The sequence below is a fragment of the Alloprevotella sp. Lung230 genome (assembly GCF_014385435.1).
GTDB lineage: Bacteria > Bacteroidota > Bacteroidia > Bacteroidales > Bacteroidaceae > Alloprevotella.
The window spans coordinates 461,370-519,040 of sequence record NZ_JACSUD010000001.1; the positions used below are offsets into that span (position 1 = coordinate 461,370).

Sequence of the window (57,671 nt, forward strand, 5' to 3'; positions counted from 1 at the left end):
CGCCACAGACGGAACTGTTCGACCTCTTCGGAAATGTCATTCAAGAAAAGAAGTCCAAGCGTAAAGCAGCCGCAAAACCGAAGCCGGTTTCTTCCCCCTCTCTGTTTCCCGAGACTTCACAAAGCAGCGAGACGGCAAATGGATTAAAAGATACGGGCGAGCTGTGGTGGCAGCAGGATAAGGAGAAAGGGATGCTGGCACGTCCCTATGAGGGCTTATGGCACGAACACCTCAAAGAGGCTTCTTTGCTCGCCTCGGACTTTCAGGTAGGTACGCTTGTCCGTGATATGCAGGACAACCGCCTGTTTCAGCCCATAGACCTCTCTTCCCAAGAACGGCAGAAGATGCAGGGCTACATAGACCTGAGAGACGCCTATCACGCTCTCTATGATTATGAAGCGGAGCACAAGGCGGAGAATGTTTCTCTTCGGCAGCACCTCAATGACCTGTATGACCGTTTTGTACGTCTTTACGGGCATCTCAACGACCGCAAGAACCACGAAATGATTCTGATGGACGCTGGAGGACGTGAGATACTTTTCTTGGAACGCAAGGTGGATGGCAAGACGGTCAAGGCGGACATCTTCACTCAGCCGGTCTCTTTCAGTTTGCACGAGGTAACGCAGGTGGAGACTGCCGCCGAAGCCCTTTCCGCTTCCCTGAACAAGTTCGGAAGCGTGGATCTCGAATACATGGCTTCCCTGTTGCCCGACGGAACGGAAGAGGACATCCTGAACGAATTAAACGGCAAGGTCTATTACAATCCGTTGGAAGGCGGATATGAGACGGGCGAGAAGTTCATATCCGGGAATGTGGTCGCCAAGGCGGACGACATCGGGCATTATCTGTTGGAGCATCCCGAAGACACAAGAGCCGCTGCCTCCATGCAGGCGCTTAGGGATGCCGTGCCTGTCCCCATTCCTTTCGCCGACCTTGACTTTAACTTCGGGGAAAGATGGATTCCCGTACAGATATACTCGGACTATGCCTCCTTCCTTTTCGACACGGAGGTGGCGATACATTACAATTCAAGTGCGGACGAGTACTCGGTTGATGCACGCCTGCACAATGCCAACATCTGGGACAAGTTCTGTGTTCGGGGACAGCATCGCCGCTATGATGGCGTTACGCTGATGAAGCACGCCTTGTTGAATACTTCTCCTGACATTACCAAGAAAATTATGGTCGGAGACAAGGAGGTCAAAGTAAGGGATACGGAAGCCATACAGATGGCAAATTCAAAGATAGACGAGATACGAAACGGCTTTACAGACTGGCTTGCCGAGCAGCCGGACGATTTCAAGAAGCGGCTGGAAAAACTGTATAACGACAAGTTCAACTGTTTTGTGCGACCGCAATATGACGGCTCGCATCAGACATTTCCCGACCTTGATCTGAAAGGATTGGGTATTGAAAGCCTGTATGACAGCCAGAAGGATGCCGTTTGGATGCTCAAACTCAACGGAGGGGGCATCTGCGACCATCAGGTGGGAGCAGGAAAAACGCTCATCATGTGCGTGGCGGCTTACGAGATGAAGCGGCTGGGCTTGGCAAACAAGCCGATGATTCTTGCCCTGAAAGCCAACGTGCAGGAAATTGCGCAGACATTCCGAACGGCATATCCCAACGCAAAACTGCTTTATCCGGGCAAGAACGATTTTACACCCGATAAAAGGCAGCGTATCTTCCATGACATCAAGAACAACAACTGGGACTGCATCGTCCTTACGCACGACCAGTTCGGTATGATACCCCAGTCGGACGAGATACAGCAAAGCATCTTGCAGGATGAGTTGGACAGCGTGGAGGAGAACTTGGAAGTGTTGCGTCAGCAGGGACACACCATTTCCCGTTCCATGGAAAAGGGACTGGTCAAGCGTCAGATGAATTTGGAGGCGAAACTTGCCGACATCAAATTCCGCATCGACAACCGCAAGGACGATGCGGTGGATTTCAAGACGATGGGCATAGACCATCTTTTTGTGGACGAGTCGCACACGTTCAAGAACCTGATGTTCAATACCCGCCACGACCGTGTGGCAGGATTAGGCAACAGCGAGGGAAGCCAGCGTGCACTTAACATGCTCTTTGCCATCCGCACCATTCAGGAGCGGACGGGTAGGGACTTGGGGGCAACCTTCCTTTCGGGAACGACCATCTCCAACAGCCTCACGGAGCTGTATCTGCTCTTTAAGTACCTCCGCCCGCAGGCATTGGAACAGCAGAATATCAAGACCTTCGATGCTTGGGCGGCTATCTTCGCCAAGAAGAGTATCGACTACGAGTTCTCCGTCACCAACGAGATTGTGCAGAAGGAGCGTTTCCGCTATTTCATCAAAGTACCAGAGCTGGCAGCGTTCTACGCCCAGATAACGGACTACCGGACGGCAAAGGATATCGGCATAGACCGACCCGAGAAAAACGAAATCATGCACAATATCCCGCCAACGCCCGAACAGGAGGAGTTCATCGCCAAATTGGTGGAGTTTGCCAAGACGGGCAATGCCGAACTGTTGGGAAGAGCTCCGCTTACGGAACGGGAGGAAAAAGCCAAGATGCTGATTGCAACGGACATGGCCCGCAAAAGATTCAAGAAATCTGTATCTTTCAGATAATCAATAAAATAAGAATGAATAAAGGGTAAATGGGTTACGAGATGGAAACGAGCGAGTTTCTTTCCCTTTCTTTATTCTGCATTGCCTCAAAGAACACTTAAATCTTATAATGCAAAGATAATCATTTTCCGATGAAATACAATTCTAAAACAAGAATTTTATACGAAAAAACAATTACTTTAAATATGTTTGTAGAGACAACCTTAAAAGTGTATCTTTGCACGCCAGCATCCGCACTTGCACATTTGTATCAATCGCATTGGCAATGACGGCAAGACCATCAGCGACCGCAATGAGAAATACCGCTCAACAAAGATTTGCCGAGAACTGACCGAGCGTTATGGTTTACACTTGGGGAAGGGAAGAAGGCTGTAAATCGCCACCGACTGCGAGGAGAAGACAAGTTTCGCTATGAGATATTCGATGCCATCAAGGCAGTGTTGCCCCAATCGAAAAATTGGAAAGACTTTGTCGCAGGCTTAAATGACGACAGGGCAATGGAATTTCTACTACGTATTCAAGGTCCTGCTTTACCTCATAGGTGGTTTCTTTACGGCTCCTTTTGTTGTCCTTTGGACAGCGTATAAGTTCATAAGAGTACTTCGCCGATAGAAGATTCTCCAACCTTTAGTTAGAGAATTTGCTAACTCTTTTTTGAAGAGGCTTGAAGAACTTGTGTAACCAATAGCGGCTTTGTATATGCAATGTGTGTCAAACCCTTAAATATACATAAAGCATTTTAATATGCTGCACAATGTACTGCGGTTTCTTGGAGGGATTATAAACTTTTCCTATATTTGCCAAAGTAACAAATATTCAATTCGCATTTTATGAATAAAATAGCTCTATTATCAATTCCCTTTTGTGTGATTTTGCTTTTTGCGTGCAACAACGAAGACCTCTCTCCAGAGATATTAGGTTCTTCAATAGAAAGTAATCACAAACGTCAAGAGCTTTACATTCCTTATGCTGACTCTGTTGAATTAAAGGAATTAGCTCAGAATAAAAAAGTTCTTGATTTTGAATTAGCGAGAAAAATCACCTTGTTAGAGATGAATGAAACGGGATTTGTCCAAGATATGGCCTGGAACGGCTATCATTTAGCACCAAATCCTGTAGTAATATACAATTTGGAATCTTGGCCGAAGTTTTATGATTTTATTGCATTTGACTCGGAAAACAATGCTATAGGTACAATACGTGTCAATGCCAACCGAAAAAACAGTAGTGTCATAAACGGAGTGTACTCCAGCGTTTTTGATTATAATGAGTTCTTAACAAAATCCAATGCTTCCAACCCTTCCATTTTTATGGATTGGAAAGGGGAACAATTTGTAGGAGTCAGGTCAAAGGCTGGTAAAGCACCCAAGCAAATTATATCAGTTGATAATGGGACTCCTGTACTCATGGAAAATATGAGAGAATTAGAAGGTGAGGAGATTATCCAGCACATGGAAACTCACATACTTCCAACATTAATACCTGATCAACGTGCTTTTGAAAAAGTACCAGATTATATGGTGGCAGACGAAGAACTTAATAAAGAGATCGAATATGGAAAAAATATGACTGTGGAGGCGTTAAAAGACTCTATGGAAGTCAGCTTAGCAAGAACAGAAGAAGAAGCTAAAGCATATTGGAATACTTTAAGTGCTTATGAACAAGAACTCTTAGAGACAAGCGATGAAGAACTTAATAATGAAGGTAAATTTTTTGGACGATTGTTTAGAAGAATCTTTAGTCGTACCGATGAAAGTTTAAAATGGATTGATAAGTATGATGACAGAAAGTATTCTTACAGAAGAGGTGGTGCATGTGGTCCTTGGGTTTGTGGATATATCCTTTATGTGAATCAAGGCAAAGATAAATATGATTTCTTTTATAATAATGCTTCTTCATTTGGAGAGTTTGGTATTTTAAATTTTGCTTTGCGTCTTTTCGGAAGACCGATGACTCCGGGAGAAATGGGGTGGACAATGCCTATTGCTTCCAATGGGAAAATATGGATTAATCCAGCTCTGTGCTTTGCAGATCTTTTTGCATATGACCAAATAAAGCATTATAAGAAACCTGCAATCAGATTGTGTGGTTCTGGTGGGCAATTACATTGGACTTTAGCTTATGGTGCAAAACAGACTGGTTCTTGGTTCTGGAGAAACTATTATTTCCTTCAGATAGATAATGGTGCAAAAGTAGGCGTGCCAGGAGACAAGAAGAATGGCGGCAACTATACAAAGGTTGATTGGTGGAATCCTTGGTTAATGGTTTGGGATTAATTTAAAGATGTAACAAAATGAAGAAGATCTACTCTTTACAATTGTATGTTTGGCTTTTTCTTACAATATTGTTTTCACAATGTACAAAGGTTGATTTAGAGGAGGGAGTACGCAAAACAACTATTCTTCGGCATAATTATATTGCAATAACCACAAAAGATGATATTCCCGGAGAAGTGGAAGTGCATTATAGTATATTGGGCAATAATGGTCAAAACGAAGTCAAAACAGAGAGGCTTTCTACTCCTTGCGTGATTGGTGGAGAGAACGTCTTGGTCGCCTATGACAGTATTGTTGGTACACATTCGGGGAAAAGCGTTTTTAGCCAGCTTATCATGAAAAGAGACTATCAAGAAAACGGAGCAGATTTTCTTTCAATCAAAAACTTGTCTTCGACCGTCCTTGAGTATGCTGTAATCGGTAACCAACCTCTTGTGTTCCATAACTCTGCGGATTTAAAAGAGTACCATAATTTCACCAATTTAAATGAGATAGATAAGACCAAGGTTGTAAAAGAAAGTCCAACTCCTATTAATTCAGAGGGTATTCCTGTTTTATATTTACTAAAGCCTGGACTTTCTAAAATTAACCAGTACTATATTTTGCTAAGTATTGGAGATTGTGTGAATGGGGAGCTTACAACCGTAGAAAGTACCTATGCTAAGAATATTGGCATTAAACCTACACAGTATACTATTAGAGAAATAATGAATTTCTACAAAGAGGAATATAGCCATGGCAAAACCCTATTTGCAGACTACAACGACTATGATTTAAAATGTCAAAAGTACAAAGGTCTAGCTCGTTTAGACATAAAATTTTATGGAGAAATACAACCTGAGTCTTTTGTAAGGAACTCCGGACAGATTTGGTTTATTAATACAACTTCGGGAATGAAGGGAATTGACACCTTTAAGATATTTCAATAGGAATGATACACACTAAATTTATGTTATGCTGTCTTTTGTCAGTGCTATTATTGAGTTGCTCTGAAGATGATGACATAGTTAGGCATTCCGAGAAAAACGCTATATTCGTTTATATGGCTGCAGATAATGACTTGGATTACTTTGCAATACAAAACATCAATCAGATGGAGAGGGGTTTTTCTGAAAATCAAATTAGTAATGGGGTTTATGTTTATGTAGACAGGGTAAAGAATCGCAAAACCTCTCACCCATGCCTATATAAAGTAAAGGCAGACAATACAGATTTAATAGTTTCCGAGATAATCAAAACCTATCCTGAACAAAACTCGTCAAGTGCAGATGTTTTTGTAAGTGCTTTAAAAGACGCAATAGCCTTTTCAAGAAAAGCCAATGAGCAAATTAAAGGTATTGTACTTTGGTCTCATGGGAGTGCTTGGCTCCCAAAATCAGAAATTTTAAATTCTAAACGTGCTTCAACTTCATCAACTCGTTCCTTTGGGATTGATATAACCACAGAGGAACCCCAAGAACCTTACGAAATGGATATTAGGGAGTTAGCAGAGAGACTGCGTCCTTTTCATTATGATTTTTTGGTATTTGACGCTTGCTTTATGTCATCAATAGAAGTTTTATATGAGATGAGAAACAGTTTTGATTACATTGTATCCTCGCCTACGGAAGTCCTTGCTACAGGATTTCCTTACAAAGAAATCCTACCTGAATTATTAAGCAATAGTCCAAATTACAGTGAAATTGTAGAAAAATATATTGCTCAATATAACGAAAAGAAAGGTGTCCTAAAGTCAGCGTCTATGACTGTTGTAAAGACATCTGTTTTAAAATCTTTTTCAGAGTCTTTAAAGGAATTGATAAACCATGATGTTACAGTTCCCGATATAAGCACTATTCTACAATACGATCAAGAAGCAACATCTTGGCTGTTTGATATTGGAGGTTTTGTTTCTCTCTTTAAAAACTCCGAACGAAAGGAATTAGTAATAAAACTTCTATCTGATATGACATTATCATATAATCATACAGATATGTTTTACGGTAAAATCCCTTTAAATGGCAGTTCAGGAATTAGCATTTATATTCCCAATAATCATAAAGATAGAAAATATGAGCATGAATTTTACAAAACACTATCTTGGTATAAAGATGTTAGTTGTGACAGTTATTTTTGGAACAATTATAATACTGGTATCTTGCAATAAAGAAGATATTTACCCTGAATATTACACGCTATTAGTTGAGAATAAGTATTTTGAACCAATTGATTCCATTGCAATTGATAATCAAACAGAACATACTGGTATAGAGGTGAATAATATTATTGTCTGTAAAGAACAGATTACACGTACTATTCACGAGTTAATCTGCTACACACACTCAAATCTGAGATTAAAAATACAGTTCAAAGCAATTAGCAATAAAAAACAGATTATAGCAACAATACATTCTGATGGTTCCATTTCGTTAAGATGATTCTTTCGTGTAAGAACAAACTGGTAAATAACGTGAGTTCGACGAATTCAAAACAATGCAAATTGTGTATCAATGGTTCTTTGTACATTGATGCACGGCTTCTTTGGAAATAGACAATAGGCTGCAATTGCCCCTAATAAATTGACGATGAAATTGTCAAAGCATCTATGTCTGGAGTGTTCCACTTGCGCAATGTTCTTAAGTTCATCATTCACAGTTTCTATAATGGCTCTTTTTTTGAGTAAAAGTCTGTCTGAAACACTCATTAAAGCTCCTTTCATGTTACTCTTTAATTTGGTAATAAGCTGTATTCCGTCAACGAAAAGCCTTTGAAAAAGATTCTTGCCGATGTAACCCTTGTCACCGAATAGCTTACCATATATAAAATCTATGAATGCTTTGTACTCCAAAGGCTTACGGTCATCAATATCTCCTGGCGTTATCATAAAGTTGAGAAGTTCTCCTTTCTCATTGCAAATCAAATGCAACTTGAAGCCAAAGAACCAACCCATAGAGCATTTTCCTCTTTGAGCTATGCCTTTGAAAACCTTGTGAATATGTATTCTTTGGTTTTTGCACACACGCAGTGGTGTACTGTCAACAAAGCTTTATACCCGTGCATTTACCCAGCAGGACCTTCTTGATAAACAAGATTAAGGGTACAGCTACCTCCCTTTCCAATTCTACTAAACGGTTATAAGAAACAACTTTGCCATACTTACCATCTTTCTGAGCTTTTACAATACGCGCCTGAAGCTTCTTGACCGCCTCCTCTGCTTTATTCCAGTCTATACTGGTCCAACTTTGGTTTCAGAAGGCGCACACTTAATATTTCTATTTTCGTTCATTTGCTTTCCTCCTTTAAGAAGTTCTTTAAGTTATCTTGTAAAAGAATTACCGAGTGGAAGTCTGCCCACTTTCGTGTTGGATGATGTTGTCTGTGCCACACGTGGCATCGGCTCAATCCGTATCCGTTCCATTACAGAACGGCATTCGCTTTTTCCACAATCTCATACCTACATATCCCTTGCGGTCGGCTTACCCTTTGTGGGAGATGTATAGGCTTACCGAGTTCCATGTAGATGCCAAACCAATGGGTTAGGTTCTGTCTCTCAGCCGGCGGTTCTGATATTCGTGCATCCCCAAAATTCACAGGAATGTCCAACCGCTTTACCTTTTGGTTCAAACCTGTCAGCGTTGTTTGGCTTGTTCGACTTAACGACCTTTAAATGACAGTTCGCTTGCGCTAACCATACTATTGAGCCAAGCCCCCAGACCGCATAACGCTTGCTGTCGTTGAAATCCTCTCACGGTTCATCCTTCCCCTTTCGGGAGGGTTACCTTTTCAGAGCAGCTTAGCACAACAGATATTACACCTGCTCTTAGGCTACTATTGACGAAACAATAGGTTTAATCAGAGGATTACTCTGTTAAACAGCCATCTACATGACTTTCTCGTCACCCGAACTTGTAGTCGTAGATATACATGGCAAAGCCTTTCTCAATCTGTTGCTTGATATAGTTGTTCACAATAGCGTACGACTTACCCGACCCCGGTGTACCGAAGCACCATCGAGGCACGGAAAGGATTGACTACATTTATCCAGCCGTTGTTCCACTTCTTTTTGTAGTAAAATCGTGTGGGCAGATTGACGGAGTACTCATTCTCCATCAATCTTGTTTCCTGCATGAAACTCTCATTCTCCGTATTGAAAACATCGTCCATCAGATTGTTTTTAAGCAGTCGGCTCATCCATACGCCACCCATCAGCAGGCAGATATAGCCAACGGAAAGCGTGAAGATGTAGAGCGAAGCTGCCCCGATCTTACCGATGGGCAATACCAATAGCCACCAGTTGAGAAAGAAAAAGACAAAGCCTGAGAAAAGCACCGTCCAAATCCTTGTCCATGTGATTTTCTCTTCTTTCACGCCTTTCGTTCCTAAACATGAAAGAGCAAGAAATACCACACAAAAAAGTTTCGTCCAAAGGATGGACGAGAACAATCCCGTGGTGCGCTGGAAGTTCATCAATATCTTGTCGATGATACCGAGCGTGAAGTGCCACTTTTGAAACGCCTCATAGCAGAACCAATAACAGTTAATCAAGAGGAATATCACCGATATGCCCCGCATAAAGTCCATTACTTTTCCCAATGCCCTTAAATCATCTTCTTGTGCCATAATCGTATTGCTTCTATATTTGTTGTATTATCGTTATTTGAATTGTATTTGAATGTTGTTCAAACAAAGTTTGAAATACCTTACCTATCTTTTCCTCCGTCTGAGGTTGACTTTGCTTTGCTTGCGGAGCTTACGCTGCCACGCCGCCTCCTTCCAATCATCGTTGCCCGTAGACAGGAAAGAACCATCTGCCATATCCTCGATTAGTTCATCGATGAGATTGTCGGCGTTCTCCGTATCTGATTGCAAGGGTTGAACGGTTGGCGATGCTTCTAAACGAACAAACGGATTGCCATACAGCGTTTCATCCAAGAATGAGTTGTGCGTAGGATTGGAGAAATAGGTATTAAATATATTGGCGGCATATCCCTTACCTAATCGAGAACCATTGAGCTCAATGCCCACTTTATCGTCAATGAATGTGATGCCATAGATACACCCACCCTCATTCTTTCGGATTACCACCCGCAAGCCTTGTTCTTCCAATCTGCTCTGCAGGTCTTTCTCTGTTTGAGGAGAGGTGTGCATAGCTTGTAACACCTTGTTCCTGAGGATTGGTAGCAGTGGCTTGATTCCTTGCTTGGATTTCTGCATCCTTTTCTGTACAGCAGCAATAACCTACACCACGACCGATGTCCGAGGCGTTAATGGATGTGCTTATTTTGTAGCTCTTGTCGTCAGTCGGAACATAGACCAGCCCGTCATACTTCTTTCCTCGGAACTCCGTCTTGACTTCCTCTACGGTAAGGTTGTATGCAGAAAGGATGGCGTTCAGCTCACCCAAGGAGCAAAAATGATAATGTTTCAATACCATTCGGACAACATTTGACACTTGCTCCTTGATATTTCTTTGGGTGGTATCAATCTTGGGCATTTCTTTCATCGCTTTGTCAGTAACCTTTGAACTTGGAATGAGACCAAATTTTCTTTCCAAGGCATCGGTAATCTTCTTGCTCTGCCGTTTCTCGAACTTATCGTTAATCTTCCGTCCACGATAGTCCACCCGAAGTGATACGATGTGTATATGCTCACGGGCAATGTCGTTGTGTTTGAATACGATATAAGGTTGATTGCCGTAGCCGAGTGCCTCCATATACTCCTTGGCAATTTGCATGAGTGTTTCATCTGAGAGCTTCTCGTCCGGGTGCGGATTGAGCGAACAATGGAATACTGTCTTCTTCGTTCGGTATTTTTCCAGTATCAAAGCCTGCATGTCGGCCAACACATCCTCCATCGTATAACGCCCTTCCTTGCTCTGATACAATTCAGCGGCAAGAAGAATATTCGCTTCTCCTTTTTCCACCTTTTTGAAGTTGTAGCCGAGTGCTCTTCCGAGGTTCTCCGTTGCTGAAATTTTTGCTATCATTTTTCTAACTAAATTCTCAATACTTCTTCTTTCTATAATCAATAGTTAGATTGATAGCCTGCTCTTGCAAGGCAATGATTTGAGCCGACAGTTTTTCTAACTTTTCAAGCAGAATCTGTGCGATCTTGACCGAATGATAGCTGTTGATGGCACGCACGGTTTGGTTATACAGTACACCAATCTTATGGATTTGCGCCGTCAGTTCGGAGAGTTTTCGATAGTATTCCACGGCGGATTTATCCACAGTGATGACCTTAAAACTCTCCCCAAGAATGCGACCACGCACGAAATCCGATTTAGTTTCTGCCCCTGATTTCTGGAATAAATCAATCGCCCTTTGCTGGTCTTTCGGGTTGGGCAGGCGTACATGCCAGTTGTCCCAACGGGGCTTTTCTGCTTGTTTCGGTTCTAAGCTATGTTTCGTTTCCTTTTCCATTTCCGTTTTGGCTTTTAATTACGACTTTGGAGTAATTCATCTCCCCCTCGGGGCAAGGGTCTTTGTGGTACAAACAGCGGTTTGTGTTACAAAGACACACCTTGCTGATGTAGAAAATGGAATTATAAGCCCATACCGTGTTACTGCATTCACTGAATACAGTAACTCGGCGTAGGCTTGCATTCGAGGAATGCAGTACTTCAGAGTTTCCGCCATCTTTCCACATCATCTTTGTATTGGTCGAGATGTTCTCGAAGCACCTGCTCCACATATCCTGAAACGCTTGCTCCCTGCTCACCGATTTTCCGCACCACGAAGTCCAACTTTCGTTGAGTTTCCTCTGATACATACACGGCTTTGCGGTGGCTGTTGCGAAAGGGCTGGAGATATTTCCCCTGAAACTCGGATAATTGCTTCCTGTCCTTTGTTTTTCTCATTCGTTGATGATTCTCTTCGGTAGAAGTAGCCCTTTCCGTTGGTGACAACTCTGTTTCTTGATAGGACGGTTGAGAATAGTCCTTGTGACTCTCCTTGTCATTTTGTTCCTCAACTTTAACAGGCTCAAATCTTTTCTTTTCCTCTTCATAATCTATGGGCTGATCAAAATCGGGCAACTCTTCGGGCTTGCGGAGCTTAACGCCATAATTGCCCATATCTCGAAGGGCTTGTTCCAGACGTTGTTTCCTTTGTTCATCTATTCTTGCCATAATTTCTTGGGTATTGCGTTATAATGTTTTTCAAGCATTGTCTGTATGTCGCTCTGCTTGTATAGTATCTTCCCTCCGATTTTGTAGAAAGGAAGCGTTCCTAAGTTTCTGTACTCTTGGAGCGTGCGTGTGCTGAGCCGTAATTGGCTACAGACCTCCTCGCCAGTGAGGTAAACCTCTCCGCCCAGCATCGGACGGGCGGTAGCGCAATACCGCTCCAATTTCTTCAATATTCCTTCCATCAGTTGTGAAAACAACTGCATCTGAGGATCTTCCTGCGTAATGATTTCATTCTCCGACATAATTCATTCATTGTTTGCGTTCAGTAACTCCGTGATGTCGCTCTCCTTGTAATAGCACTTGTGTCCAATCATTGAGAAAGGGATTTTTCCCGTATCTCTGTATGATTGCAGGGTACGTTTGCTGATGCCCAAACGCTTGCACACGGCTTCGTTGTCAAGCCATTCGTCCGTTTCGGGCGGATTGCCGATGAGCTTCTCTACACGATGGATAAAGTCTGCAAATTCGGAGCAGTGTCGCTCCCACGCTTTGCGGTCGATGATAATGAGTTTCATTGCCTTGATTTTGTTTTGATTACTTTATTGTTACTCGGCAAACAAACTGTTATGCAGTTCATTGCCGTACTTATCGAGTGCAAAAGTAAACCCTCGGAAGCACCGCTGCAAGAAATGAGGATAAGCAGGGAAATAGAGAGAAAACAAGAGAAAAGACCAAAGGATATCCATCTGTGTTATTGCGGTAATGAGAAGAGGTGCCGGTTCGTTTCATATCAACGAAAATGAAAGCAGGTAACTCGCGAGAGTTCGACAATTCGACATATCGATCGTCCGATAGTTCGATAAATAGATAGTTCGAACGATAGACCGTTTGGATGAACGTAAGAATTATCTATCTCTCTGTGGTTAGATAGATAAATCGTCCGTACGATTGACAGGTAGAATGCTTATTTCATCGCTTGCGTCCAAAGAGCCTGAGTATGCCGTATTCGTTCGGGCATTTCTCTTTGGCGGTCAGCCTACTTTCGCAAGGTTGGAGCGAAAAATACAACCGTACAAAAAAATTAAGCTTGAATGAAAACGGCCTTGACAGATAGAAGAGAAAAGCCCTGCGGTGGAGATTTTTCGCTCCATCAGCAGGACTTGACCTTGCAAGAAAGTGAAGGCAACCGCCATATCTTTGCCCGACCGATTACGGCTTCAGGGGCTTTGCATAAGGCTGTTTATAAAGTGTAAACAAACGTTTTATCTGTCCGTCTGACCTACTGTCGGCAGATTATTGCTCTCGCTGAGCAGCACTATCGTGCCTGTGAGTTCGGTGTAAAGACGGTCGTATTGCTCGTCAGAAGCAAATGTGTCCGTCAAACCGAATTTGTCGAATGTGGCTTGAATAGCCTTGTTCGACAACAGTATGGGTGCGAGTCTTTCGGGGAGTGGCATTGGCAGTTCCTTTTCAAACTCGTTCTCCAAGACAGATACAAGCGTATCGTACTTGGAAAAATGCAAGCCCTGATACAAAACCTCGCTTGCCATGCTCTCTGCTTCGGGGTGCATGAAACCCTGCGCCACGGCATCGCAGTAAGCCGTGAGAGCCATATCTGCCCGTGCATTGATAAACTCCGTATCTTGCAATCTTTCGGGGTGATGCTCACTTATGTAACTTCTTAATTTCAATCGAAAGTAAGAAAGTTCCTGTTTGTTGTTCTCTTTCATAATAGTTTGGTTTTCAATCGTGAATAATAAATGTTTGGCAATTACTTCCTTTTTATCCTTGTTGCTGCACTGCACTCTGCCTTGCGATTGACTCACAATAGCCTTCAAAGGCTGAATGCTCTCTATCGGTGAGTGCAGTCATATCCTCTTGTATCTTGTGGTCGGTTATCTTTCCGTAGATTTGTGTCGTACCTATATTGCTATGTCCGAGCATTTTGCTGAGCGTTTCCATCGAAATACCATTGGAAAGGCAAATCGTGGTTGAGAATGTGTGGCGAGCCATGTGAAAGGTCAAGCCCTTATCTATCCAGCATATCTGCCCGATGTTCACACACGCAAAGGATGCTTTCCTTATTGTAAGATTGGGGAATATTAAATCGTCCGCTTTCTTATCCTTGATATAGAGCGAAAGGATTTGCTTGGCAATGGGCAGGAGTGGGATAATCGCTTCCACATTGGTTTTCTGCCTTTTGATGCGGATTTCCTCTGTGCCGTCTGCATTATGGATGATGTGTTTTGGTTTGAGCCGTTGCATGTCCACACGAGCCAGTCCTGTGAAGGCGCAGAAAAGGAATAGTTGCCTTGCTCTCTCGAACTGCTTGTCAATAATGGGCGTTTGTAATACCCGTTGCAGTTCCTCGGTTGTGAGATACCTGCGTGTTCGGTGTGGTAGTTCCGCCTTGTAGTCCGCAAAAGGGTCGATGCGGATATACTTCTTCTGCTGACCGATGCCGATGAGTTTTCTAAGGAAGATGACCGCTACCTGAATAGTGGCAAGAGAAAGGTTGCGCTCTGATTTAAGGTAGAAGTCCATCCCTTCGATAAAACCATAGTCAAGCGATGAGTAGCGAATATCCTCCAGCCCCAAGCGTTCACGCAAATAAGCCTCAATGAGTTGTGTGGCATAGATGTAGTTGGCAAAGGTCGGCTTGGCTACCGTTATTCCTACGCAAGGACGCTTTTCCTCTATGAAAAGTCGTGCTTCCTCCATAAGAAAACCTTTGGGCTTGTCTTCTTCCATGAGTTCACGCTTCAACAACTCAGTGGTAATATAGCCACGTTGCCAGACTAATTCTTGATACTTCGCTTTGGCTTGGTCCTCTTTGCTTTGTAAATAGCGGTTGATTTCCTTTGTTTCTTCATCTGTTCCCTTGCATCGTCCCTTACGACTGTCCCAAAGTTCGGGAGCGATTTCCTTTCCCGTGCTGTACTGTACTTGTTCTCCGTCTATGGTGATGCGTCCCATAATCGGGCATTTGCCGTTCTTCTTCTCTTTGGAACGGTTGATATAAAAGAGCGTCTTAAATGTACTTCGTGCCATGATGTCAAAATCTTAAGGTGAATGTATCTTGTATGCGTTGTTGCACTTCCTGCATGTCCCGATGGATTCTCTCGGAGGAAACAGCTGCATATACCTGTGTTGTTCTCAAATTTGTGTGTCCGAGCATACGGCTCACCGTTTCGATAGGTACACCTGCCGAGAGTGTGATAAGCGAAGCAAAGGTGTGGCGAGCCATGTGGAAGGTCAGTGGGCGTTCCATGCCGATGTTTCTCTGTATGTAGTGCATGCCATTGAGAATAATGTCAGTAGTAGGGACATCAAATACAAAGCCTGCACGCTTTCCCCTGTACCGCTCTATTATCGCCCAAGCAGGAGGAAGTACTTGTACACGATATGGTGTCTTGGTTTTTATTCGCCTGCCCTTGATGCAGAGTTCGCCTTCTTCCAAGACAATGTTTTCCTCTCTCAGATTGCGGACATCGGAGATGGCAAGCCCTGAAAAGCAAGAAAAGACGAACAAATCACGGACAATACGATAGTTCTCCCATTTAATCTCCAAGTCGATGATGCGCTCAAGTTCTTCCTGCGTAATACTTCGAGGTTCACCCTTTGGTCGCTCGTAACTGTAGCCCAAGAACGGATAAAAGTCCAGCACACCTTTCTTCACCGCCATGCGGACGATGGTCTGCAAGGTGGATAAGGCACTCGATATGCTGCTGCGTTTCAGTCTGCGGTCGATGGTAAGATAATACTCAAAACCCTCGATAAAGGCTTTGTCCAACTGTGAAAGGGGAATGTCTCTTACCTTGTGCTTCTTTTGTACATACTCACGGAGCAGGGAGAACTGGTAGGTACGGAGTTTGAATGTCTTTAAAGCTCTATCAATGCCTATACGCTCCTTTGTCTGTGTGAGATACTCCCCGAAACTCTCCAAGAGCAAGGCTTGGTGGTAGATTTGTCCTTGATAGGCATCCCTCACGTCTGTGGCGGTGAAAGTTTCTTTCCTTTCACTGAGTTCGTGAAAGCGTGTGTGGATGAGTGCGGTGCATTCACCGAGTTTCTGATTGACGGACACCGCCATTGCACTCTTGCCGATAAGCCTTTGCTTGCGGCTGTCCCAAAGAGCGAACGGAGTTTTGCACTTGGTGGAGAAGCCTGAATGGGTTCTGCCTACTGAGATGCGCCCGATGACAGGCACAAGTCCTTTCTTGTCGGTTCGTTTCGCCTGAACGAAGAACGATACTTTCAGTTTGTTTTCCTTCATTTTTCTGTCGTTTTTTCTAAATTTCCTTTGCTTGCAAAGGTACAGATAAACAAGTATTCCCCAGCGATGCAGAAAAATGAAAGATGATGAATAAAAACCTATGACACAGTTGTTTACATTCAATTCGTAACCCCTTTTTGCTTTTTCCCTGATGGGTTACGATTTGGTAACGGAACTCCTGCCGTTTGATGCTCGTTTTCGCTTACCATCAAAATAGCAGAGGAATGCTAAATAGTACTATTTCAAATAGTTACATTCCCTATAACTCCTCCTGTTTCCCTTAATTCTTAATGACTGATTATGCAAGAAAGATGAGTTTGGATCTGAGGCTCATAGATCCCGAGAAGTACTCGGATCATGTGGACAACAAGGCTTCCCACTGTGCCGCCAAGATTGCAGAGTATTATCGGAAGTATGACGCACAGAAAGGTACGCAGTTCGTATTCTCCGACCTCGGAACCTACAAGCCCGGAGAGTGGAATCCTTACAGCGAAATCAAACGGAAGTTGGTGGAGGACCACGGCATACCCGCTCAGGAGATACGCTTCATACAGGAGGCGAAGAGCGACAAGGCTCGAAAGACGCTCATTGCGGGCATGAACGAGGGAACCATTCGGGTACTGTTCGGTTCCACCTCTATGCTCGGTACGGGCGTGAACGCCCAGAAACGTGCCGTGGCTATCCATCATCTTGACTGTCCCTGGCGTCCTTCCGACCTTGAACAGCGGGACGGACGGGCGGTGCGTAAAGGAAACAAAGTAGCCAAGTTTCATGCGGACAACAAGGTGGATGTCATCATCTATGCGGTGGAAAAATCACTTGACAGTTATAAGTTCAACCTATTATATAATAAGCAATTATTTATAGAGCAGCTGAAGAACAATCGTCTTGGCAGCCGTACCATCGACGAGGGAAGCATGGACGAGAAGTCGGGGATGAATTTCTCCGAGTATGTAGCCATTCTTTCGGGAAATACGGACTTGTTGGAAAAGGCGAAGTTAGAGAAGAAGATAGCTGGCTTGGAGAGTGAGCGACGTTCCTTTATGCGCAGCAGGCAGACTTCCCGAAGTCGATTGGACGAAGTGTTGCGTGCCGTGGATGGGAACAAGGAACTGATAGCACGCTTCAAAAGCGACTGGGATCTGTTTGAGAGCAGGGTGCAAAAGGACAAGGACGATAACAAACTCAACCCGATACAGCTGAAAGGCGTGGAAGGCAGCGACCCGAAACGGATCGCAGCCAAACTTGCGGAAGTCAAGGAGCATGCCCGTACCAAAGGGGAGTATTTCGACATCGGCACTCTTTACGGTTTCAAGATAGTGGTCAAGACCGAATCCTCCTCACAGAGTCTCTTCGACTTGTCGCAGAACAGGTTTTTCATCATGGGAGAGAGTGGCATGAAGTACAGCTACAACAACGGAAACATTGCCGCAGACCCGGTGCTTGCCTCCATGAACTTTCTCAATGCGTTGGAAAAGATACCGAGCCTGATACAGAAATACGAGGCGGATACGGTGAAGATAGCTAAAGATATTCCCGTATTGCAGGAGGTGGTCAATGGATCGTGGAAAAAGGAAGAGCAACTGAAAGACCTCAAGACGGAACTTTCTGCACTTGATCGTCAGATACAACTATCCTTAAAGCCGATTGAGCAGGGAGACGCACAGCAGGAAGAGGAGAATGTAGAAGAGCAGAAGGAAATGGAAGAGAACATCTCCGGGCAGTTCCATCCGATTGAGCCTGCCGCTAACGCATCCTCTGTCTGCACGCTTTCGGCTCAAACCGACAGACAGCCCGAAAACGTGGGGCAGAGTATCCGAGATACACAGCCCCTTACGGACGGTGTGCCGTCATTGGCAAGTAAGGTCTTTATCGTCAGACCGAAAATGTAATCAAAACGGACGAACTGCACATGGTTGTAATTCGTCCGTTTAGAATTTATATAACGTCAAAACAACTTTAATTTAGATTGTTGATATAAAGTCATTCCGGGAATATCATCATACATCGTAGCTAATTTATTCCTAAGTCCAAACATTCTCTTCTCTGCGGTATCAACAAGTTGGTCAAAATCTGTCAAGAAGATACTTCCTTCATCTTTAGTACCTGCACGATACTGACGTTGTAGTCCTTTAGCAACTTTATCTCCCACAACAAAAGCAACAATTTTAGCAGTATTAATCCCCAATGTAATCAAACTATCAACATAGTCAGTAGCTTGATTTCTTTCTTTACTTGTTATTTCGAATCCTCCTCTTTTTAGTTCAACTATCAGAACTTTTGTTATCGTAGCCAGTTCATTATCACCAAACTCTTCTACACCTGTCATAGAAAGAGAAGTGTTATCGGCTAAAACGACAAGGTCTGGTCTTCTATTTGTTTTTACTCCGTCCCCACCTAAAATGTCCTTTTTGAACAATGTTTTCATCACCGTCTGAAGTTGCCTGTTAGATGTATATTCGGGAGTGTCATATTCAGGACCGAAGAGCCACCGAGACTCGGTTACAAGAGGATGTAAGACATGCAACTCATCTGTGCTCTTATCTTTAGAAAGTTTTCTTATTGCCTCAATAATAGACAGACGTCTGTCTATTTCACTCAAAACTGTCAAGGCGTCCTTTACAGACCATTTATTCAGTATAGTATTAAGACCTGTAATATCTTCTTCTGAAAGTTGAGAGAGCTTCATTAAAAGTTCCTGTCCATTTTTCGATGATTCTAAATTTAATACAGCTTCAACGGCAATATATACAGTCTCTTTAGTTGCTGTTGGAGAATTTATCGAGATGTTCTCTATAATCTCATCTACCTCATACTGAGCCAATGGAGAAGCATCTTTTAATTTGGCTGCCAATTCTTGTTTTACAGCAGCCTTTGTTTCTTCTAAATTAACCTTTGCCGTTTGTTCAAACATTGTATTCACATACTCCGCAACTGTTCGGTACAAATTCTCTGTTTCATTTGTATTTTTGAAACCACTCCAATCTTCCTTGACCAACTCTGCTAATTCGTTGCTTTGTATTACAATAGTATATCTCTTAGCAAGGGCAGTTCGACCGTCTAAATAGAAAACAGATCCTAATATCCATGACGGAATACCAATTAAACGACCGCTTTCCCAAAAAGCAATTCCCTGATAAATACTTTTACGAGACGATTTTTTTGAATCTATAAAGTTCGCTGTAATGTTATATCCATCTGGAGTCGTTAGTTCAGTCGTATCCAATAACCCTTCCAATTGATCTAAGGAAAGCTGTTGTTTGTTTACTTCGATTACAAACTCAGGATCGTGTAGGAAACGAGAGGATATTATTTCTCTGATTTTATCCACATTGGGAAGGTTTCTTTCAACACGAACTTCCAGTCTTGTACCATGCTTTGAAGTGGATGAGATATTTTGTTCAATGACAGAGATCGCTTGATCTTTTATTTTAGTTGAAACAGTAAGAGAAAGTTCTTTACCGTTTTTTGATGTGACAATATGATACTCGTCATTAAAGCACAAAAGGCTATGTCTGCCAATACCATTGCGACCATAAGCCATACGAGGACTTCTTTTCTTTTTATCTGGAAATAGAACCTGTTTGCCTTGATGTTTTAGTTTGTTATATGCCAGTGTCATCCAACGTTGTTGAAATTCTTCTTCTGTCAATCCATTGCCATCATCTTCTACGACAAGGAATTCTCCATATTCATCGGGAATGAATATGCTTACTTTTGTAGCACCAGCATCCCAGGCATTTGCAACAAGTTCAGTCAAAGCAATATCAGCTTGGCTGGTTATAGAACTGCTCAGCGATCTAACAAGGTAGTCTTCCTCAAAAAGAGAGCGAAATATGGGTTCTGAGTTCTTTTTCATTGTATCTATTTATGGTCATTATCAACCAAAAGTTCTGATATCTTTACATGCAATATTCTTGAAATCTGATATAAAATCTCAAGAGAAGGCTGATGTCGATTACAAGCATAAGCGTTCATGGTACTAAAACTTTTATTAAGTTCCTTCGCCAACCATTTTTGGGAAATGCCCTTTTCCTCAAGAACTTCTTTTATTCTATTTAGTCTCATCATATTTACAAAAGAAACAAGTGCGTATAATTTGCTACAAAAATAGCAAATTATTCTCTATACACCTAATTTCTGAATAAGAAAATCATTTTTGATGAGCAAATCCCGCCTCGTCATCACGACGGGACGGGATTTTATGCAGACAAAACAAAAAGCAAAGCTTTTTCCTCTATGTTTTTCTCTTACGTTTCCTTTTCATGTTCTCTGTGAAATGATGTTTCATAAAGGCGGTTATCTCCGACTCCAGATACCACGTTTTGTGATAGATGATATGAAACGGAAGCGTCCCCGAATCTCGGTAACGCTGCAAGGTTCGCTTGCTGACTTGCAGCATCATACAGACCTCCTGATTGTCCAAGAGCGGCTCACCGTTGAGCATCGGACGTTGGGGAATATCGGGAATGGTCTGCTTCAGATGGTCGAAACGGGTTATGATCCGTTCCATCCATTCAAGAAAAGTGTCTTTGTCCAATAGTTCCATACGCTATTTCGTTCTCTTGCTTTTAAGTAGGAAATTCTGTCTCAGCTCTTTCATGTTTTGAGGGTTGCAGTACAGGCTTTTCTTGCGTATCGCTTCCTCTATGTCTTTCAAGTCGTAATAGCATCGTCCCAGAATAATCTTGTAGCCGATACGTTCCGAACTTCGCAGCCTCTGAAGGGTACGCTGGCTGATGCCGAGTATCTCGGCTAAATCCTTGTTGGTTATCAGGCGGTTTTCATATTCTTCCTTCGCCTGTTCCTCCTTCTCCACATATCGGAGTATCTTCTCTATCTTGCCCACCAAATCATGGTAGGCTTTGCTCTCAATTGTAATGACATCCATCGCCCTTTTTATTTGATTATGGTGCAAAGTTCGGGCATTGAAATCGTTTGGATTGTATGCTAAATATGTACTGAATAGAGATTTTTATTGTCAAGTATTCAAACCCTAAGACACAGGCTGTCATATCAAAGCCACAAGCACGCAGTTAGATGAAAGTATCTCTTTCTCACATACGCTGTCATTACATTTGCATATCGTAATATCCAAACTAAAAAAATGATATATGGAAGTAATCGCAATCGAGAAGAAAACGTATGAAGCCATGATGGAGCGTTTCCGCATCCTGACCGCCAAGGTCGATGCCCTCTGTCGGGAATCGGACGAAAAGAGAATGGGCAAATGGTTGGACAACCAAGATGTCTGCCAAATCCTGAACGTCAGTTTGCGTACACTGCAAACCTATCGAAGTAACCGGACTTTACCTTATACGAAGATAGGCTACAAGATGTACTATAAACCGGAGGATGTACAGAAACTGATAGACAGGTCGGTTTCTCCATGATACAGTATCTTAATCACCACTAAATCCAAAGTAGAACAATGAGCAATAATGTTAAGACCAAGAATGATGAAGAAATCATGCACTTCTTCAATGCCTCCGACCGTATGATAAAAGGGATAGATGCCCTGAGAAAAAGAAACAGACCGATGCTTCAAGGGCAGCGGTATTTGACGGACGAGGAACTTTCCCGACGGCTGCATGTCAATCGACGCACTCTGCAAGACTATCGAGATATGGGGCGTATCCCGTTTATCAAATTAGGAGGGAAAGTCCTCTATAAAGAGGAGGAGGTAGAAAAGTTGCTGCAAGAGAACTACCATCCACGATTTGAGGAATGATGAAAGGAGACAGGCTGTGAGAAATCTTATCCCACAGCCTGTCTCCTTTAGGTCGCACTCCCTTTAGCAGTGCTCTCCGCCAACAGTATAGCAGATTATCATGGGAGGGGAAGAAACAGTCTTCTCCGAAAGCCTGCCGATTATCCACCCTCGCAAAGTCTTTGCCTTTGGCGTGGCTATACGAAACGACAGCATCGTTATCATTTCCATACTGTACAAGTCAATAAATCCCCGTTCGGAGCGGATTGTCCTCACTGCTTCCGTCTCCATCAAAAGACCCTCTTTGAATATCGTTTTGATTTGTGCGTTCACCTTGCCGGAGAAAGCTCCGAACAAGTCGGCTATCTCACAAGCCGACATCCAAACGAGAGTAGCAGGGATGTGTATTTCTCCATTCCCGCCAATGGTTATGATTTCTCTTTTCATAGACATTCCTCCTTATTATATGGTGATACCGTTAAACTGTTCTATCCGGCTTAACTTGTCGGAAAGGGTGTTCATGTCCCGACTCTCCTTCTCGTGGGTGATTTTAGCATAAATCTGTGTCGTGCGAATATTCGTATGCCCAAGCATCTTGGAGAGCGTTTCGATGGGAACTCCGTTGGTCAGACAAATTTCCGTTGCCATGGTATGGCGACTGGTATGCCACGTTATGTTCTTCTCTATACCGCAAAGCCCGATGATTGTTTTGAGGTTCTTACAGGCGGTAATGTACTGAGGAACGGGCAGGAGGTAATCCTCCTTTGCCATCCCGTCATACTTTTCGATAATCCTCAATGGAATGTCCATCAGCATGATATTGGATTCCACGCCCGTCTTCTGTCGCTTGGTCATAATCCACAATTTGCCATCGAATGAAGTCTGCACATTGTCTTTGGTCAGGTTCTTCATATCGGTGAACGACAAGCCGGTAAAGCAACAGAAGACGTACAGGTCACGTACCAACTCCATGGACTTGCGGCGAAACTTCAAATCCATCATTTGACGTATCTCGTCCTTGGTCAGATAATCCCTTTCCGTACTCTCGGCGGAGATGCTGTAGTCCACGAACGGGTCTCGAACTATCCAGCCGTGATTCTGGGCAATGGTAATCATTCGGCGCAAAGGCATCATGTAGATCCATACGGTATTGTTACAGCACTGCTTTTCCGTGCGGAGGAAAATCTCAAAGTCAGTAATAAATGCGGGTGTAAGCTCTCGTAGGGCAATATCGCTCAGACGGTAGCGTGTCTTGATAAATTCTTTCAAGTGCTTGTAAACGGTACAATACTTCTGGTATGTGGAATCACGACGCAGACCGGCAGATACCTGCTTGGAAAAATCCTCATTGTGCTGGGCATAGACCGTCAGCAGTGTCTCGTGCCGCATCTCCAAACCCAAGAAAGCGTTCTTCACTTTCTCCGCCGTGACATAGTTGTCCCTTTCGGCAATCTCCTTGTATTTGGCATTGATACCCACCCGAATCTTGTCCAAGAAGCGGTTGGTTTCCAATGCGACGGAACTTTTTCCCGAAGCCCGGTTGCTCTTGACATCCCATAGATTGGGGAGAATGTTGTATTTGCAACTGAACTGTGCAATGGTTCCGTCGATAGTAATACGACACATCACGGGAACGGAACCATCTTTCTTCGGGGCGTTCTTTTTGAGGTAGAACAGAACCTTAAACGTACTTCGCATAACTCTGGCTCTTTATAAGTTACAAAACTATTTATTGTCAGGTTATCCGCTGATACGCAATTCATTGTACTTTGACGGGAAAGATTCCAAGCATTCATTTTTTCGCCTTTTTTCTTCCCTTTCTCCCTTTATTGGGCTATCTTTGCAGAAGATTTCAGTTGGGGATTAGCTCGTTCGTTACCGTTTTTGCCATTCCTTCCTGCTTGGATATAGGGTAATGTTTTAGTAACGCTACTCTGTCCAAAGTTGGCAAAAGTACGTCTTTTGGCGGTTTTTCCCCCGAATGGTCGAATAATCAGAACTGACTGACTCACAAATCATTTGCTATGTCCTCTCATTTTTTGACCATTAAGGATAGATTTTTGCTGAAAAGATTTCATCTTTCTAATTCAACCAACCAGGATATATTATTATTTTTCCACGACCTACTTATGAACGAAAAATTATACGCATCGGCCCTTTCCAATTATAAGAAATGGGCTGACAGCAACAAGGCAGAAGCGAAATCGGAGTTCAACGAACGTCATGCCTTGTGTGATGAGATGCAATCGTACACTAAAGAACGACTGCAGAACCTAACAGAGGATGAGTTTTTCAATCTCATTGCGCCTCTTTGGGCTATGGGAATGTGGGGAAATAAGCGGTATTACCTCGACAATGTCATTGAAAACAACGGTATGGATTTGCTCCGAGCGCAACTGGTTAACCTGTTTTACGGAAGCACCTCCATCAAGAACCGATGGGATGAGTTTCGGGAGAAGGTCAAAGGAATGGGTCCCGCCTTCATCAGTGAACTGCTGAATAAGTTCAAACCGGAGGAGTATATTCTTTGGAACAAGAAGGCGCTCATTGGGTTTATGGCTTTGGGCATTCCTAACATTCCCAAATCTAATTCAGCACTTGATGGTAAAAAGTATGCCTATCTCTCTAAGGTGGGACGTGAACTTGTGGTTTCTGCCAAGAAGCAAGGTTTTAGTGAAATCGAAGATCTCCTCGCCCTAAACTACTTCATTTGGCAAGAGCTTCAGATTGTTCCCACGGATATGGGTGTACCTTTGGAAGAGGAACCGGAAAAAGAGACAAAAAAACAAAAAGCATTCGTCCACAATGACGTGAGAGACCGCATCCGAGATATTGGTTTGTTTCTGGGTTTCAAGGCAGAAATAGAGAAGAAGATTGCCGACGGAGCGGTGGTGGATGCGCTCTGGGAAGTGTCGGTGGGCAATATGGGACGGATCACTTACGTGTTTGAGGTGCAAACGAGTGGCAGTATCGACAGCCTGTTGCTCAACCTGATGAAAGCCAAGAATAACCCCTCCGTACAAGGTATTGTGGCTGTTTCTGACAGCAAGCAAATCGAGAAGATAAAGAAGGAAGCGGCCTCGCTGAGGGAGATACGCGACGAACTCAAATTCTGGGACTACAACGATGTGCTGAAGGTATTTGACTCGCTTTCCAATGCGTACGAGTCTATCAACGCATTGGGGCTTGTTCCTTCCGGACTGTTCTAATGGGTAAAGAACCATAAGTCAGCGTTCAAAAATGAAAAGTCCGGTTGAAAAAACACTTTTCTCTATCGCCAATGTCGGAAGAATGTTGTAAATTTGTTCCCGATATATGGGGAAAGGGGTGAATTGTATCTGCACAGCACCTCTCCTCCTTCCATCCTCTTCGCATCAAAAACAATCAAAATACCCGCTTCAAGCTATGAAATTTGTCATCTCAAGCAGTTTGCTTTCCCACCGCCTCCAAACCCTGGGTCGTGTGATTGCTTCGAAAAACAGTATGCCCATCCTCGACAACTTCCTTTTTGACGTTGCCGACAATCATCTGACCATCACCGCCAGCGACGGCGAAATCACCCTGCGCACCACCCTCGAACTCGTGGAGAGCGATAGCAATCTCAAGTTTACCATCAACGCCCGCACCATCCAAGATGCCATCAAGGTGATTGCCGACCAGCCCATCGAATTCACCATCGACACCGCCAACTACGAAATGACCATCCACTACCAAAACGGTCATTATTCGCTCGTGGCACAAGGCGCTGATGAATATCCCTTTGTCAAAGACTTGGAAGGCGATATCTCCACCCTCACCCTCGATGCAGAGCGCATCTTCTCGAGCATCAACCGCGCGGTATTTGCGGCGGCCGACGATCCCTTGCGCCCCGTGATGAACGGTGTCTTCTTCGACTATCGCAGCGACGGCTTGGCCGTTGTGGCCTCCGACGGCCGCAAGTTGGCCTGCACCCGCCTGCTCAACGTGACCACCGAGGCACCCACCTCGTTCATCCTCCACAAGAAGCCCGCCACCCTCATCAAGGGAATTCTCCAGAAGGAAGTGGGCGATGTGGTGGTGAAATTTACCAAGCGCAACGCCACCATCGAGAGTGAGAACTATCATCTCTCCTGCCGCCTCATCGAGGGGAGTTTTCCGAACTACAACAGTGTCATTCCGCAGAACAATCCCAACCTCGTCACGGTCAATCGTGCGGCCATCATCGACACGCTCAGCCGCGTTGCTGTTTCAGCCAATGCCAGCAGTCCGTTGGTGAAGCTCCACATCGAACCGGGACGCCTTGTGCTCTCCACCCGCGACAGTGACTACAGCCGTTCGGGCGAAGAAACGTTGCTCTGCGACTATCAGGGCAACCCGATGAACATCGGTTTCAAGTGCAACCTACTCCAAGAGTTGCTCAACAATCTGGAAGGCGAGGAAGTGGTCATCCAGTTGGCCGACCCCTCTCGCGCCGGTATCATCGTGCCTGCCCAGCAGCAAGAGGATGAACACGTGCTCATGTTGCTCATGCCCATGATGCTCAACGAATAATTTGCTTCTTCCGGACCTCTCTAAAAGCTACTTTCCCACCATGCTCAAAGGCAAACACATCGTGCTCGGCATCACGGGCAGCATTGCCGCCTACAAGGCTTGCACCTTGGTGCGCCTGCTTGTCAAAGCCGGTGCTGAGGTGCAAGTGGTGATGACCCCAGCCGCCAAGGAGTTTGTCACACCGCTCACCCTCTCCACCCTCAGCCGCAACGCTGTGGTGAGCGAGTTTTTCGACCGGCGTGACGGTTCGTGGCACAGCCATGTCGACCTCGGCCTGTGGGCCGACGCGATGGTCATTGCCCCAGCCACAGCCGCCACCCTCGGCAAAATGGCGCATGGTGTGGCCGACAACATGCTCATCACGACCTATCTGTCGATGAAAGCCCCTGTGTTTGTCGCTCCGGCTATGGACTTGGACATGTTTCGCCACCCCTCCACGCAAGCCAATCTGGACATCTTGCGAGGATATGGGCACCAGATTATAGAGCCTACGGCCGGCGAATTGGCTTCGGCACTGGTGGGCAAAGGGCGGATGGAAGAGCCTGAGGCGATTGTCGAAGTGCTCAACAGCCACTTTGCGGCCGACGAGGCAGAACTACCTGCTTTGGGCAAGCGCATCCTCATCACTGCAGGGCCTACGCACGAAAAGATTGACCCCGTGCGCTTCATCGGCAACTATTCTACAGGGAAGATGGGCTTTGCTCTGGCCGAAAGTTGCGCCCACATGGGCTGGACGGTGGAACTCGTGGCCGGGCCGGTGCAGTTGTCGACGGTTCATCCCCGCATTCACCGCACCGATGTGGAGAGTGCTGCCGAAATGTACGAAGCCGCCACCCGGATTTTCCCCACGTGCGATGCGGCCATCCTCTGCGCAGCGGTAGCCGACTTCACGCCCGCCCATCCGGCTCGGGAGAAGGTGAAACGCGAGACAACGGGAGATTGGCAACTCGACCTGCTGCCCACCCGCGACATTGCTCGACAGCTCGGAGAGATGAAGCGTCCCGACCAGCGACTGGTGGGATTTGCCCTCGAAACGCACAACGAGATGGCGCATGCTCTCGACAAGCTCCGGCGCAAGCACTTAGACGCCATCGTGCTCAATTCGCTCAACGACCCTGGTGCAGGTTTCGGGTACGACACCAACCAAATCACGCTGATTGACGCCGCGGGTATGGCACAAACGTTTGCCCTCGCTCCGAAAAGCGAAATTGCCGACCACATTGTTCACTATCTATGGCAAAAGCATTTCTCCTCTTCCTCCTGACTTGTGCCTGCCTGTTCGGCACGACCGCGGCAGCGCAAGAACTCGACGCCCGCGTCACGGTCAATCATCAGCAGGTGCAGGGCACCAGTACGGCGGTGTTCGACAATCTGCAACAGGTGCTCACTGAGTTTATCAACGAGCACCAGTGGACGCAATTGAACTTCCGCCGCTCGGAGCGCATCGCCTGCTCGTTCAACTTCACCGTGCAGAAATACGACGAGGCCGACCACAAGTTGGAGTGCGCCCTCACGGTGAGTGCCACACGCCCCGTCTACAACGCCTCCTACACGACCACCACCTTTTCCACACGCGATGGCAACTGCAACTTCCGCTTTCAGGAGTTCGACAAACTGGAGTTTCGCCCCGAAGCCATCGACAACGACCTGACGGCGATCGTGGCCTATTACGCCTACCTCATCATCGGCTGGGACCTCGACACAATGTCGCCCCAAGGAGGCACCGAAGCCTTGCAGACGGCGCTCAACATCTGCAACAACGCCCAAACCCTCACGCTCTCTGCCCGCGGCTGGAAGTCTTTCGACGACGGCAAAAACCGCTATGCCATTGTCAACGACTATCTGGACGGACGCATGGAGCCATTCCGCAAGATGCAATATAAGTACTATCGCGAAGGGCTGGACGTGATGGCCGAAAATGCCGAGCGCGGACGGGCGGCCATCACCGAAGCGTTCGATCTTCTGGCGCAAGCGCACAACAACAAGACGATGAGCCAACTGCCGCAACTGTTCACCGAGTTCAAGGCCGATGAGATTGCCAACATCTACCAAGGACACGCCACGCAAAAAGAGAAAGAGGCGGTCGTAGAACTGCTCAGCAAACTCAATGCGTCGAAAAATCCAACGTGGAACAAAATCAGAAACTAAGTAGGTGTTCAAAAGTAATTGATGCTATATTTGTTTCCATTTTTCGTCAGGTCGTCTTTGTAAAGAAGGAGTGTAGCGGGCTACACGGCTGATGAACAAAGGCGAGATGGCGGAAAAGGGAAATAAAGAGAGCATCAAAATAGAGAGCCACCTACGACTAAGATAGTTACGATTAATTTTGAACACCTACTTCATCCCATGCTCACTCATCTCCACATTGCCAACTATGCTCTGATTGATCGGCTCGACCTCGACCTGAGGGCGGGCTTTAGTGTGATTACGGGCGAGACCGGAGCGGGCAAAAGTATCATCCTCGGCGCATTGGGATTGCTGCAAGGCAATCGGGCCGAGGCCAAAGTCATCAAAGACGGCGCAGCCAAATGTGTCGTCGAAGGTGAGTTTGCCGATTTCGCCCCCACGCTGGTCGACACCCTCCAAGCCGCCGACATTGATGTGGAGGAGGACAGCATCATTGTGCGGCGGGAAATCATGGCCGGAGGCAAAAGCCGCACTTTCATCAACGACACACCGGCCACCCTCGCCCTCCTCAAAGAGGTGAGTGCCCAACTCATCGACATCCATTCGCAACACCAAAATCTGCTCCTCACCCGCGAGACGTTCCTCATCGACACGCTCGACGGCATGGCCGACAATGCAGAACAACTCACGACCTATCGAGAAGCCTATGCTGCCTTCGTGGCCGCCGAGCGCGAACTGAAACGCCTGCAAATGATGGCCGCCCAAAGCAGCGCCGATCAAGACTATTTGGCGTTTCAGTTGGCACAACTCGACGAAGCGCAGTTGCAAGAAGGCGAACAAGAGGAGCTGGAAGAGGAGAGTGCCACCCTCTCGCACGCCGAAGAAATCCGCACCTCGCTGGGACAGACCGCGCAGGCGCTGCAAAGTGATGAGTTCGACGTGTGTTCGGCCCTCCGTTCGGCCGCATCAGCGATGGAAGGCATTGCGGCCTATCTGCCCAACGCCGAAGCCCTGAGCGAACGCCTCAACAGCGCTCGTCTAGAGATTGACGACGTACTCAGCGAAGTGGAGCGTGCGGCCGAGGACGTGGAGTTCAACCCTCAACGTCTGGCCTATGTCGATGAGCGCCTCTCCACCATTTACAGTTTGCAGAAGAAGCACCATGTAGAGACGATTGCCGAACTGCTCACCTTGGCCGACGACTTCCGCCGACGTCTGGATGCCATCGAAAATGCCGATGAACATTTGGCACGTGCCGAAAAGGCACGCAGCGCTGCCCAAGTGCGACTGTCGGCCTGCGGTGCTCAACTCACCAAGTCTCGCCGGCAGGCGGCCGCCGAGATTGAAAAAAGGCTCATCGACAGTCTGCACAGCCTGGGGATGCCCAACGTGAGTCTGCGCTTCGATTTCGCTGCGCGCCCTCATCCCGATGCCGGCGGTTGCGACGCCCTGCGCTTCCTCTTCTCCGCCAACAAGCAGGTGGCGCTGCAAGACGTGGCACAAACGGCCTCCGGAGGTGAAATCGCCCGCCTGATGCTTTCGCTCAAAGCCTTGATTGCCCAAAAGCAAAACCTCCCCACCATCATTTTCGACGAAATCGACACCGGTGTGAGCGGCACGATGGCCGAAAAAATGGGGCGCGTGATGCAGCAGATGGGGCGCAACGCACAAGTGATTTGCATCACCCACCTGCCGCAAATCGCTGCCTTAGGCACCGACCACTTCCGGGTGCACAAGGAGGAAACCGAAGCCGGCACCACTTCCCACATCACCCCTCTCACCACCGAACAGCGCGTGCAGGAACTGGCCGACATGCTTTCGGGGACGTCCGTGACCGAAGCCGCTTTGGCCAACGCACGTGCCCTCCTCGGCGCTTCCTAATCTCCATCTCCACCCACCGATGTTTTCTTTGCTTATGAAAAAGTTTTTCCTCTTTCTCCTCCTTCTCCAGCCCCTTGCCATGGGCGCACAAAACGCCGCCGACCTCCACAAGGCCGTCGTGCTCATCACCACCTTCGATGCACAAGGCAAAGTGCTACACACCACCCACGGCTACTTTGCACAGCCCGAAGGCAGAGTCGTGACCCCCTACGCGCCTTTCAAAGGGGCAGTGCGGGCAGAGGCCGTCGACTGGAAAGGACGCCACCTCCCCATCACGCGCATCATCGGAGCATCGAGCAACTACGATTTGCTGGTGGCCGCGACCGAACGTCCCGACAAGAAGACACCCACCCTCGCTGCGGCCTCCACTCCGACCGAGCGCGGCACAAGAGGGTTGCAACAGACCTATTATTCCACAGCGAAGAAAGCCCTGCCCGAAGCAACGGCCATCGCCACGGTCGAGAGCGTAGATGGTTTCCCCTACTACACCCTCACCACGCCCAACGAAGAGAAATATATAGGCTGTCCCGTGGTCAATGCCGAAGGCAAAGTAGTGGGCGTGGTGCAGAAAAACTTCATCAAAGATGCCATCACCGCCTGCGCCATCGATGCCTCCGCTGCCGACTCGCTGAACATCTCGGGGCTGAGCGTCTTCAACACCGACCTCAACGCCGTCGGCATCCCCAAACTCCTCCCGCAGAATGACGAGAATGCCGCCTACACCTATCTCTACATGTTCTCGCGCTCCTCGCAAGACTCCGTGTTGGTGCAAACGGCTTTCGACGATTTCCGACAACTTTATCCCAACAACACGATTGTCCTCGGCGACCTGGCCACGTTCTACGCCCTCCGCGGCAACTACGCCCGAGCCGACGAAGTGCTCCGGCAGGGGATTGCCAAAGCCGACAACAACCTCGCCGCTCTCTACGACGTGCAGTCTGCCTTGATGTATGCCAAAGCCACAGCCGCCGGCGAAGACCGCTATCCCGCTTGGACACTCGAAACAGCGCTCGCCGCGGCACAAAACGCCTACAAGGCCAATCCCTCGCCTACCTACCAGCTCCAGCAAGGCGTGGTGCTCTACGCCCTCAAGCGCGACGAGGAAGCGCTGAAACAGTTTGCCGCAGTCAATGCCTCCCCCTTGGCCGGCAGCCGCTCCTTCCTCTACGCCGCCAACACCTTGGCACGCAGCGGCGGCGACCGTGCAGCGGTGGTGGCATTGCTCGACAGCGCCCTCAACCACTGCGCACAACCCTACACGCAAGAGGCGATTGCTCCGCTCAACGCCCGCGCCAAATACCTCATGGAGATGGGCGAATACCGCCGCGCCGTGGGCGACTACAACGACTACGAGAAGATTTTAGGCCGCGACAACCTCACGCCCTATTTCTACTATCTCCGCAGCCAGGCCGAAGTGCAGAGTCGCATGTATCAGCAGGCACTCGACGACCTCGAAACGGCCATTTCCCTGGCTGCCACCACCGACGAGAAAGACGACTATAAGATAGAAAAAGGGCTGCTCTACGTTCAGGTGGGTATGTTCGACGAAGCCATCGCCGCGGCCAACGAAGTGCTCGCCCACGCTCCCGACCACCTCGATGCCCACAAGGTGCTGGGCGTGGCCTATGGTGAGAAGAAGCAAAAGGCCCTGGCCCGCCAGCACCTGCAAAAGGCAGCCTCCCAAGGCGACGAAAACGCCAAAGCCCTGCTGGAGAAATACAAGTAGCGCCGCTCCTTTCTCCTTCCTCCTCTTTTTCTCCCTTCCCCTTATCCCTCCCCAAGTGCTCCACAGCGCTTGGGGATTTTTGTTGCTGAAAAGTTGGGCGTAAGGGAGCAAAAGTTATCTCCGAGGCCTGCAAACTTCTTCAGGTCACGCGCAATCTATAAACCAAGGTTTGGTTTATGTAATTCAAGGTTTGGTTTATGTAATTCAAACCTTGGTTTATATAAACCAAACCTTGAATTAAAGAATTTCCTTGTCGTAATGAAGTTTCCGACGTTCGTAGCGGACTTTTTGAAACCACTGGGAGATTTTTCCGGCTCAGCCATCATTTCTATTTCACCCATACCTAAGAGGAGATACGTGAAGAGAAAGAATGCCGCGGAAGGAGGGATTTTTCGTTCGTTCATGGGATTTCCCACAGATTGTTTGCAGAAGTCAAGGTTTTTTCGGAACTTTGTCCTGCCGTTGTCGTCGGCCATTGGGCGGCAGCGATTTTCATGTCCTTGTTCTGTCGTTGAAAAACAAGCACCTACTTATGTATATCTTTCGTATTGTCTTCATAATCTCTCTCATCATGATGGATTTCATCAATGGAACGAACGCAGACGCGCAACCCTTTGAGTTGGTGCGTGTCGAGCACGTTGCGGGCTTCCCTGCCGACGAGCCCGGAATCGAAAAAGGCGTGTCGGCCTGCTTTGCCGGCGCCGTTGGCGATGTGTTGCTGATGGCCGGCGGTTGCAATTTTCCTGAAAAACCGGCAGCCGAAGGAGGGCAGAAGCGCTACTACCAAGGCATTTATGCCGCCCCGATTACCTCGGCCGACACCTTAGATTGGCAATGCATCGGGCAGCTTCCCGCCGCTTGTGCCTATGGAGTGAGCGTTCCCTTAGAAGATGGATTGCTGTGCCTCGGCGGCAACAACACCGAAAAGAGTTTTGCCGAGGTGTTTGCCATCACGCTGAAAGCAGGCAAAGCCGTTGTGACTCCTTATCCCTCCCTGCCGACAAGTATGGACAACTTCACGGGATCACGCTGCGGAAATCGGGTCATCGTGAGCAATGGTTTGCAAATCTTCAAACTCGATTTGAATCGCTTGGAAGCCGGATGGCAAACCCTACCGCCGCTCACCTCGAAAAAGTTGGGGCAGCCGGTGGGCGTGTTTGTCGATGGGCAGTTTTGCCAATGGGGTGGCTGTACCCCCAAGACAGCCACCGAGCTCACCACCCTCTGCATTTCCGGCCTCAGTTCTGCTTCGGCATCCCCCTTACCGCCCCCGACCGCTGCCGGCGAAGAGATTTACTTAGGTGGGGCGGCCGCCATCAACCTCACCGAACAAGCCTTTGTAGCGGTGGGCGGTGTGAATAAAGACGTGTTTTTGGAAGCCGTGAACCATCCCCAACCCGGCTATATGACGCACCCCGCAACTTGGTATCGCTTCAATCCCTACATCTGCGTGTATCAAGCCGGACAGTGGCACATTGCTGGAAAGGAAACCATTGCCGCACGTGCAGGAGCCGCCTTGGCGCGACATGGACAAGAGGTCTACATCATCGGCGGAGAACTCAAACCGGGGGTGCGCACGCCCGACATTTATCGTTTAACTTTCAACTAACAGATACACCATGAAAATAATCGACAAAAAGTATTATCCCTGGCTGGTGGTGGCGCTCTTATGGGTAGTGGCGCTACTCAACTACATGGATCGGCAGATTTTATCGACCATGCAGACTTCTATGAAAGCCGACATCCACGAACTCAACCAAGCGGAGGCGTTCGGCGCTTTGATGGCCGTGTTCCTCTGGGTCTATGGTCTGGTCTCGCCTTTTGCCGGCATGGTGGCCGACAAGATGAACCGTAAATGGCTCGTGGTGGGCAGTCTGTTTGTATGGTCGGCCGTTACTCTGGCCATGGGGTATGCCACCAACTTCGACCAGTTATACTATCTGCGTGGTATCATGGGCATCAGCGAAGCGCTCTACATTCCTTCGGCCTTGTCGCTCTTGGCCGATTGGCACGAAGGCAAAAGCCGTTCGCTGGCCATTGGCATTCACATGACGGGTATTTATATGGGGCAGGCCGTAGGCGGCTTCGGTGCCGTCGTGGCTGCTATGCTGTCGTGGAAAACGGCCTTCCAAGGCTTCGGCCTCATCGGCATTGTTTATGCTCTGGTACTGGCCGTCCTGCTCTATGAAAAGCCGTCGCATGGCCAAGCATCTCTCGACAACACGCCAACGACTGCCCCCAAAGCAGGTTTGTTGAGCGGCTTCGGCGTGGTGCTGTCGAACTGGGTGTTTTGGATTATTCTCTTTTTCTTTGCTGTACCGAGCCTGCCGGGATGGGCAACAAAGAACTGGCTGCCCACTTTGTTTGCTCAAAACTTAGGTATTCCCATGGAGGAAGCCGGCCCCATCTCCACGATTACCATTGCGGCTTCATCGTTCTTAGGTGTCATCTTTGGCGGTTATCTGTCGGACAGATGGGTGAAACGCAATCTCAAAGGGCGTGTCTACACCAGTGCCATAGGCTTAGGCCTCACCATTCCCGCTTTAATTTTGTTGGGATTGGGGCATAATCTGCCCGCCATTGTGGGCGCCGGTTTGCTCTTTGGCGTGGGCTACGGTATGTTTGATGCCAACAATATGCCCATTCTTTGCCAATTCATCTCGGCTAAACAGCGCGCCACGGCTTATGGCATTATGAATATGACGGGCGTGTTTGCCGGAGCAGCCGTGACGCAAGTGCTCGGCAAATGGACGGACGGCAATCAGTTGGGCACCGGCTTTGCACTCTTGGGCGGTATTGTTGCTTTGGCGCTCTTTGTCCAACTGTGGTTCTTAAAGCCAAAAACCGACAATATGGTATAAGTCGTTTGTCGTCTGAAACGATGCTGTTCATCTCCAACGACAAACGGAAAGGACGGCAGAAGGTACTAAAAATCGGGGTTCTCTTAGCAACCCTCTACAATAATAACGTGATTAAATCAAGATAAGAATGGAAAAAATTATCGGTCTGATTGATGCACCATTCACTCCGTTTTATGAGAATGGTGATGTGAACCTCGAACCCATCGCGGCTTACGGGGCAATGTTAAAGAAAAACGGTCTGCAAGGTGTGTTTATCAACGGTTCATCGGGCGAAGGCTATATGCTCACCACCGACGAAAGAAAGCGCTTGGCCGAAGAGTGGGTGAAGCAAGCCCCACAGGACTTCAAAGTGATTGTCCACGTGGGCAGCTGCTGCCTGCGGGAAAGCGTTGAGTTGGCGCGCCATGCCGCCGAGATCGGAGCTTGGGGAGTGGGGGCGATGGCTCCTCCTTTCCCCCGCATCAACCGCATTGAGGAGTTGGTCAAGTATTGCGAACAGATTGCTGCTGCGGCTCCTCATCTGCCGTTCTACTATTACCACATTCCGGCTTTCAACGGCGCGTTCCTCTCTATGCTCGACTTGTTGAAGGCGGTGGATGGCCGCATTCCCAACTTTGCCGGTATCAAATACACCTATGAGAGCCTCTACGAATACAATCAATGCCGACTTTATGCCGGTGGAAAATTCGATATGCTGCACGGGCAAGACGAAACCATTCTGCCTTCTTTGGCACAGGGTGGCGCACAGGGCGGCATCGGCGGCACCACCAACTACAACGGCCGCGAACTGGTGGCCATCATTGAGGCTTGGAAAAAGGGCGACATCGAAGCGGCTCGTGCGCATCAAGATTTTGCACAGGAGGTTATCAATGTCATCTGCCATTTCCGTGGAAACATTGTCGGAGGTAAGCGCATCATGAAACTCATGGGCTTTGACTTAGGGCCTAATCGTGTGCCGTTCCAGAATATGACCGAAGAGGAGGAAGCACGTATGAAGGCCGAACTTGAAGCCATCGACTTTTTCAGTAAGTGCAATCAATTTTAATGGACAACGACAATGAATCTTGATCCCGAAACTTATTTGCAGCAATGGGCCGACCGCTACAAAGCGGATCTCACGCAGAACATCATGCCTTTTTGGATGAAACACGGGGTTGACTCGGTGAATGGCGGTGTTTACACCTGCCTGAATCGTGACGGATCCCTGATGGACACGACCAAATCGGTGTGGTTTCAAGGGCGGTTTGCCTATATCTGTGCCTATGCCTACAACCATATTGAGCAGAACGCCGAGTGGCTGGAGGTGGCCAAATCGACAATCGACTTCATAGAAGCTCATTGTTTCGACAAAGACCGCCACATGTTCTTCTCCGTAACGGCCGAAGGCACACCTCTACGCAAGCGCCGCTACGTGTTTAGCGAAACTTTTGCTGCGATTGCCATGGCCGAATATGCCATCGCTTCGGGCAATGCGCATTATGCCCAACGGGCTTTGGAGGTGTTTGACGACACGTTGCGTTTCCTTTCCACTCCCGGATTTCTGCTCCCCAAGTTTGAATCGCATGTTCAGTTGCAGGGACACTCCATCGTGATGATTCTCATCAATGTGTGCAGTTGTTTGCGCAGAGCTATCAATGAAGAACGACTCACTCGACAAATCGATGAGTCGATAGACAAGTTGCAACGCTACTTCATCCATCCCGAATTTAAGGCGTTGCTGGAAACCGTCGGCCCTAATGGTGAATTTATCGACACGAACATGACGCGCACCATCAACCCCGGCCATTGCATCGAGACCAGTTGGTTCATCATGGAGGAAGCCCGCCATCGCCAATGGGACAAAACTTTGACCGATATGGCGCTTACTATCTTCGACTGGTCGTGGGACTGGGGTTGGGATAAAGAGTTTGGCGGCATCATCAACTTCCGTGATTGCAAAAACCTGCCTCCGCAGGACTATGCACAAGACATGAAATTCTGGTGGCCGCAGTGCGAAACCATCATCGCTTCGCTCTATGCTTATCTTGCCACAGGAGATGAAAAGTACTTACAGCGTCACCGGCAAATCAGCGAATGGACTTATGCTCACTTCCCCGATCCGGACTATCCGGAATGGTATGGCTATCTCCATCGTGACGGCACCGTGGCTCAACCTGCCAAAGGTAACCTCTACAAAGGGCCTTTCCACATTCCCCGTATGATGGTGAAATCCTTCACCCTCTGCCAGGAAATTCTCCAAAAGCTGTAGCCTTCCACTCCTTTTGGAGTTGTCAGTACAGAAGCATAATAGAGGCCGTGTCAAAAACATTTTTGACACGGCCTCTATTTGTATTTGGGAGATATTTTTCTTCCTCGAATATATTCTACGCTGATTATCAATGATTTATATTCGCGTAGTACAAAAATGTTTCCTCAATTTGAGTAGTATTGATTAGAAAACATCTTGGATGTTATCGTTGATTGTTCATTTTGCAATAACTTGTTGTGCGACCCTAATTTTCTTATTGGCATATTCTGCAACGTCTTTTATGACTAGTTTCTTGACGGCAGAAATGATAGTTGCCATTTTAGAATAATCAGGTTGACCAGATTTCGCTGGCAGTCGTATTATTGTATTTCTCAGTTTCTCATTTACATCTCTTACAAGTACAGACTGTAAGGATTGTTTTTGTTTATTTAAAATAGCTGTGAACCATAACATCTGATTTTCATTCAATATATTCTTAGGCTCTAATATACGAACAAATTGTCCAGCATACCAAGGACGCTTGCGCATAAAAAAATCCATTTGTAGAAGACCTAAACTCCATGTGTTTTTTGGATTTAATTTGGCATTTTTTACGACACCTGTACTCCCTAGAATTCCTTGATCCATAGAAGTTCGAGTAATATAATCATAGCAATCTCCATCGGTAAGAGCGTCAGAGTTAATTCCGATAATATTCTTAATTGAGATATGCTTGTTCAGAGTTGCTGAAATTGTTGGGGTACTATCAAAATCTTCAATAGCGGAACGCTCTTCTTTAGTGAGTTCGTAGTTCTCAAGACCAGCAGCTCGAAGCCATGCTTCGAGCTCCGCCACGCTCCGCTCTTCGAGCTCCGCTATAAATTCTTCGATGAAATCGAAGTCGACTTTATTATTTTTAGTTGGCAATACAATTATATCGTTTTCCACCTTATTATCCCAAGTAGCCAAATAATCTCTTGAATACTTAGGATAAAGTACTTTCTCTAAAACTGTTACCAAATATAAATTAACATTATGACTTGCTTTATGCTGTTTTAAACGGATAAAATAGCTTTCAGCTAAAATACCAGTGGCTTGCTTCTGTGCGTAAACTTTTCCTGCAGCAATAACTCCATTATATACTATAGAAATTACGTTTTCGAATGTCGTAAATTCCCCTTCACGCCCCCAGTACATTATTCCGTTATCTCCAAATTTGCAATAAACCACAGGGATACTAAACTCCTTATTTCTGTATTTGCGGACATTTTCTTTGATTGCTTTTGTAACAGTTAGTTTTTCAAACAAATTCCCAATTTTATATTCGCCCCACTTAACATCATTTAGCCGTTTGTTAAGTGAGGCATCTATTTTCCCAAGCTATCCTCCTCGTTTGCTTTTTGTTTTAAGAGGTTAGACACTTCCCACGCAAGATAGTCGCTAACTGTTTTCTTAAAGTCGGCAAGTGTAGGTTTGGTATCTATGGGTGCAATTTGGTTCCAATCGGCTCCATTTTGGGGGTCTATAGTTCCTTCATGATATTCTTTTTCTGTCAAAATCTTAAGTTTATTTTTACCAAAACGAACAAGATTAACTACTTCCTCATAACGTTCCTTGGCATGATCAGTATCTTTTATATTTACACTTGCTTTCCTTCTATTGGAACGTGTATAACCATCGATAGAAAAATCAATAAATTTAACGACATCGTCTTTCTTATGCGCCTCATTTATACGGAAGACATAGATGTTGGTCTGTACATTTGACTTACCTATAAACAAGTCGCTAGGCATTTTTATACTTGCCAAGAGAGTGTTACGTTTAAGAATACGCTTGTTGTATTCCGTAGCTCTACCCGATCCTGTTGAACTTTGTATAATAATAGCAGCATACCCTTTTTGCATCATACTCAAAGCTTTTTCTACAAAATTCATTCCATTTCCCAAAGAGGAATAAGGAGGATTCAGTACGAAAGCATCAGCAGGAAATTGTTCTTTGGGTTTTCCATATCCATATTTGCCATCAAAATCTTTTAGCGAATCCTTATTTAAAATATTAGAACTTCCATCACCCATCAATATCATATTGAGAATTGCAAGCATATAAACACTTGGCAAAAGTTCAATACCTAAAAGTTGTTCGGCTTTGATACGTGCTTCCTTTTTGGCTAATTCGTTAGGCGAATCAATATTGTTTTTAGCATCAACGAGCATCTCGTTCATTGCAGCTACAAGCAAACCTGCAGAACCAGTCGCAAAATCCCAAACGTATGAATCCTTATTTACTCGTGCTAACTTAACTAAAAGAGTAGCTACATATGAAGGAGTAAGTACAACATCATTAAGTTTATCTTGTGAAAAGCCTAACCAGCCATACATTTCATTGAAGAGTTTACCTGTAAAGTCTGTTGTTAGTCCAATTTTATAGTAAATCCCCAAATCATCTACTATATTTGTAAAAACACGTTTCAGTTGGCTTTCTCCATTTTCTACCTTATTCACATTCTCCGCAGTAAGAGTATTCTGCAAAGTTCGGATTATCAAACCTCGCTTTGCATCTGGCAAATTCTTTTCTTTTAAGAAAGCTATTATTTTGCGAAGAATTATTTCACCATCAGTATTACCTTGCTCAACAGACGATTTCAAATCTTCTTTCTCAAGTGGACTTACTTTGCCTGCTATTCCCAATGTTGCAATAATAGATGCAGCAACAAGGTATACCCTATCATTTTCACCAAGTCCTTTTTCGTTTTGGTAAATATGATTGTTCAGTTTTACAAGACTTGCCGTTATTTCTTGCTCTCGTTTTGCCTTAAGATTATCTAATTCTTCTTGTGTAAGACTTAACGATTCTATTTTTTCAATGAAGGCATCAAAGTTATTTGGAGCTAAGAAAGATAAGTCAGTAAATGTTCCAACTTCTTGCCCTACACCTAAATTCTTTCGTGAAACATAATAAACGCCTATTTGATGCTGTATCTTCCCAAACTCATCTTTATAGCCCGTCATACCAATTGCTATTATTTCCGTATAGCTGGTATAATGGAGGAGTGCGTTTGCATAGTGTACTGCTCCGTTTACTGCGTATGAGTTGATATTCTTAAAGTTAGGCTCATTCTTTGCATTTTTATTTTCTACTCGCCCATCAGCATCTAACTTTACCAGTTTATCCTTATATCCTTTATACTCAATAAGTACAGGATAATAATTAAGTTTCTTATCTTGTAAAAGCAACTTCGCATCTGGACGATTAGCCCCACTGCCACCGTTCTTACTGAAGTAGTCAGAAAGAGCTTTGTCGATTTCGGTATTTAAAGACTCTTGCTCAAGTTTGTAATCCAACTTATACGATTTTAGCCAACCATTAGCCAAATCTGCTATATTAGGTTCTATTGATTGTACGCTTTTTGCCATAATCATTATTTTTTTATTCTTGTTCATAATAATATGAATAATCAATACCTTTCATGAACATTTCTCGGTCATCAATCTTGGTGGTGAGTGCAGGCAGTACCAAAGCTTTGATGTGTGTACTATCAGAAACACTCTCACGCATTGCGCTCAGATATTCATTTTTATTTATCTGACTCCAATCCACACACCGTTTGAGAGAACGCTTCAGCATGAGGTCAAGCCAAATACGAGTGCTGCGACCATTACCCTCCATAAAAGGATGGGCGACGTTGCATAAATTCGGCTGCACTCGACCATTTGTGAACGAGTTCACATGGTGCTCATTGGCACGAATTTTCATTTCAACATATTTGTCCATTATCTCGTTGAAGGTTGTTTCTGGCATTCGCTCTATTGCTTGCAGGGTTTCAGGGAAATGCATACAATTAGCAAAGGTAAAACCACCTTTTGAAATATTCTTGGTACGGATTTGTCCTGCAAAGTCATACAGTCCTCCAAAGAGATAAGCATGTATTTGTTGTAAACATTTGATTGTACCTGGGTCTACAGTCTTTAAGATACCACTTTCAAAAAGCTGATAAGCCTTTTTCTTGCTCTGTCCGTCAATAGTGTTATCACTATAGAGGAACCAGTCGAGAAAGTTCGTAGCCTTGGTATTGTTGATATGCTTTGCCAAAAGGGTTACACCCTCTGCATCAAACGTATCTGTCTTATAAGACTTCCCGTCAGAGGCTTTTAGCTTCAGTTGGTTAGTGCTACTAACCAACTGACTATTTTCTTTTCTTAGTTTGGTTTTGAGATACTTCCAATAGTTTCTCGTCTTTTGGTAATCATCTTGCTCGTTAATCGCAGCAATGATGTCCAGCACAGAGAACCACCACTTACTGTGTTCCTCGTCCCACACCGCCCTAACTTCACGGTCGTTGAAAAAACGAATAGATTTTTTATGCTCTACCATAATAAAGTTACTCATCTGGGGTGTTAATCAATTCCTTTGGATTCACCTGCAAGATCTCTGCTATCTGGAATGGTAATTCAAGGCTTGGCTGTCGACGATTGCAAACGTATGAATTCACAATAGTGAAACTCTTACCAAGTTTCTCCGCAAGCCATGTCTGCTTAATCCCTTTCTCGTTAAGCACCTCTTTAATTCTATTAGTTGGAGTTTCCATAAATATCATCTGATAGTTTGCAAATATAGTAAATTTTCTTATATGAAACACTTAATAAGAGGAAAAAAATCGGCTTAATGGTCAAATGTACTCCTGAAAAGGGGCATAATGCTCTCTTTTTCACACCTTTGTAGGTGTTCATCGTACTATTATGGAAAATCATCGTAAAAAAAGTGTCAGAAATGCGGTTCTCATGATGTAATCCGCAAAGGAGTTAAACATGGTTCCTCATATTGGTATTGCAAGAGTTGCCAATGCTATTTTAGTGGTCGTGAAAAGCCTAATAACCCCAATTCAGTTTAAGATCCCCTCCTTTTTACTCAGCTTATAGTCCACAACGATTCTTTCGACCTTGTTGTAGGCCGAAGATTTATTGTTTCACGCAAGTAAATTTAGAAAAGTGTGAGCTGTTTCACTTCTGCTTCTCCCTCCATCTCAAACTCCATATTGATAGAGGGTTTTGTGTCGTAGAAAGCATAAGCCGCCATTCCTGCCAAAAGATTGACAATAAAGTTTGAGATACTTCTGTGGCGGGTATGAACAATCTGTGCCACGTTCTTGAGCATATCGTTAATGGTTTCGATAATGCTTCTTTTGCGGAGCATGATTTTGTCGTGCACATCCATTAAGCGGTTCTTCATATTAGTGCGTATTCCCGTAACGATGCATAGTACCACCCCATCGTACTTTTCCCCTTATGAGCATAGCCCTTGAAGACACGATTGGAATACTCTCGCTTGTTTTCGCACACAGGAATACGCGTCGAATCGATAAAAGTAATCCCCGTACATTCTCCCATCAAAGCTAATTTAAGGAAGAGCAAAAGTGGAATCGCCACTCGTGGCATACGTTCTACAAATCGGGTATACGAAAGAAGGTTAGGGAACTCTTCTTTAAGTTCTCGACAGACATAGAAGAGATAGAAATGTTTGAAATTTCGAAACGTATTGCTGTGGGACAATACAAGGATGGTAATCATTTCTGCATCGCTCATTCTTCCCTTTCTATTGCGGCGTTTAGGGGTGTTTGGAGAGGGATTTGAAAGCGAAACCGTACTTTCAAAATCGAAGTGCGGCCCACCTTTTCATTTTGTTTGTAAAAAAGGATTTGTTAGGCGGAAAGAAATGAGTAACTTTGCACAATCAACTCTATTCAGAACAAAACAGAACAAAAATGCTCGAAATACGTAATCTGCATGCCGCAGTAGAAGGCAAAGAAATACTCCGTGGCGTCAATCTGACCATCCGCGATGGAGAGGTGCACGTGCTGATGGGCCCCAACGGCTCCGGCAAGTCCACCCTGTCCAATGTGCTGGTAGGCAACCCTAAATATGAAGTGACGGAAGGCGAAATCATCTTCAACGGAAAAAACCTGCTCGACCTCTCGCCCGAAGACCGCAGCCACGAAGGCATCTTCATGTCCTTCCAAGCGCCGATTGAAATCCCCGGAGTGTCGATGACCAACTTTATGCGCGCGGCCATCAACGCCAAACGCCAATACTTCGGACAAGAACCGATGGGGGCGGCCGACTTCCTCAAACTCCTTCGCGAAAAGCGCAAACTCGTGGGATTGGATGCCCACTTCATGAGCCGTGGGGTGAACGAAGGTTTCTCGGGCGGCGAGCGCAAACGCAACGAAATCTTCCAAATGGCGGTGCTCGAACCCACGTTCTCCATCCTGGACGAAACGGACTCGGGGCTGGATGTCGACGCCCTCCGCATTGTGGCCGAAGGGTTCAAACAACTGCGTACGCCTCAGTCCTCGGCCATGGTGATTACGCACTACCAGCGGATGCTCGACTATCTCCAGCCCGACTTCGTGCACGTACTGGTCAAAGGTCGCATTGTGAAAGATGGCGATGCCTCCCTCGGCTACGAAATCGAAAACCGCGGTTTTGACTGGATCAAAGAAGAAGTGGAAGCCCAATAAATTCGTCTGCCCATGTCCAGTGTCCAACAATATCTTGACCTCTACCGCGAACAACGTGCGCTGATAGAGCAGAACAGCAGTGCGCCACTCAACGCCCGGCGTGCCGAGGCGGCCAAATGTTTGTCTCACCTTCCGCTGCCCACCCGCCGCGTGGAGCGCTACAAGTACACCGATGCCGAAGCGGCCTTCTCGCCCGACTTTGGTCTCAACCTGCACCGGTATGCCCTGCCGGGCGAACAGATGCTTCCCTCCTGCCGCGTACCGGCGCTGCACACCTTCCTGATGCACGTCAACAACGATGTGGTGTGCCCATTGGCCGACGATGTCGTGCTGCCCGAGGGCGTCACCATCATGAGTCTGAACGAAGCCGCGCAGCACCACCCCGACCTCGTGGCGCGCTACTACCACCAAGCCGCCGCCCAAGAGCCGGCCAATGCCCACAAGCACACCGACCGCATCAAGCGCGATGCCGTCACGATGCTTAACACGCTACTGGCGCAAGACGGCATCTTTGTGCACGTTGCCCCTGGTGTGAAGTGCGACCGCACGCTGCAAGTGGTGTTCCGCGCTTCGGCCGATACCGACTTCATGTCCAACCGCCGCGTGCTCGTAGTGGCCGAGGAAGACAGTCAAATCGACCTCCTCTTTTGCGAACATGCCGAAGGTACCCACCGCTACCTCAGTACGCAGGTGACGGAAATCTTCACCGCCCCCCGAGCCGAGGTGAACCTCTACACGCTCGAAGAGACACACGCCCACAACACGCGCTTCTCCAACATCTACGTGGAGCAAGAGGCCGACAGCCGCGTTTCTATCAACGCCATCGCCCTGCTCACCGGAGTTTCGCGCACGATGGTCAATGCCCGCCTCCTCGGTCGCGGTGCCCACTGCCAAACCACAGGAGCGGTGATTGCCGACAGCCACCAGCGCGTGGACAACAGCATCCTCGTTGACCACGTGGCTGAAGCCTGCACCTCCGATATGCTCTACAAATATGTGCTCGACGGCGAAAGCGAAGCCGCCTTTGCCGGAAAAGTGCTCGTGCGTCCCGGTGCACAACAGACGCTCTCTCAACAGACAAGTGCCAACATCTGCATTTCGCCCACGGCCAAAGTGCACTCGCAGCCGATGCTGGAGATTTATGCCGACGATGTGAAGTGCAACCACGGTTCGACGGTCGGTAAACTCGATGAAGGCGCTCTGCTCTACCTCCGCCAGCGCGGTATCCCCGAGAAGGAGGCCCGTCTGCTCCTCCAGCACGCCTTCATCAACGATGTGCTGCAGCGCGTCCACCTCGACCCGTTGCGCGAACGTCTCTCCTACCTGGTCGAACAGCGCTTCCGCGGCGAACTCTGCCACTGCCAGTCGTCGTGCGAGGGATGCTCGTCCGTTCGCTAAACATTTCTCTCGGATTCCTTGGCAAGGCCTGAGCAATCCGACTTTTCCCTCCCCCCATCATGCAACATTATCGTGACGACTTCCCCATCCTTGGGCGCGAAGTCTACCACCGTCCGCTCGTCTACCTCGACAACGCCGCCACCACCCAGAAGCCGCGTTGCGTGGTAGAAGCGATGACGGCGCAATACTACGAAACCAACGCGAACGTGCACCGCGGTGTGCACTTCCTCTCCCAGCGCGCCACCGACCTGCACGAAGGGGCACGCGAGGCGGTGCGGCGCTTCATCAACGCCCGTTCCACGGCCGAAATCGTCTTCACCCGGGGGACGACCGAAAGCCTCAACCTCGTGGCCTCCTCCTTCGGCGAAGGTTTTCTGAAAGCGGGCGATGAGGTCATCCTCTCCACGATGGAGCACCACTCCAACATCGTGCCGTGGCAACTGCTGCGCGAGCGGAAGGGCATCGTCCTCAAGGTCATCCCCATGGACGACCGCGGCGTGCTCGACCTCGACGCCTACCGCGCCCTCTTCACCGACCGGACCCGACTGGTGAGCTGCTGCCACGTGAGCAACGTCCTCGGCACCATCAACCCCGTGGCCGAAATGGCGCGCATCGCCCACGATGCCGGCGCCTACTTCCTGGTGGACGGCGCCCAAAGCGTGCCCCACTTCCCCGTCGACGTGCAAGCGCTCAACTGCGACTTTCTCGTCTTCAGCGGCCACAAGATCTACGGCCCCACCGGCATTGGCGTGCTCTACGGCAAGGAAGCGCTCCTCGACAAGATGCCCCCCTACCAAGGCGGCGGCGAGATGATCGCCCGCGTCACCTTTGAACGGACCACCTACGAGCGACTGCCCTTCAAGTTTGAAGCCGGAACGCCGGACTATGTCGGCACACACGGTCTGGCCGCCGCCCTCGACTACGTATCGGCCATCGGGATGGAGCGCATCGCCGCCCACGAAGACGACCTCACGCGCCACTGCATGGAGCGGTTGAGCTGCGAAATCGAAGGCATACGGCTCTTTGGCGAAGCTCCCGCAAAAACCTCTGTCGTGGCCTTCAACGTGGGCCATCTCCACCCCATGGACCTGGGCACGCTCCTCGACCGCCTCGGCATCGCCATCCGCACCGGCCACCACTGCGCCCAGCCCCTCATGGCCCGTTGCGGAGTGGAGGGAATGGCCCGCGCCAGTTTTGCGCTCTACAACACCCGAGAGGAGGTCGATACCTTCGTCGATGCGCTCCGCCGCGTAGTCCGGATGTTCTGAGTACCGCTTTTTTTTCAAATCCTTTCATCCCAACCTATGCTCCTTACCACCACCCCCACCATCGAAGGACGTCCTGTCGTGCAATACCTCGGCATCGTCACGTCCGAAAGCATCATCGGCGCCAACTTCGTCCGCGACTTCTTCGCCAGCATCCGCGATGTCATCGGCGGTCGCTCCGGCTCCTACGAAAGCGTGCTGCGCGAAGCCAAAGATGCCGCTTTGCGCGAGTTGCAACAAGAAGCCGAGCGTCTCGGTGCCAACGCCGTGGTCGGTGTCGACCTCGATTACGAAACTGTCGGCGGAAGCGGCTCGATGCTCATGGTCACCGCCAGCGGAACAGCCGTCATCATCTGAGTCGACACCCGACACCTCACTGCCTCAACGCGTCCTGTGCCCACTGCCACAGGGCGCGTTTGAGCACCCCACCCACCTCAACGCCTCAGTCCATGTCCCTCCTTCCCCTCTACAACACCCGCGGCCTGCTCGAAGCCGGTTGCGACGAAGCCGGCCGTGGCTGTCTGGCCGGTGCGGTCTATGCCGCCGCCGTCGTCCTGCCGCCCGACTACTGCAACCCTTCGCTCAACGACTCCAAACAACTCACCGCCGCCCGTCGTTACGCCCTGCGACGGGAGGTGGAGCGCGATGCGCTGGCCTGGGCGGTGGGGGTGGTGTCGCCTCGGGAAATCGACGAAATCAACATCCTCAACGCCTCCATTCTGGCCATGCACCGCGCCCTCGACCGCCTCAAAGTGCGCCCCGAGTTTGTCATCGTCGACGGCAACCGATTCCACCCCTACCGCCCCGGCGCCACCCTCGACAGCTCCGACCTCTCCCTCCTCCCCGAGCCCCTGCCGCACGCTACCCTCGTCAAGGGCGACGCCCGCTACCTCGCCATCGCCGCCGCCTCCATTCTGGCCAAAACCTACCGCGACGACTACATGGCCGACCTCCACCGGGAGCATCCGCAATATGGCTGGGTGCGCAACGCCGGATATCCCACCCGCGAGCACCGCGCCGCCATCGCCGAGCACGGCCCCACCCCCTTCCACCGCCGCTCCTTCCGCCTCCTTCCGGACTGACCTTCCGCTCCCTTCGCACCAATATGCCGCCGTATTTGAAATCCGCTGCCGGAAGGCCCAAAACAAGATGATATCATTTTCGCCCAAATATGATATCATCTTCCCCCCGTTTCTTCTCCAAAATCCCCACCCCACATGTTTGCCGACATCGTCCTCCCCCTCGCCGTCCCCGGTGCCTACACCTACCGCGTCCCGCCGCTCCTCGAAGGGCGCGTGGAGATGGGCTCGCGCGTGGTCGTTCCGCTCGGAAAGGCCAAACGCTACACCGGCATCGTCCTCCGCCTTCACCAAGACGCCCCCCCTCTGGCGGCCGACCAACTCAAAGACATCGAAGAACTCGTGGACGCCGAGCCACTCCTGCTCGAAAACCAGATTGACCTCTGGCGCTGGATGGCCCACTACTACCTCTGCCATCCCGGAGAAGTGATGAAAGCCGCCCTGCCATCGGGGCTCAAACTGGAGAGCGAAACCCTCTTTGCCGTGACCGAAGGCACCGACTTCGATGACGATGACCTCGGCGAGGTGGAGCGCGCCGTCGTCCGCACGCTCGCCGCCCGGCCGCAGTCGTTGGCCGATGTGCGCAAGGCGGTCGGTCGGCCGGGAGTGGTGTCGGCCGTGAAGCGGTTGGTCGAAAGTCGCGTCATCGAGGTCGAAGAGCGCGTGAGTCAGGCTTTCAAGACGAAGACCGAACTGCAATACCACCTTCCCACGGCCTACCGCGACGAGACCCGGCTCAATGCTGCCTTCCAGGCCCTCAGTCGCTCCCCGCGGCAGCACGAAGCCCTCATCACCTTTGCCGAACTCGCCGGTGCCGCGGCCGCTTTCACCCTCGACAATCCCCACCTCATCGCCGACGTACGCCGCAACGACCTCATCCGACGCCTCGGCGACAACGCCGCACCAGCCCTCGCCGCCCTCGTCAAGCGCGGCATCCTGGAGCGCATCAACATCGAAGTGGGCCGCCTGAAGACCCACAAAGCCCTGCCCGGATGGCTCGACCGCCCCCTGAGCGAAGCCCAGCAGGCGGCTCACGACGCGATTGTCCGCAGTTGGGATGACCACGAGGTGGTGCTCCTCAAAGGGGTAACGTCCAGCGGAAAAACGGAGATTTACACCAAACTCATCCAACGCACCCTCGCCGAGGGACGACAGGTGCTCTATCTCCTGCCCGAAATTGCCCTCACCACTCAAATCACCGACCGCCTGGGCAGATACTTCGGTGAGCAGCTGGGCATCTACCACTCCAAGTTTCCCGACAACGAACGCGTCGAACTCTGGCAGCGGCAGCTCACCGACCGCGCCTTTCCCATCATCCTCGGTGTGCGCTCCGCCCTATTCCTCCCCTATCGCAACCTCGGCCTCATCATCGTCGACGAGGAGCACGAGACTTCCTACAAGCAGCAGGACCCTGCCCCCCGCTACCATGCTCGCGACGTAGCCGTCCTTATGGCCCACCGGCAGGGCGCGAAAGTGCTCCTGGGCACGGCCACGCCCTCTGTGGAGAGCTACACCAACGCCCAAAAGGGGAAATACGGACTGGTGGAGCTCAACACTCGCTTCGGCGACGTCCGTCTGCCGCAAATCCTGGTGGAGAACCTCGCCGAGCTACGGCGCAAGAAGCAGATGACCACGCCCTTCTCCCCCCGCCTCATCGAGGAAACCGAGGCCGCGCTCAAGGCCGGACGGCAGGCCATCTTCTTCCTCAACCGCCGCGGCTACAGCCCCGTTGTCCAATGTCGCTCCTGCGGATGGTCGCCCTCCTGCAACCGCTGCGATGTCTCTCTCACCCTGCATCAGAAGATCCACAAGCTCGTCTGCCACTACTGCGGTGCGGTCTACGACATTCCCACCCATTGCCCCCAATGCGAGCAGGCCGACCTGCGCGACATCGGGGCCGGCACCGAGAAGATTGAAACGGCCGTGGAGAAGACTTTTCCCCAAGCCCGGGTCGGACGCATGGACCTCGACACCACCCGCTCACGTTCGGCCTACGAACGCATCATCCGCGACTTCCAAAGTGGACACACCCACCTCCTCGTCGGCACGCAGATGGTCACCAAGGGGCTCGATTTCGAGGGCGTCACCCTCGTGGGCATCCTCAATGCCGACCAACTCTTCAACCAGTGCGACTTCCGAGCACACGAGCGTTCCTTCCAGATGCTCACCCAGGTGGCAGGGCGCGCCGGTCGCCGCGGGACGCAGGGCACGGTCATCCTCCAGACGCGGCAGCCCGACCTGCCCATCGTCCGCTGGATTGTCGAAGGTGACTACGAGGCGATGTACCAATCCGAGATGGCCGACCGCCGCATCTTCCGCTTTCCTCCTGCCGTGCGCCTCATCGCCATTTTCCTCAAACACCGCGAAGAGCGCACCGTGGCCGCCGCAGCCCGCAGCCTGGCCGGTATGCTCCGCCCCTACTTCGGCGACGACCTCCTCGGCCCCGACCGCCCAGCCGTGGGCTTCGTGCAGATGCTCCACATCCGCAAACTCCTCCTCAAGGTAGACACCCGCTACTCCGCCGCCGATGTGCGCAACATCCTCCTCTCCGCCCGACAAGGCCTCCTCAACGTCGATGCCTTCAAGCGCGTCAGCCTCTATTTCGATGTCGACCCACTCTGACCTTTTTCCTTTCCCTCCCCTTGAATGTTATGCTCACACTTCTCCTCCTCTTCTCTCTTGTGGGCGTGGGCTGCCACCACCCCACTGTGCCTCCCACTGCCGATGCCCACTATTCGCCTGCCGACTCCGTGCAGGTGGAGCGACTGTTGGCCGACACCACCCTGCTCTCGCCGCTCGACTTTGCCCGCTGCCTCAAAGGTCGGCCCTACGTCTCCTTCACCCTCGAAACGGGCGATCCCGAGCGCTTGGTGGTCAACCTCCGCGAACTGGACTGCGCCACACTGGTCGAAACCTCCCTCGCCTTGGCCTGGACGCGCCGCCGTAGGGAAACCGCCTTTACCGACTACTGCCGCTCGTTGCGCCGCCTGCGCTATTTCGACGGCCGCACCGACGGCTATCTCTCCCGCCTCCACTACCTTTCTTTCTGGATGAAGGAGCAGACGGGCCGTGGCACCGTGGCCGAAGTGGTGCTCCCTGCCGCCCTCACGCAGCCGCTCAACGTGCGCCTCAACTACATGAGCACCCATCCGCAAGCCTACGCTGCACTGCGGGCGCACCCCGAGTGGGTCGACAGCATCGCTGCCCTTGAGCGCCGGTACTCCGGCCGCGTGGGCCGCTTCATTCCCAAGCACCACCTCGGCAAGAGCCGCCGCGAACTCGGGGCCATCCACGACGGCGACGTCATTGCCATCGTCACCAGCAAGGCCGGGCTCGACTATTCCCACCAGGGCCTGGCACTATGGGGGGCCGACGGTCGCCTCCACATGCTCCACGCTTCGAGCGACCGCAAGCGTGTCATCGAAGACGAGCGCACCTTGCAGGACTATCTCAACCGCATCCCCCACACCCTCGGCATCCGCGTGTTCCGCCTCACCGACCGCTGAACTGCTCGCCTGCTCCCCTCCCGGTCGCTGTGCTTGTCACGGCCTGCCCACCTGTTTGTCGCCCATCGAAAAAGCCATCGGTGCGTAAGAACGTTGTGTTCCTACGCACCGATGGCTTTATATATAGGGTCACCTCTGCGCTTAGAGGCGGGCCTTGATGGCTTCCGTTTCGGCTTCATAGCCGGGCTTGCCGAGGAGGGCAAACATATTCTTCTTGTAGGCTTCGACACCGGGTTGGTTGAAGGGATTGACGTCGAGCAGCAGACCGCTCACGCCGCAGGCCCGTTCGAAGAAGTAGATGAGTTGACCGAGGTAGTACTCGTTGAGTTCGGGCATCACGATGCGCAGGTTGGGCACACCACCGTCCACGTGGGCCAGCTGAGTGCCGAGTTCGGCCATCTTGTTCACCTCGTCCACGCGTTTGCCGGCCAGGAAGTTGAGGCCGTCGAGGTTTTCTTCATCGTGGGGGAAGAGTACGGTGTGGCGGGGCTTCTCCACGGAGATGACGGTTTCGAAGATGCTGCGTTCGCCCTCTTGAATCCATTGTCCCATCGAGTGGAGGTCGGTGGTGAAGTCCACAGCGGCGGGGAAGATGCCCACACCGTCCTTGCCCTCACTCTCGCCGTAGAGTTGCTTCCACCATTCGTTCATGAAGTGGAGTTTCGGTTGGAAGTTCACGAGAATTTCAATCTTCTTTCCAGCACGATAGAGGGCGTTGCGCACGGCGGCATATTGCGTGGCCATGTTGTCTTCACCGGCACATTGTGCTTCCATGTCGGATGCACCCTTGACGAGGGCATCGATGTCGAAACCGGCGCAGGCGATGGGGAGCAGGCCCACGGGGGTGAGCACCGAGAAGCGGCCGCCCACGTTGTCGGGGATGACGAACGAAGCGTAGCCCTCTTGCGTTGCGGTGACGCGGGCAGCACCTTTCTGGGCATCGGTCACGGCCACAATGACTTTTTGCGCCACTTCCTTGCCACGTTGCTCCTCACATTGCTTCTTGAGCAGACGGAAAGCGAGCGCAGTTTCAGTGGTCGTGCCGCTCTTGGAGATGTTGATGACGCCGAATTTGCGGCCGCGGAGGTAGTCGCAGAGTTCGTAGAGATAGTCTTCACCGATGTTGTTGCCGGCAAAGAGGATGACAGGATTTTTGCCATCGTTGGTGAGCCACTCAAATTGGTTGCCAAGGGCTTCAATCACCGCGCGCGCACCGAGGTAGGAACCGCCGATGCCGGCCACCACGATGGTGTCGCAGTGCTCGCGCAGGGTTTGGGCGCAGGCTTTGATTTCGCCCAAGAATTGCGGGGTGATACTGCTGGGCAGGTGCATCCATCCGAGGAAATCGTGGCCGGGGCAGGTTTGATTTTCGAGCGCCTGCTGTGCGGCAGGCACGTTGGCTTTCACTTCATCGAGCACACCGGCCGCGAGAAACCGGGTGGCATTGTCGAGTTCTAAACGAATAGCATTCATTGTAAGTAGTGTTGTTTGGGATAGGTCGGGGACAATCCCCCACCTGATTTTCATGCGCAAAGGTACACAAAGTTTGCTGGCAGACCAAAGAGAAGCGCGCGATTTTATGGGCAAAACATTAATTTTTCTCATTGCGAAGCGTGGGTATCCCTCCCCTTCTTTCTGGTTTACAAGGCGCAAAAAGTACGCCACGAACGTCGGAAACTTCATTACGACAAGGAAATTCTATAATTCAAGGTTTGGTTTATATAAACCAAACCTTGAATTACATAAACCAAACCTTGAATTATAGATTGCACGTGATCTGACGGAGTTTGCACGATTCAGAGACAACTTTTCCCCTTACGCCCTTATTTTTCAAAAAATCCCCAAGCGCTGCGAAGCACTGGGCAGAATAAAGGGAAGGAATAAGAAAAGAGGGGGGTACTTCACTTCCTCGATGTACTTTCAAGATAAGTATATTTTCTCTACTTTGCTACCCTCTTTGTTTCAACTCATTTCGAACACCTACTTAATAGGAACATCAATGAATTTTGTCTGTTATTGATTTCATCTTGTCATATGCATCAACAAGAGCATTGACAATCTCTTCTGTTTTATCCCCATCTATAATTGGAAGATGCAAATAAGTACGTTTTCCGCGATTCTCATCTAATTTTATATAGTTGGGGAAAGCTTCAAGAACAGCTTCCTTGTATGGGAACCAGTTTGACTTGTCCCATGTTGTTATATAAATATGGAACTCTCCACAATATCCTTTTTCTGTTGCTTCATAACTTGACTCTATACCTATACGATTAGTTTTGTCGTTAAAGGAAAATCCTAAATCCCATCCTTCCCATATCCACCATCCTGCTTTAGTTCTTTCTTTTGCCCTCTCCGCTATAGAGACGATTTGCTCCTTTTGTCGTGGGCGAATACCTGCTTGGAAATTATTGTAGCGATTAATAAGTCCTTCTATACTTTCTTTATTCTGCATAAAGAAATCAAACTCTCTTTTGCTGTTTATATCATCCATGTTCTCTATTGTTTTCATAAAATCAATCATATAAGTAAGATATTTCTGATCGCAGGACATCATGTAGCTGCCCAACTCCTTATGAACCTCTGAAAATAGGTCTTTATAAAGGACGGGACGAAATCCATTATGTTTCATCCGTTCCTTACTGTTGGAATCTAATAAGGGAAAAACAGATAAAACCAATAATATCTGATGTTTCTTATCAGCATAGTTTTCATGTATGTGCTTGGCGTATACTTCCAGTGGGTTATACAAGCCGGCCGTGGTCTTGTTTTCTATCGCAATAACAAACTCCTCTGATTTAACAACAATATCAATTCTCTTGTCTTCAGCATACTCTTCTGTAACACATTCTACATTATTATAGAAAGGCAGATTCTCACCTTGCCTTGAAACACGCCATAATGCAGACAACCACAAATCATGCAACCCATGTTCTGCAAAGGGATTGAAATAGAACTGCAAGATTCTGCTACACACTTCTTCGAATCTGCTATTCGGATATTTACAAATATCCATAAAAGTGGGACGCAAATCTTGCTTAGGCAACTGCTCAAACTGACACAATAGCTCTTTATCTGTCTTTCTTTCCCGCAATTCGTTATTGGAGGTTTCTGTTTTTTTATCTTTCATATCAAAATTCTGAAACATAAAATCGCAGCAATCCAAGCGGGACTGCTGCGACTACTATTCTGTGAGAGGTTTATTTCACTTCCTCAAAACAAATACATATTGATTTACAGCGAATTGCAATAACATGGTACAAATATGATTACTGAAATCGATTGCAAACAATCGGTTATATTGCATCGTCTATTTTTTCGTAGCAATAATGGAAAGACTTTTCCTTATCATGAAAAGCTACAAATAGGAATTCCCCATTTTTCAATGGCGTATATTTTGTTATTGCGTTATTGAAATCCTCGGATAAGTGATTTAGTTCTTCTTCTTTTGAAATATTGAAAATCATCAATCTTAATCCTGTATTTGATAACAGTAGTTTTTGAAAATCATATTTGATACCACTATACCGATCTCCTTTTTTTGTCCTCTCTGCGTCTATTTTCCCATTCGGATTCAACAATCAGAGGAAAATCTAGAGGAAAATATCCCCCATCGTTATCTTCTCTATACCATAGTAAGTCGTATAACCATTCTCTATTTACAAACTTAGAGTCTCCTTTTTCATTTTTATATTTATCCATGAATTCTTTAGACAGAGAATGGGAATAAACCTTGTATTCTTTTTCACCCCCCCCCATCAGGGTTAGAGCTTCAAAAAGTTTTGTCGTTCGCTCTCCTCTCTTTATAATAGGAGTATCTGGGGAATAGAAACTCTTTGAAACTTCCTTTGCTAATTTCTCTATTATTTGCCTTGCAAGTTCATTACCCACATTAATATTATCTCCATCCTTATATAGGATCCAATTTCCCATATTAATTGTTTGTTTAAGATGTTACATTCTTCACGTTCTATTATCCACTTACCTGACTTTGTAGAGCCTTCGTGCTTGATGAGTCCTTGCTTAGTTATATTCTTAATATGATATTTAATGCCGTCAAGAGTAATGCCGATAGATTGAACCAACTCCTTTTGAGTAATTTCAGGCTTTGCCTGAATAGCTGATAAAATCCTTTCTTGGGTAGTTTCTTGGATAGTTTCTTGGATAGTTTCTTGGATAGTTTCTTGGATGTTTCTTGGATGTTTCTTGGATGTTTCTCCTCCAAAACCCTCTTCAAAATACTTTTGAGAAACGTTCTCAACTACTCGAAAAGCTGTAATCAATGAAAAATCAAAATAGGCTTGCCCGTTACCGTTTTCTTCCAACTCCTTCTGGCCTCGGTAGACTCCACGACTGAATCGGTTTACATAGCCCAAGACTTTCATTGCTTCGGCAATAAAGGGGTTGCGATAGTGCTCACATTGGGGAAATTATCATAGGTTCCTTGACTAAAAAATCATTTAAGCTACACTTTAATTTTCTTATCATCTATGATCTCTACCGAATTCTGGAATCGTATTACCACATTATGTCTCTTCTTCATTGCTGATAAGTAAGGTTGGGTTAAACTAATATTAGTAAAAGGAGGGCGTTGCATAGGCAACGAAGCTAATAAGTAGCAAGTATTATTCTTATCGAAAACACCTTGAGACCTATAGTAATATTGTGTTTTAAATAGTTGCTTTCGAGCTTTGTTTAAATTATTCTCGTTGTTCTTAGGCTTGCAGCTATACTTTAACTCAAGAAAGAGAATCCAAGACTCATCATTACCACTATGAGGATAAATAACACATTCACATTGAGACAAAGGACTGCCATTGGCTCGAATAAAACTTGTGTTATTGAAAGGAATACCATCTATCTCCAAATTACATGGATTGTTTACCGTGAAATAGTCTATATCGCTCGATGGAGAACCTTTAATCAACTCTACTGCTCGTTTAATTTTATCCAGCTTTGTTTGTTCTGTATAGTCTGCCACATATATTGAACTGCATGTGGTGATGCCATTAGTCAATTGGTGAGGGAAATGATTTTGTATATTTGTTCGTATCATTATTCGTAGTAATTAAGCATTGAATAAAAATCATCCATCAAGTCTTTCATTTTCTGGTCGAAATAATTATCAGAAATTAGTCCATCTTCTCCTTGAATGGTACCCCTTACAACACCTTCTCTGATTTCATAAATAGATACATCTAAAGGATTGATTTTAGATAAATTACATTTGAGTTTACCCAATTCATTCGCCTCCATTTTTTTACTGACCAAACCTGCCATCATACAGTTATTTAATGCATATAACACATACGGACTATGTGTTGTAAGCGTTAATCTGTTCCCTTCTTTATTCAAACACTTTTGTAAGAAGTAATACACCAAATCTCGTTGAGTTTCTGGAAACAAATTTTGTTCTGGCTCTTCAATAATAAACTGAGAGTTCGTTGTTTTAAACAAACTATTTGATATGGTTTTGTAGTCATCAAAATATTCAACTGCTTTTTCTTCCTTTTCGTGGAGTTTTTCGTTAAAAGAATTCACGAGTTCTTGTATATCTCCTATAGGTAAATCATCCTTATCATAATAAGGTTTTAACACTTTTTCCACCGCAAGAATTCTGTTGACCCGTTGTTTTCTTTCATCCTGTTCAAAAGAAATAGTATCTTCATCATATATCCATTTTGTCAAATATTCAATCATTGCAATTAAGGGAGTAATAGACTGCAACCCGCTTGATGCGTTTGACAAGAGGATATCATACTCGGCATCATTATTATTACCTCTAATATGGTCTTCTTCACTTCCTTCAACATAATAATAGTTAACACCAAGATTCAGAACAGATAAATTATTTTCATTTGAATATTTCTTACGGGCTTCAAACCAATCAAACAAGAAACTTCTAATATTAGTATTCCCAAATTCTGATTTTCTTGCTTCAGGAAGAATAACCATATTACGTTCAGAAGGGATATAAGCTATTTTACTACGTTTGTATGCATATTTATCAACCCATGAGATTGAACATTCCTCATTTTCCCACACAATATCTAAGACCTCACTTTTGTAGTGAATATAACTATCAGAATTAAAGTAACCTTTTATCTTATGAAAAGACTCAAGACGTTCTCTGAAATATGTTTTATTTTCTTGATATTCGGAAAGGGATTGACTTGTCGCCACATCTTTTTCCACCCACGTACAAAAACTAATAATTTTTGCGATGGTACTTTTACCACTACTTTGTTGTCCCATAAAGACATTAATCCTATTGAGAGAAATCTCTACAACCTCTTTTATAGGGCCTATATTTTTTATTGTTATTGTTGACATAGTTATTGATTTGTATTATAGTTCGAATTTTCTATCAGTTGTTTTGCCTCGATTTCCAGTATCTCCGCTATCTGGAAGAGGGTTTCAAGGCTTGGTTGACGGCGATTACAGACATAGGCATTGACAATGCTGAAGCTCTTGCCAAGTTTTTCGGCAAGCCATGTTTGCCTTAATTCCGCAGCATAAATTCTTGTGAGAACTCCAAGTGCCTGAGAAACAAAGTTCTCAAAACACTTGGATAT

Annotated in this window: 48 protein-coding genes and 8 pseudogenes (1 of these 56 only partly in view); 26 read left to right on the forward strand and 30 right to left on the reverse strand. The window is 47.6% G+C overall.

All coding sequences use genetic code 11. The features are described 5' to 3' along the window. From H8527_RS01810 to H8527_RS01830, 5 genes and pseudogenes are all read left to right on the forward strand, one after another. Positions 1–2,585: pseudogene (locus tag H8527_RS01810) on the forward strand (DNA methylase); its annotated part reaches 1,300 nt to the left of the window's first position; the annotation flags it as partial. A gap of 252 nt (positions 2,586–2,837) precedes the next feature. Beyond that, a pseudogene (locus tag H8527_RS01815) lies at positions 2,838–3,097 on the forward strand (relaxase/mobilization nuclease domain-containing protein); the annotation flags it as partial. A 348-nt stretch (positions 3,098–3,445) separates the two neighbouring features. Continuing rightward, positions 3,446–4,891, forward strand: a complete 1,446-nt coding sequence (locus H8527_RS01820) for a hypothetical protein (protein WP_187545083.1) — start codon at positions 3,446–3,448, stop codon at positions 4,889–4,891. A gap of 17 nt (positions 4,892–4,908) precedes the next feature. Further along, positions 4,909–5,820, forward strand: coding sequence for a hypothetical protein (locus H8527_RS01825; protein WP_187545085.1), 912 nt, complete (start codon positions 4,909–4,911; stop codon positions 5,818–5,820). Between the two features lie 113 nt (positions 5,821–5,933). After that, the gene (locus H8527_RS01830; protein WP_187545086.1) at positions 5,934–7,037 is read left to right on the forward strand and encodes a clostripain-related cysteine peptidase; all 1,104 of its coding nucleotides are present in this window, start codon (positions 5,934–5,936) and stop codon (positions 7,035–7,037) included. Positions 7,038–7,355: 318 nt separating this feature from the next. Here the strand turns inward: H8527_RS01830 and H8527_RS01835 are convergent. From H8527_RS01835 to H8527_RS01870, 8 genes and pseudogenes are all read right to left on the reverse strand, one after another. Next, positions 7,356–8,025, reverse strand: a pseudogene (locus tag H8527_RS01835) (IS982 family transposase); the annotation flags it as partial. Beyond that, positions 8,014–8,156 (reverse strand): annotated as a pseudogene (locus tag H8527_RS09695) (reverse transcriptase N-terminal domain-containing protein); the annotation flags it as partial. The pseudogenes H8527_RS01835 and H8527_RS09695, both read right to left, overlap by 12 nt. Positions 8,157–8,772: 616 nt before the next feature. Continuing rightward, positions 8,773–9,490, reverse strand: a pseudogene (locus tag H8527_RS01845) (YWFCY domain-containing protein); the annotation flags it as partial. A gap of 84 nt (positions 9,491–9,574) precedes the next feature. After that, positions 9,575–10,856: pseudogene (mobB, locus tag H8527_RS01850) on the reverse strand (conjugal transfer protein MobB). A gap of 16 nt (positions 10,857–10,872) precedes the next feature. Continuing rightward, positions 10,873–11,292 (reverse strand): hypothetical protein, encoded by a 420-nt coding sequence (locus tag H8527_RS01855; RefSeq protein ID WP_106070075.1) that lies wholly within the window; start codon positions 11,290–11,292, stop codon positions 10,873–10,875. Between the two features lie 200 nt (positions 11,293–11,492). Next, complete coding sequence (locus H8527_RS01860) at positions 11,493–11,999, reverse strand: DUF3408 domain-containing protein (protein ID WP_187545088.1); 507 nt, start codon at positions 11,997–11,999, stop codon at positions 11,493–11,495. Beyond that, positions 11,987–12,301: a helix-turn-helix domain-containing protein gene (locus tag H8527_RS01865; RefSeq protein ID WP_187545089.1), complete on the reverse strand. Its 315-nt coding sequence runs from the start codon at positions 12,299–12,301 to the stop codon at positions 11,987–11,989. Before H8527_RS01865 ends, H8527_RS01860 begins: the two co-directional genes overlap by 13 nt. Before the next feature lie 3 nt (positions 12,302–12,304). Beyond that, positions 12,305–12,574, reverse strand: a complete 270-nt coding sequence (locus tag H8527_RS01870; protein ID WP_045168165.1) for a helix-turn-helix domain-containing protein — start codon at positions 12,572–12,574, stop codon at positions 12,305–12,307. A gap of 516 nt (positions 12,575–13,090) precedes the next feature. Here H8527_RS01870 and H8527_RS01875 point away from each other — a divergent pair. Continuing rightward, positions 13,091–13,252: a hypothetical protein gene (locus tag H8527_RS01875; RefSeq protein ID WP_187545091.1), complete on the forward strand. Its 162-nt coding sequence runs from the start codon at positions 13,091–13,093 to the stop codon at positions 13,250–13,252. 9 nt (positions 13,253–13,261) lie between these two features. On the opposite strand, the gene H8527_RS01880 is transcribed toward H8527_RS01875, so the two are convergent. From H8527_RS01880 to H8527_RS01890, 3 genes are read right to left on the reverse strand one after another with little or no spacing between them, the layout of a single operon-like run. Then, the gene (locus H8527_RS01880; protein ID WP_106070592.1) at positions 13,262–13,729 is read right to left on the reverse strand and encodes a DUF1896 domain-containing protein; all 468 of its coding nucleotides are present in this window, start codon (positions 13,727–13,729) and stop codon (positions 13,262–13,264) included. Between the two features lie 52 nt (positions 13,730–13,781). Continuing rightward, the gene (locus tag H8527_RS01885) at positions 13,782–15,050 is read right to left on the reverse strand and encodes a site-specific integrase (protein ID WP_187545093.1); all 1,269 of its coding nucleotides are present in this window, start codon (positions 15,048–15,050) and stop codon (positions 13,782–13,784) included. A 4-nt stretch (positions 15,051–15,054) separates the two neighbouring features. Continuing rightward, the gene (locus H8527_RS01890; RefSeq protein ID WP_187545178.1) at positions 15,055–16,275 is read right to left on the reverse strand and encodes a site-specific integrase; all 1,221 of its coding nucleotides are present in this window, start codon (positions 16,273–16,275) and stop codon (positions 15,055–15,057) included. A gap of 287 nt (positions 16,276–16,562) precedes the next feature. Between H8527_RS01890 and H8527_RS01895 the strand changes: the two are divergent. Next, positions 16,563–18,167: pseudogene (locus H8527_RS01895) on the forward strand (helicase-related protein); the annotation flags it as partial. Between the two features lie 56 nt (positions 18,168–18,223). Here the strand turns inward: H8527_RS01895 and H8527_RS01900 are convergent. The 4 genes from H8527_RS01900 to H8527_RS01915 all read right to left on the reverse strand — a co-directional run bounded on the left by H8527_RS01900 (position 18,224) and on the right by H8527_RS01915 (position 21,166). Next, positions 18,224–20,134 (reverse strand): ATP-binding protein, encoded by a 1,911-nt coding sequence (locus H8527_RS01900; protein WP_187545094.1) that lies wholly within the window; start codon positions 20,132–20,134, stop codon positions 18,224–18,226. A 5-nt stretch (positions 20,135–20,139) separates the two neighbouring features. Further along, positions 20,140–20,343 carry a helix-turn-helix transcriptional regulator gene (locus H8527_RS01905; protein ID WP_036870183.1) on the reverse strand — a complete coding sequence of 68 codons (204 nt, stop codon included), beginning with the start codon at positions 20,341–20,343 and terminating at the stop codon, positions 20,140–20,142. Positions 20,344–20,512: 169 nt separating this feature from the next. Then, positions 20,513–20,824: a helix-turn-helix domain-containing protein gene (locus tag H8527_RS01910; RefSeq protein WP_187545096.1), complete on the reverse strand. Its 312-nt coding sequence runs from the start codon at positions 20,822–20,824 to the stop codon at positions 20,513–20,515. 3 nt (positions 20,825–20,827) lie between these two features. After that, entirely contained in the window at positions 20,828–21,166 is a 339-nt protein-coding gene (locus H8527_RS01915) for a helix-turn-helix domain-containing protein (RefSeq protein WP_187545097.1), read from the reverse strand. 223 nt (positions 21,167–21,389) lie between these two features. On the opposite strand from H8527_RS01915, the gene H8527_RS01920 reads away from it, so the two are divergent. Continuing rightward, positions 21,390–21,668, forward strand: coding sequence for a helix-turn-helix domain-containing protein (locus H8527_RS01920; protein WP_187545099.1), 279 nt, complete (start codon positions 21,390–21,392; stop codon positions 21,666–21,668). Between the two features lie 38 nt (positions 21,669–21,706). Continuing rightward, positions 21,707–22,006: a helix-turn-helix domain-containing protein gene (locus H8527_RS01925; protein ID WP_187545101.1), complete on the forward strand. Its 300-nt coding sequence runs from the start codon at positions 21,707–21,709 to the stop codon at positions 22,004–22,006. A 63-nt stretch (positions 22,007–22,069) separates the two neighbouring features. On the opposite strand, the gene H8527_RS01930 is transcribed toward H8527_RS01925, so the two are convergent. Together H8527_RS01930 and H8527_RS01935 are read right to left on the reverse strand one after the other, a co-directional pair. After that, a complete protein-coding gene (locus H8527_RS01930) occupies positions 22,070–22,432 on the reverse strand; it encodes a hypothetical protein (RefSeq protein WP_187545102.1) in 363 nt (120 codons plus the stop codon). 15 nt (positions 22,433–22,447) lie between these two features. Continuing rightward, a complete protein-coding gene (locus H8527_RS01935) occupies positions 22,448–23,683 on the reverse strand; it encodes a site-specific integrase (RefSeq protein ID WP_187545104.1) in 1,236 nt (411 codons plus the stop codon). A 326-nt stretch (positions 23,684–24,009) separates the two neighbouring features. Between H8527_RS01935 and H8527_RS01940 the strand changes: the two genes are divergently transcribed. The 6 genes from H8527_RS01940 (at position 24,010) to H8527_RS01965 (ending at position 32,249) form a co-directional block, all read left to right on the forward strand. Continuing rightward, complete coding sequence (locus H8527_RS01940; RefSeq protein ID WP_255498483.1) at positions 24,010–25,194, forward strand: hypothetical protein; 1,185 nt, start codon at positions 24,010–24,012, stop codon at positions 25,192–25,194. 196 nt (positions 25,195–25,390) lie between these two features. Continuing rightward, positions 25,391–26,515, forward strand: coding sequence for a DNA polymerase III subunit beta (dnaN, locus tag H8527_RS01945; protein ID WP_187545105.1), 1,125 nt, complete (start codon positions 25,391–25,393; stop codon positions 26,513–26,515). Positions 26,516–26,555: 40 nt separating this feature from the next. Continuing rightward, positions 26,556–27,779, forward strand: coding sequence for a bifunctional phosphopantothenoylcysteine decarboxylase/phosphopantothenate--cysteine ligase CoaBC (gene coaBC / locus H8527_RS01950; RefSeq protein WP_187545107.1), 1,224 nt, complete (start codon positions 26,556–26,558; stop codon positions 27,777–27,779). Beyond that, entirely contained in the window at positions 27,749–28,663 is a 915-nt protein-coding gene (locus H8527_RS01955) for a DUF4835 family protein (RefSeq protein WP_187545109.1), read from the forward strand. Before coaBC ends, H8527_RS01955 begins: the two co-directional genes overlap by 31 nt. A 198-nt stretch (positions 28,664–28,861) precedes the next feature. Beyond that, complete coding sequence (gene recN, locus H8527_RS01960; RefSeq protein ID WP_187545110.1) at positions 28,862–30,523, forward strand: DNA repair protein RecN; 1,662 nt, start codon at positions 28,862–28,864, stop codon at positions 30,521–30,523. Between the two features lie 34 nt (positions 30,524–30,557). Then, positions 30,558–32,249: a tetratricopeptide repeat protein gene (locus tag H8527_RS01965; RefSeq protein WP_187545112.1), complete on the forward strand. Its 1,692-nt coding sequence runs from the start codon at positions 30,558–30,560 to the stop codon at positions 32,247–32,249. A gap of 155 nt (positions 32,250–32,404) precedes the next feature. On the opposite strand, the gene H8527_RS01970 is transcribed toward H8527_RS01965, so the two are convergent. Then, the gene (locus tag H8527_RS01970; protein ID WP_222935076.1) at positions 32,405–32,725 is read right to left on the reverse strand and encodes a hypothetical protein; all 321 of its coding nucleotides are present in this window, start codon (positions 32,723–32,725) and stop codon (positions 32,405–32,407) included. Between the two features lie 56 nt (positions 32,726–32,781). On the opposite strand from H8527_RS01970, the gene H8527_RS01975 reads away from it, so the two are divergent. The 4 genes from H8527_RS01975 to H8527_RS01990 all read left to right on the forward strand — a co-directional run bounded on the left by H8527_RS01975 (position 32,782) and on the right by H8527_RS01990 (position 37,358). After that, positions 32,782–33,858 (forward strand): mutarotase, encoded by a 1,077-nt coding sequence (locus H8527_RS01975; RefSeq protein WP_187545115.1) that lies wholly within the window; start codon positions 32,782–32,784, stop codon positions 33,856–33,858. Positions 33,859–33,868: 10 nt separating this feature from the next. Next, positions 33,869–35,110, forward strand: coding sequence for an MFS transporter (locus H8527_RS01980; RefSeq protein WP_187545116.1), 1,242 nt, complete (start codon positions 33,869–33,871; stop codon positions 35,108–35,110). A 127-nt stretch (positions 35,111–35,237) separates the two neighbouring features. Next, positions 35,238–36,155: a dihydrodipicolinate synthase family protein gene (locus H8527_RS01985; protein ID WP_187545117.1), complete on the forward strand. Its 918-nt coding sequence runs from the start codon at positions 35,238–35,240 to the stop codon at positions 36,153–36,155. A gap of 12 nt (positions 36,156–36,167) precedes the next feature. Then, the gene (locus H8527_RS01990) at positions 36,168–37,358 is read left to right on the forward strand and encodes an AGE family epimerase/isomerase (RefSeq protein WP_187545118.1); all 1,191 of its coding nucleotides are present in this window, start codon (positions 36,168–36,170) and stop codon (positions 37,356–37,358) included. Positions 37,359–37,574: 216 nt separating this feature from the next. On the opposite strand, the gene H8527_RS10005 is transcribed toward H8527_RS01990, so the two are convergent. From H8527_RS10005 to H8527_RS10010, 5 genes and pseudogenes are all read right to left on the reverse strand, one after another. Beyond that, positions 37,575–38,708: a restriction endonuclease subunit S gene (locus tag H8527_RS10005; RefSeq protein ID WP_370539216.1), complete on the reverse strand. Its 1,134-nt coding sequence runs from the start codon at positions 38,706–38,708 to the stop codon at positions 37,575–37,577. After that, a complete protein-coding gene (locus tag H8527_RS02000) occupies positions 38,705–40,777 on the reverse strand; it encodes a class I SAM-dependent DNA methyltransferase (RefSeq protein ID WP_255498484.1) in 2,073 nt (690 codons plus the stop codon). The genes H8527_RS10005 and H8527_RS02000 overlap by 4 nt, the downstream gene beginning before the upstream one ends. Continuing rightward, positions 40,764–41,723 carry a Fic family protein gene (locus H8527_RS02005; protein WP_187545119.1) on the reverse strand — a complete coding sequence of 320 codons (960 nt, stop codon included), beginning with the start codon at positions 41,721–41,723 and terminating at the stop codon, positions 40,764–40,766. Before H8527_RS02005 ends, H8527_RS02000 begins: the two co-directional genes overlap by 14 nt. Beyond that, on the reverse strand, positions 41,716–41,922 hold the full coding sequence (locus H8527_RS02010; protein WP_187545120.1) for a helix-turn-helix domain-containing protein: 207 nt from the start codon (positions 41,920–41,922) through the stop codon (positions 41,716–41,718). The genes H8527_RS02005 and H8527_RS02010 overlap by 8 nt, the downstream gene beginning before the upstream one ends. A gap of 392 nt (positions 41,923–42,314) precedes the next feature. After that, a pseudogene (locus H8527_RS10010) lies at positions 42,315–42,985 on the reverse strand (transposase); the annotation flags it as partial. A gap of 110 nt (positions 42,986–43,095) precedes the next feature. On the opposite strand from H8527_RS10010, the gene sufC reads away from it, so the two are divergent. The 7 genes from sufC (at position 43,096) to H8527_RS02050 (ending at position 51,099) form a co-directional block, all read left to right on the forward strand. Beyond that, a complete protein-coding gene (gene sufC, locus H8527_RS02020) occupies positions 43,096–43,851 on the forward strand; it encodes a Fe-S cluster assembly ATPase SufC (RefSeq protein WP_187545121.1) in 756 nt (251 codons plus the stop codon). Positions 43,852–43,863: 12 nt separating this feature from the next. Continuing rightward, the gene (locus tag H8527_RS02025) at positions 43,864–45,249 is read left to right on the forward strand and encodes a SufD family Fe-S cluster assembly protein (protein ID WP_187545123.1); all 1,386 of its coding nucleotides are present in this window, start codon (positions 43,864–43,866) and stop codon (positions 45,247–45,249) included. 59 nt (positions 45,250–45,308) lie between these two features. Further along, positions 45,309–46,517, forward strand: a complete 1,209-nt coding sequence (locus tag H8527_RS02030) for a cysteine desulfurase (RefSeq protein ID WP_187545125.1) — start codon at positions 45,309–45,311, stop codon at positions 46,515–46,517. Positions 46,518–46,553: 36 nt separating this feature from the next. After that, entirely contained in the window at positions 46,554–46,871 is a 318-nt protein-coding gene (locus H8527_RS02035) for a heavy metal-binding domain-containing protein (protein ID WP_187545127.1), read from the forward strand. Between the two features lie 92 nt (positions 46,872–46,963). After that, a complete protein-coding gene (locus H8527_RS02040) occupies positions 46,964–47,596 on the forward strand; it encodes a ribonuclease HII (RefSeq protein ID WP_187545128.1) in 633 nt (210 codons plus the stop codon). Between the two features lie 135 nt (positions 47,597–47,731). Beyond that, positions 47,732–50,215: a primosomal protein N' gene (priA, locus tag H8527_RS02045; RefSeq protein WP_187545130.1), complete on the forward strand. Its 2,484-nt coding sequence runs from the start codon at positions 47,732–47,734 to the stop codon at positions 50,213–50,215. Between the two features lie 29 nt (positions 50,216–50,244). Next, entirely contained in the window at positions 50,245–51,099 is an 855-nt protein-coding gene (locus H8527_RS02050; protein ID WP_187545132.1) for an N-acetylmuramoyl-L-alanine amidase-like domain-containing protein, read from the forward strand. Positions 51,100–51,240: 141 nt separating this feature from the next. Here H8527_RS02050 and H8527_RS02055 read toward each other — a convergent pair whose 3' ends face one another. From H8527_RS02055 to H8527_RS02085, 7 genes are all read right to left on the reverse strand, one after another. Further along, a complete protein-coding gene (locus H8527_RS02055; RefSeq protein ID WP_187545134.1) occupies positions 51,241–52,572 on the reverse strand; it encodes a glucose-6-phosphate isomerase in 1,332 nt (443 codons plus the stop codon). Positions 52,573–53,095: 523 nt separating this feature from the next. Beyond that, positions 53,096–54,226 carry a PD-(D/E)XK nuclease family protein gene (locus H8527_RS02060; protein ID WP_187545136.1) on the reverse strand — a complete coding sequence of 377 codons (1,131 nt, stop codon included), beginning with the start codon at positions 54,224–54,226 and terminating at the stop codon, positions 53,096–53,098. 392 nt (positions 54,227–54,618) lie between these two features. Continuing rightward, a complete protein-coding gene (locus H8527_RS02065; protein ID WP_187545138.1) occupies positions 54,619–55,029 on the reverse strand; it encodes a hypothetical protein in 411 nt (136 codons plus the stop codon). Beyond that, a complete protein-coding gene (locus tag H8527_RS02070) occupies positions 54,960–55,481 on the reverse strand; it encodes a winged helix-turn-helix transcriptional regulator (RefSeq protein WP_255498487.1) in 522 nt (173 codons plus the stop codon). The genes H8527_RS02065 and H8527_RS02070 overlap by 70 nt, the downstream gene beginning before the upstream one ends. An 80-nt stretch (positions 55,482–55,561) precedes the next feature. After that, positions 55,562–56,077 (reverse strand): hypothetical protein, encoded by a 516-nt coding sequence (locus H8527_RS02075; protein WP_370539213.1) that lies wholly within the window; start codon positions 56,075–56,077, stop codon positions 55,562–55,564. Positions 56,078–56,151: 74 nt separating this feature from the next. After that, positions 56,152–57,429, reverse strand: coding sequence for a hypothetical protein (locus tag H8527_RS02080; RefSeq protein ID WP_187545142.1), 1,278 nt, complete (start codon positions 57,427–57,429; stop codon positions 56,152–56,154). A gap of 2 nt (positions 57,430–57,431) precedes the next feature. Beyond that, positions 57,432–57,617: a helix-turn-helix transcriptional regulator gene (locus H8527_RS02085; protein ID WP_187545183.1), complete on the reverse strand. Its 186-nt coding sequence runs from the start codon at positions 57,615–57,617 to the stop codon at positions 57,432–57,434. Positions 57,618–57,671: the final 54 nt, after the last annotated feature.

Bases quoted from the DNA above. Each gene is read 5' to 3' on its own strand.
- H8527_RS01820 (WP_187545083.1), top strand. From the start codon at position 3,446: ATGAATAAAATAGCTCTATTATCAATTCCCTTTTGTGTGATTTTGCTT.
- H8527_RS01825 (WP_187545085.1), top strand. From the start codon at position 4,909: ATGAAGAAGATCTACTCTTTACAATTGTATGTTTGGCTTTTTCTTACA.
- H8527_RS01830 (WP_187545086.1), top strand. From the start codon at position 5,934: ATGGCTGCAGATAATGACTTGGATTACTTTGCAATACAAAACATCAAT.
- H8527_RS01855 (WP_106070075.1), bottom strand. From the start codon at position 11,292: ATGGAAAAGGAAACGAAACATAGCTTAGAACCGAAACAAGCAGAAAAG.
- H8527_RS01860 (WP_187545088.1), bottom strand. From the start codon at position 11,999: ATGGCAAGAATAGATGAACAAAGGAAACAACGTCTGGAACAAGCCCTT.
- H8527_RS01865 (WP_187545089.1), bottom strand. From the start codon at position 12,301: ATGTCGGAGAATGAAATCATTACGCAGGAAGATCCTCAGATGCAGTTG.
- H8527_RS01870 (WP_045168165.1), bottom strand. From the start codon at position 12,574: ATGAAACTCATTATCATCGACCGCAAAGCGTGGGAGCGACACTGCTCC.
- H8527_RS01875 (WP_187545091.1), top strand. From the start codon at position 13,091: ATGAAAACGGCCTTGACAGATAGAAGAGAAAAGCCCTGCGGTGGAGAT.
- H8527_RS01880 (WP_106070592.1), bottom strand. From the start codon at position 13,729: ATGAAAGAGAACAACAAACAGGAACTTTCTTACTTTCGATTGAAATTA.
- H8527_RS01885 (WP_187545093.1), bottom strand. From the start codon at position 15,050: ATGGCACGAAGTACATTTAAGACGCTCTTTTATATCAACCGTTCCAAA.
- H8527_RS01890 (WP_187545178.1), bottom strand. From the start codon at position 16,275: ATGAAGGAAAACAAACTGAAAGTATCGTTCTTCGTTCAGGCGAAACGA.
- H8527_RS01900 (WP_187545094.1), bottom strand. From the start codon at position 20,134: ATGAAAAAGAACTCAGAACCCATATTTCGCTCTCTTTTTGAGGAAGAC.
- H8527_RS01905 (WP_036870183.1), bottom strand. From the start codon at position 20,343: ATGAGACTAAATAGAATAAAAGAAGTTCTTGAGGAAAAGGGCATTTCC.
- H8527_RS01910 (WP_187545096.1), bottom strand. From the start codon at position 20,824: ATGGAACTATTGGACAAAGACACTTTTCTTGAATGGATGGAACGGATC.
- H8527_RS01915 (WP_187545097.1), bottom strand. From the start codon at position 21,166: ATGGATGTCATTACAATTGAGAGCAAAGCCTACCATGATTTGGTGGGC.
- H8527_RS01920 (WP_187545099.1), top strand. From the start codon at position 21,390: ATGGAAGTAATCGCAATCGAGAAGAAAACGTATGAAGCCATGATGGAG.
- H8527_RS01925 (WP_187545101.1), top strand. From the start codon at position 21,707: ATGAGCAATAATGTTAAGACCAAGAATGATGAAGAAATCATGCACTTC.
- H8527_RS01930 (WP_187545102.1), bottom strand. From the start codon at position 22,432: ATGAAAAGAGAAATCATAACCATTGGCGGGAATGGAGAAATACACATC.
- H8527_RS01935 (WP_187545104.1), bottom strand. From the start codon at position 23,683: ATGCGAAGTACGTTTAAGGTTCTGTTCTACCTCAAAAAGAACGCCCCG.
- H8527_RS01940 (WP_255498483.1), top strand. From the start codon at position 24,010: ATGTCCTCTCATTTTTTGACCATTAAGGATAGATTTTTGCTGAAAAGA.
- dnaN (WP_187545105.1), top strand. From the start codon at position 25,391: ATGAAATTTGTCATCTCAAGCAGTTTGCTTTCCCACCGCCTCCAAACC.
- coaBC (WP_187545107.1), top strand. From the start codon at position 26,556: ATGCTCAAAGGCAAACACATCGTGCTCGGCATCACGGGCAGCATTGCC.
- H8527_RS01955 (WP_187545109.1), top strand. From the start codon at position 27,749: ATGGCAAAAGCATTTCTCCTCTTCCTCCTGACTTGTGCCTGCCTGTTC.
- recN (WP_187545110.1), top strand. From the start codon at position 28,862: ATGCTCACTCATCTCCACATTGCCAACTATGCTCTGATTGATCGGCTC.
- H8527_RS01965 (WP_187545112.1), top strand. From the start codon at position 30,558: ATGAAAAAGTTTTTCCTCTTTCTCCTCCTTCTCCAGCCCCTTGCCATG.
- H8527_RS01970 (WP_222935076.1), bottom strand. From the start codon at position 32,725: ATGGCCGACGACAACGGCAGGACAAAGTTCCGAAAAAACCTTGACTTC.
- H8527_RS01975 (WP_187545115.1), top strand. From the start codon at position 32,782: ATGTATATCTTTCGTATTGTCTTCATAATCTCTCTCATCATGATGGAT.
- H8527_RS01980 (WP_187545116.1), top strand. From the start codon at position 33,869: ATGAAAATAATCGACAAAAAGTATTATCCCTGGCTGGTGGTGGCGCTC.
- H8527_RS01985 (WP_187545117.1), top strand. From the start codon at position 35,238: ATGGAAAAAATTATCGGTCTGATTGATGCACCATTCACTCCGTTTTAT.
- H8527_RS01990 (WP_187545118.1), top strand. From the start codon at position 36,168: ATGAATCTTGATCCCGAAACTTATTTGCAGCAATGGGCCGACCGCTAC.
- H8527_RS02000 (WP_255498484.1), bottom strand. From the start codon at position 40,777: ATGAACAAGAATAAAAAAATAATGATTATGGCAAAAAGCGTACAATCA.
- H8527_RS02005 (WP_187545119.1), bottom strand. From the start codon at position 41,723: ATGAGTAACTTTATTATGGTAGAGCATAAAAAATCTATTCGTTTTTTC.
- H8527_RS02010 (WP_187545120.1), bottom strand. From the start codon at position 41,922: ATGGAAACTCCAACTAATAGAATTAAAGAGGTGCTTAACGAGAAAGGG.
- sufC (WP_187545121.1), top strand. From the start codon at position 43,096: ATGCTCGAAATACGTAATCTGCATGCCGCAGTAGAAGGCAAAGAAATA.
- H8527_RS02025 (WP_187545123.1), top strand. From the start codon at position 43,864: ATGTCCAGTGTCCAACAATATCTTGACCTCTACCGCGAACAACGTGCG.
- H8527_RS02030 (WP_187545125.1), top strand. From the start codon at position 45,309: ATGCAACATTATCGTGACGACTTCCCCATCCTTGGGCGCGAAGTCTAC.
- H8527_RS02035 (WP_187545127.1), top strand. From the start codon at position 46,554: ATGCTCCTTACCACCACCCCCACCATCGAAGGACGTCCTGTCGTGCAA.
- H8527_RS02040 (WP_187545128.1), top strand. From the start codon at position 46,964: ATGTCCCTCCTTCCCCTCTACAACACCCGCGGCCTGCTCGAAGCCGGT.
- priA (WP_187545130.1), top strand. From the start codon at position 47,732: ATGTTTGCCGACATCGTCCTCCCCCTCGCCGTCCCCGGTGCCTACACC.
- H8527_RS02050 (WP_187545132.1), top strand. From the start codon at position 50,245: ATGCTCACACTTCTCCTCCTCTTCTCTCTTGTGGGCGTGGGCTGCCAC.
- H8527_RS02055 (WP_187545134.1), bottom strand. From the start codon at position 52,572: ATGAATGCTATTCGTTTAGAACTCGACAATGCCACCCGGTTTCTCGCG.
- H8527_RS02060 (WP_187545136.1), bottom strand. From the start codon at position 54,226: ATGAAAGATAAAAAAACAGAAACCTCCAATAACGAATTGCGGGAAAGA.
- H8527_RS02065 (WP_187545138.1), bottom strand. From the start codon at position 55,029: ATGGGAAATTGGATCCTATATAAGGATGGAGATAATATTAATGTGGGT.
- H8527_RS02070 (WP_255498487.1), bottom strand. From the start codon at position 55,481: ATGAAAGTCTTGGGCTATGTAAACCGATTCAGTCGTGGAGTCTACCGA.
- H8527_RS02080 (WP_187545142.1), bottom strand. From the start codon at position 57,429: ATGTCAACAATAACAATAAAAAATATAGGCCCTATAAAAGAGGTTGTA.